Source organism: Streptomyces sp. 796.1 (assembly GCF_047525675.1).
Lineage (GTDB): Bacteria > Actinomycetota > Actinomycetes > Streptomycetales > Streptomycetaceae > Streptomyces.
In genome coordinates this window covers 143,761-197,314 of record NZ_JBLIWA010000015.1, presented here as the reverse complement: position 1 = coordinate 197,314, position 53,554 = coordinate 143,761, and the positions used below count along the sequence as shown (strand labels likewise).

Genomic DNA, 53,554 nt, shown 5'->3' with positions numbered 1-53,554 from the left:
GTCGCCGGCCGGTTGCTCGCGGGTGCGGCGGGCGCCGGCCGACTGGCAGTCGGGGCCACGACGGGGGCCGGCGCTGCGGCCGGGGCGGGCTGGACCGCCGGCTGGCTGGCCGGGGCCGGGGCTGCGGTCGGGGTGGCCGCCGCGGCGGCTGCCGCGAGCCGTTCCCGGTGTCCGCCGACCCACAGGTTGCGCACCGCGAACGGGTGGGTGGGCAGGCTGATGTGGGCGGGCCGCTGCTCGAAGAGGTCCTGGAGGCGCGGGTCGTAACCCTGGCAGTAGAAGTCGGCCAGTGCCAGCAGGAGTTCCTGGTAACGGGCGTGGTCCTGCGGGTTGCCCGCGGCCTCGTCGGTCATCTCCTGGACGACCGTGTGCACGGCGGCGTTGGGTGAGAACTCGCGCGGTACGGCACCGAGGTAGACCTTGCGGGGCTTCTCGCCGGCCGCGGCCTGGCGCAGCAGTCGTACCGCGTCCTCCCGGTCGTGCACCACCAGCGCGCACCGGTGAGCGAAGTGGTGCCGGCCCGCCATCAGGGTGTGACTGACCGACGACAGGTAACCCGCACCCGCATCGCTCTGCGCCGCCAGGTGATCGGCGAGCGCGGTCAGGTTCTGGGCCAGCGCCTCGGCGGTCTTGGCGGAGAGCGGCAACAGGTAGGCGGGGGCGACCGGCTGGGCCGCCAGCCGCTCCTGCTCGGCCCGCTCGGTGCCGTGGGCTTCGAGGACGACGTGGGCGTTGGTACCACTGAACCCGAAGGCACTCACCCCACCACGCCGCGGCGCCCCATCAGCACGCTCGGGCCACGCCCGCACCTCACGGTTGACGAAGAACGGACTGTCCTCCCACCGAATGTAGTCACTCAACTCTTCACAGTTGATGCTCGGCGGAATCACCTCCCGCCGCATCGCCTGCGCCAACGCCATCACACTCACCAGACCCGAAGCAGCCTGCGTATGACCGATGTTCGGCTTCGTCGACGTCAACGCACAGAACCCGGTCCGATCGGTGGATTCCTTGAACGCCTCCGCGAGCGCATTGATCTCGATCGGGTCACCGAGCCGCGTACCGGTACCGTGCGTCACCAGGTACTCCAGCGACTCCGGCGCAATCGCCGTACGCTCGTACGTCTCCCGCAACAGACGAGCCTGGGCCGCACCACTGGGCGCCGTGATCCCATTCGTCTTGCCGTCGTAGTTGACGCCACTGCCCAACACCGTCGCGTAAATCCGCTGACCATCAGCCTCGGCAGCCTGCTGACGCTTGAGCACCAGCACCGCCACCGCCTCACCCGGCACCATCCCATCCGCACGCCGGTCAAACGCCCGGCACAAACCCTCCTCCGACAGCATCCCGGCGCGGGCCATCGCGTCGTAGGTGCCGGGGAAGGAGAGGATGTTGGCGCCGGCGACGATCGCGGTGTCACAGTCGCCGTACCGCAGGCTCAGGCACGCCTCGTGCAACGCCACCAGACCCGAGGAGCACGAGGTGTTGATCGCCATGCTCGGACCCGACAGGTTCAGGAAGTACGCCAGGCGCGAGGCGAGGATGGAGGTGGCGTTGGAGGTGACGCTGCCTTCTTCGCCGGTGAGGAAGACGTAGTCGGCCTCCTCGACGCCGACGAACACGCCGACCTTCTCGCGGCCCAGGTGCTCGGCGCCGTAACCGGCGTCCTCCAGGGCCTTCCACATCTCCTGGAGCATCAGGCGCTGGCGCGGGTCCATGTTCTCCGCCTCGCGCGGCGAGATCTCGAAGAACAGCGGATCGAACTCCGCCACCCCCTCGATCGCGCCCATGCGGCGCTCGGTGCCCCAGTCGGGGCGCCGGTCGGCCGGCACCTGGCCGACCACGGAGCGGCCGTCGGCCAGCACCTGCCACAACTCGTCCACCGAGCGGGCGCCCGGGAACCGGCCACTCATGCCGACGATCGCCACCGGCTCGGGACCGGCGTCCGCACCGCCGCTGCGCACCACCCGGCCGGAGACCGGGCGCCGCCGCTTGACGGCCCGCTTCACGCGCCGCGTGGTCGGGGTCGCACCGCTGTGTCCCGGGTGGTAGAAGGCTTCGATGGTGTCGCCGTGCGCGGCGAGCAGGTGGCCGCCGAGGCCCTCCAGGGTGGGGTAGCTGAAGAAGACGTCGGGGGTGAGCTCGATGGCCAGGCGCTCGGCGAGCACGCCGGCGAACTCCACCAGGCTGATCGAGTCGAAGCCGTAGTCCTGGAGGTTGGCCGACTCGTCCAGCTTGTCGATGGGCAGCTTGAGCAGTTGCGACACCGCGTCCTTCAGTTCCCACTCCAGGCACTGCGCGATGGACCAGCCGGCCATCTCGGCACGCCGCCCGGGGCCGGGGGCCACCGCGGCGCCGTCGCCACCCTCGGTCACCGTCTCCTCGACCTCTTCGTAGGCGGTGTACTCCTCGAAGGCGTCCGCGTCGTCCGCGTGGCCGCGGCGGCCGAGCTCCTTGGCGAGGTCCTCATCGGACGGCCAGTACAGCTCGCGGGCGAAGGGGTGGGTGGGCAGGCTGATGCGGGTGGGCTGCCGGTCGAAGAGGCCGTCGAAGCGGAGCTCGTAACCCTGGCAGTAGAAGTCGGCCATGGCCAGCAGGAGTTCCTGGTAGCGACCGGAGTCCTGGCGGCTGCGCGGGGCCTCCGCCACCAGGTCCTCGACCAGGCTGTTGGGGGTGAAGTCGCGGGTGACGGTGCCGAGGTAGACCTTGCGGGGCTTCTCGCCGGCCGCGGCCTGGCGGAGCAGTCGTACCGCGTCCTCCCGGTCGTGCACCACCAGCGCGCACCGGTGAGCGAAGTGGTGTCGGCCCGCCATCAGGGTGTGACTGACCGACGACAGGTAACCCGCACCCGCATCGCTCTGCGCCGCCAGGTGATCGGCGAGCGCGGTCAGCAACTGTTCCAGGGCCTCGGGGGTCTTGGCGGAGACCGGCAGCAGGTACGAGGCGACCGCGGGCTGTTCCTCCAACTGGGCCCGGTGCGTACGGGCCGAGCCGTGGGCTTCGAGGACGACATGGGCGTTGGTACCACTGAACCCGAAGGCACTCACCCCACCACGCCTCGGCACCCCATCAGCACGCTCGGGCCACGCCCGCACCTCACGGTTGACGAAGAACGGACTGTCCTCCCACCGAATGTAGTCACTCAACTCTTCACAGTTGATGCTCGGCGGAATCACCTCCCGCCGCATCGCCTGCGCCAACGCCATCACACTCACCAGACCCGAAGCAGCCTGCGTATGACCGATGTTCGGCTTCGTCGACGTCAACGCACAGAACCCGGTCCGATCGGTGGATTCCTTGAACGCCTCCGCGAGCGCGTTGATCTCGATCGGGTCACCGAGCCGCGTACCGGTACCGTGCGTCACCAGGTACTCCAGCGACTCCGGCGCAATCGCCGTACGCTCGTACGTCTCCCGCAACAGACGGGCCTGGGCCGCACCACTGGGCGCCGTGATCCCATTCGTCTTACCGTCGTAGTTGACGCCACTGCCCAACACCGTCGCGTAAATCCGCTGACCATCAGCCTCGGCAGCCTGCTGACGCTTGAGCACCAGCACCGCCACCGCCTCACCCGGCACCATCCCATCCGCACGCCGGTCAAACGCCCGGCACAGGCCCTCTTCGGAGAGCATCCCGGCGCGCGCGAGGGCGTCGTAACTGCCCGGGTAGGAAAGGATGTTGGCGCCGGCGACGATCGCAGTGTCACAGTCGCCGTACCGCAGGCTCAGGCACGCCTCGTGCAACGCCACCAGACCCGAGGAGCACGAGGTGTTGATCGCCATGCTCGGACCCGACAGGTTCAGGAAGTAGGCGAGCCTGGCGGCCAGGATGGAGGTGGCGTGCGCGGTGACGCTGCCCTCCTCGCCGGTGAGGAAGATGTAGTCACCCTCCTCGACGCCGACGAAGACACCCACCTTCTCCTCGTTGAGCTGCCGCGGGCCGTAGCCGGCGTCCTCCAGGGCGCCCCACATCTCCTGGAGCAGCAGCCGCTGGCGCGGGTCCATGTTCTCCGCCTCGCGCGGCGAGATCTCGAAGAACAGCGGGTCGAACTCGGCGACGCCGGGGATGGCCGCGATGCGGCGTTCGGTGCCCCAGGCGGGGCGCCGGTCAGCCGGGGCCTCGCCGACCACGGAGCGGCCGTCGGCCAGCACCTGCCACAACTCGTCCACCGTGCGCGCGCCCGGGAACCGGCCGCTCATGCCGACGATCGCCACCGGCTCGGGACCGGCGTCCGCGGTGCCGCGCCGCACCAGGCGGCCAGCGGCGGCCCGGCGCCGCTTGGCGGCCTTGCCCGAGGCGGCTGCCTTGCCGCCCTTGGCGGGCCGCGCGGCCTTCGCGGCCGGTCGCTCGGCTACCGCGGCGCCGCCGGTTGCGGTACCGCCCTCGCGGTAGAAGGGCTCCAGGGTTGCGGCGTGCGTCTCCAGGAGGTGGCCGCCGAGCGCCTCCAGCGTCGAGTAGCTGAAGAAGACGTCGGGGGTCAGGTCGATGCCGAGGCGCTCGCCGAGCACGCCGGCGAACTCCACCAGGCTGATCGAGTCGAAGCCGAAGTCCTGGAGGTTGACGCCGTCTTCCATGCGGTCGACGGGCAGCTTGAGCACGCCGGCGATGACGTCCTTGAGCTCCCAGTCCAGGCACTGCGCAAGCGACCAGCCGGCCATCTCGGCCCGCCGGCCGGGGCCGGCGGCGACCTCGGCCGCTGCCGAGGCGACCGCGTCGGCCGCCGGGGCTGCCACCTCGTCCTCGGCGTCCGTGCCGGCCGCGCCGCCGTGCGTCAGGCCGCGCACCTGGAGCAGTACGGTGCCGTCCGCCGCGCACACGGTCAGGTCCAGGTCGTCCGGACGCCGGTCGAGCAGCGCCCAGGCCGGCCGTTCGGCGGCCGGCGTGAAAACGACCTCGCGCGCGGTGTGCACCTCGTCAACGGTGGCCAGGCAGGCTTCGACGGCGTGCAGCAGGGCCAGCGCCGGGTGGCCCGTCTCGGGCACGGACACCTCGATGAGCTGTCCCTCGGCACCGTCCTTGGCGAGGCGCGGGGCGGGCTGCGCGGCGGCCGGGGCCAGCGTCGCGGCACCCTCGGCGGCCACCAACTCCTCGTCTTCCGCACCTACTTGGTCGGCGTAGACCGCCCACTCCACGGAGTTCGCGCTGGTCGGCAGGAGGGAGACGTGGACGGCCTGGCCGTCGGTGGCCAGCTCCGGGGCGCCGTGCCAGGTGACGTCCGTCAGCCGCACCGTGTGCGTGTCGGCAGCGGCACCGGGGCTGGCCAGCAGCAGTGCGGCGCGCGCCATCTCCAGCCCGGCAGCCGGCGTCGGGGCGGTCGTGAGCCGGGAGGTGAAGCGCTGGCGGGTCAGGTCGGAGGTGTTCTCGTGCACCAGCGGGTGCAGTGCGGCGACGCCGCCGGCGCGTACCGGCAGCCGGTCGCCGCCGGGCAGCCAGTACGTCTCCTCGGCGAACGGGTAGCCGGGCAGGCTGATGCGGCCCGGGGTGTCGTTCGGCCCGTACAGCTCGCGCCAGTCGACGGCCAGGCCCTGCGTCCACGCCTCGACCAGCGGCTGCGGCCGGCCGTCGGCGCCGACGGGCTGGTCCGTGTCGGTGGCGCCGGCCCTGGCCTGTCCGGTGGCGACCTCGCCCGCGGGGGCCGAGCCGGCCAGGTAGCCGGCGAGCTTGCGGTCCGCTTCGGCCAGGTTCTGGGCGACCAGGCCCAGGCGGTGGGTCAGCGCCTCCCGGCCGAGTTGCAGGGTGTGTCCGATGGCGGGCAGGTCGGCGTCGGTGTAGCGGCCGGTGCGCAGCGCGGCGAGCAGCCGCTCGGCGCTCACCCGCAGCCGTTCCTCGGTCTTGGCGGACAGCACGAGGGCGACCGGGCCGGCCGGGGTCGCGGCCGGGCGGCGGGTGGTGCCGGCGGTCGGCGCGTACTCCTCGATGACCAGGTGGGCGTTGGAGCCGCCGGCGCCGAAGGAGGAGAGGCCGGCGACGCGCGGGTGGGTCAGCGGCCGGCCGTCGACGTCGATGACCGGCCGCCGCCACTCGGCGACGTCCTGCTGCACCGCGAAGGGTGTGTCGTCGAAGTCGATGAACGGGTTGAGCACGTCCGAGTGGAGCGAGGGCACCAGCGTGCCGTGCCGCATCTGGAGCAGCACCTTGGTGAGCCCGGCGATGCCGGCGGCGGCCTCGGCGTGGCCGATGTTGGACTTGACCGAGCCGATGGCGATCTGGCCGGCCTGGCCGGCGTCGGCCAGTGCCTGGCTCAGGCCGCGGATCTCGATCGGGTCGCCCAGCTTGGTGCCGGTGCCGTGCGCCTCCACGTAGCTGACGGCCCGCGGGTCGATCCCGGACTGCCGCAGGGCCGCGCCGATGACGTTGCCCTGGGCGTTGGGGCTGGGGACGGTGTAGCCGTTGGTCCGGCCGCCGTGGTTGAGGGCGGTGCCCTTGATGACGCCGTAGACGTGGTCGCCGTCGGCCTCCGCGAGCGCCAGCGGCTTGAGCAGCACCGCGCCCACGCCCTCGGCCGGCACGTAGCCGTCGCCCTCGTCGCCGAAGGACTCGCAGCGGCCGTTGGTCGAGGCGAACTTGCCCTGCGAGAGGAGGAGGAACTTGTTGGGGTGCAGCGACAGGTTGACGCCACCGGCGATCGCCACGTCGCTCTCGCCGCGGCGGATGCTCTCGCAGGCCAGGCTGATGGCGGTGAGCGAGGAGGAGCACATGGTGTCCACGGCGAGCGAGGGGCCGTGGAAGTCCAGGTGGTAGGAGACCCGGTTGGCCATGGACGAGAAGTTGCCGCCGGTGGCGATCGGCGCGCCGGCAAGTTGCCGCTCCAGGCCGAAGAACTGGTAGTCGGAGGTCATCACGCCGACGAATACGCCGGCCCGGCGCGCCGTGCCGTCCGCGCTCTGGCCGTCGAGGTCCTGCGGGGTGTAGCCGGCGTCCTGGAGCGCGGCGTACGAGCACTGGAGGAACAGCCGCTCCTGCGGGTCCATCAACTCGGCCTCGCGGGGCGCGATGTTGAAGAACAGCGGGTCGAACTGGTCGGCGCCTTCGATGAAGCCGCCCCAGCGGCAGTAGATGCCGTCCTGCTGGTAGCTCTGGTGGTCCCAGCGGTCGGCCGGCACCTCGGTGACGCTGTTCCGGCCGGCCAGCAGGTTGGCCCAGAAGGCGTCCAGGTCGGGGGCCTGCGGGTAGCGGCCGGCCAGGCCGATGATGGCGATGTCGGGCGAGCCGGTGGGCGCGGTGGCGGCCTGTCCGGCGGCCGGCAGGAAGCGGGAGCGTCCCCTGCGGCGCGCGACGGTGGTGGTCGGGCGCTCGCCGGCGGTGGGCTGCGGCGCCGCTGCCGTACGCACCGCCGGCTTGGCGCCGGCGCCGACCACCCGGGCGGCCTGCGCCGGGTGCGCCGCGAGCAGGTAGCCGCCGAGTTCGGCCAGCGTCTGGTACTCGAAGAACAGCGTCTTGGGCAGCTTGCCGAAGTCGCGCTCCAGCGCGTCGGTGAGCGTCATGACGCTGATGGAGTCGATGCCGTACTCGCTGAGCGGGGCGTCGGCCTCCAGGCTCGGCGTGTCGAGCTTGAGCTCGCGGCCGACGACCTCGCGCAGGTAGTTCACGACGCGACCGCCCGCGACACCCGTGTCCGGCTCGCCCGCCGCGGCCACCTGCTGCTGGCGGGCCGGCCGCTCGGTGAGCCGGTCGGTGGCCGCTGCCAGCCGCCGGGCGTCCCTGGCCGACAGGCACAGCGTCTGGGTGGCGTCGCTGGCCAGCGCCCGGTAGAAGGCGGCGATGCCGTCCTCACGGGGAATGGGCACCAGGCCGCTGCGGGCCTCCATCTGGGCCAGCACCTGGTCATCGACGCCCATGCCGCCGTCGCGCCACAGCGCCCAGTCGACGGCGAGGGTACGGCCGCTGCGCTTCCCGGCCCGCACCAGTTCGGCGCGGTGTGCGGCGAAGCGGTCCATGAACGCGTTGCCGAGCGCGTAGTCCGCCTGGCCGGCGTTGCCGACCGCGCCCGACGTGGAGCCGAAGCAGACCAGGAGGTCCAGGTCCAGGTGGGCGGTGGCGGCGTCCAGCGCCACCAGGCCGGTGACCTTGGGGGCCAGCACCTGGCGGAGCTCGTCCAGTTCCTTGCGGATGAGGTAGTTGTCGCGCAGTACGCCGGCGCAGTGCAGCACACCGTGCAGCCCGCCGCTGGCGGCGAGGTCGGCGACGGCAGCGGCGACGGCGGCCCGGTCGGTGACGTCCAGGCTGCGGTAGGAGGCGCGGGCGCCGGCCCCGGTCAGCCGGGCGAGGGCCGCGTCGATGCGGTCGGTGCGCGGCGAGCGGCCGGTGAGCACGATGCGCGCGCCGGGCGCCTGCCGGGCGATCTCCTCGGCGAACAGCAGCCCGAGGCCGCCGGCACCGCCGGTGATCAGGTACGTGCCGTCGGCGCGCCAGGGCAGCGCCGGGCCGGCGGTGTCGGTCGGCTGCGGCAGCATCGTCCACCCGGGCACCAGACGGGCGTCGCCCGTGTGGCGGACCTCGGGGTCGAGCTGGTCGCCGGCGGCCTCGGCCGCGAGCTGGGCCGGCAGCGTCTGGATGTCGAAGGAGGGCTGGAGAGCGACGAGTTGGGTGACCAGGCGCGGGTTTTCCAACTGGGCGGTGCGCAGCAGCCCGGAGAGCCCGCCGTGCACCTGGGCCGCCCCGCCGCCGGGGACGACGACCTGGAGCAGTACGTCGTGCGCGGGGCGGGTGGCGAGGATCTCCCGTACGTGGTGGAAGAGTTGCTCGGCGAGGCTGGTGAAGCGCTCGGCGGTGTCCTCGCCGGTGCTGGTCAGCGCCCGGACGCTGGCTCCGGTGCCGAACTGGTCCGCGGTGGGGGCCGCGGGCAGGTCGCAGAGCAGGACGTGGTGTGCGGCCCAGCCGGTGGGCTCGCCGGTCGCGGTCAGCGAGGACGCGGCCAGCTCGATCGCGGTCCAGTCGGCCTGCCACAGGCCGGTCGCCGGGGTGGCGCCGGCGTCCTGGGCCGCCATGTCGCTGCTGCTGAGGCTGGTGGTGAAGCCGCGCAGTCGGGCGCTGACCCGGCCGGCGTCGTCGCACAGGTCGATGTCGAAGCGGTTCACCCAGGCGCCGGCCGATGGCAGCCGGCGGATGACGGCCCAGGCGGGGGTGGCGGCCGGGGCGTAGATCTCCGCCTCGTCCAGGGCGACCGGCAGATGGCCGGTGACGCCCTCCGCGGCCATGAAGCCCGCGGTGGCCTGGAAGGCGCCGTCGAGCAGGCCGGGGTGCAGCACGTAGGAGTCGTCGGCCGCGGGCAGCGCGAGGCGGGCGACGACCAGGTCGGTGCCGAGGCCGAGTTCGGTGATGGTGCGGTGGGTGGGCCCGTACTGGAGGCCCGCGGCGGCGAACAGCTCGTAGCACTCGGTGGCGCCCAGCGTGCGGGTGCAGTCGGCGCGGACCGCGGGCACGTCGATGACGGGCGCCTCGTCGGCCTGCGCCGGGGGCACCAGGACGGCGTCGCCCTGGCAGTGGATGTCCGTGTCGGCCTCGCCGGAGAACACCTCGAAGCCGATGTCACCGCCCGGCTCGGGGATGAGGGCGAGCTGCCCCTGGACGGGGCCGTCGACGGCCAGCGGGCGCAGCCAGCGCAGGTTGACCAGTCGCATCCGGACGGCGTCGGCGCCGGGGCCGCGGGTGGCCTGCTGGACCGCCTCGCGCACCATCTCCAGGTAGGCGGCGGCGGGCAGGATCTTGCGGTCGTGGACGACGTGGTCGGTGAGGAACGGCTCGGCGCCGGTGAACAGCGAGCCGTAGCGCTGCTCGGTCAGGCTTGAGGTGTTCTCGTGGACCAGCGGGTGCAGTTGCCGGCCGGTGGTGGCTGCGGTGTGGCTCTCCGGCAGCCAGCAGGTGCGCCGGGCGAAGGGGTAGCTGGGCAGGCCGACGCGCAGCACCTGCCCGTCGAACAGGTCGGGCAGCCGCGGGTCGTAGCCCTGGCAGTACAGGTCGGCCATGGCCACCAGGAGTTCCTGGTAGCGGGCGGGGTCCTGGCGGCGCCGCGGGGCCTCCGCGACCAGGTCGCCGACGAGGCTGTTGGGCGTGAAGTCGCGGGTGACGGTGGCGCGGAAGACCTTGCGGGGCTTCTCGCCCTGCGCGGCCTGGCGCAGCAGCCGTACGGCGTCCTCGCGGTCGACGGCGACGACGGCGCAGCGGTGTGCGAAGTGGTGCCGGCCGACGGTCAGGGTGTGGCTGACCGAGGCCAGGTAGCCGGGTCCGGCGTCGGTGCGGGCGGCCAGGTGGTCGGCGAGTTCGGTGAGCGCCCGGTCCAGGGCGTCGGGGGTCTTGGCGGAGAGCGGCAGCAGGTAGGCGGGGGCTGCGGGCTGCTCGTCGATGGTCGCGCGGTCGCTGCGGGCGCTGCCGGGCGCCTCCAGGATGACGTGCGCGTTGGTGCCGCTCATGCCGAAGGCGCTGACGCCGCCGCGCCGCGGCCGGTCGGCCTCCTGCGGCCAGGGCCGGGACTCGCGGTTGATGAAGAAGGGGCTGTCCTCCCAGCGGATGTAGTCGCTGGGCTGCTCGCAGTGGATGCTGGGCGGGATCACCTCCTGCCGCATGGCGAGCGCCAGCGCCACCACGCTGACCAGGCCGGACGCGGCCTGGGTGTGCCCGATGTTGGGCTTGGTCGAGGTGAGCGCGCAGAAGCCGGTCTGGTCGGTGGAGTCGCGGAACGCCTCGGCGAGCGCGTTGATCTCGATCGGGTCGCCGAGCCGGGTGCCGGTGCCGTGGGTGACGAGGTAGCCCACCGATTCGGCGGGCACGCCGGCGCGCCCGTACACGTCCTTCAGCAGGCGGGCCTGTGCGGCGCCGCTGGGGGCGGTGATGCCGTTGGTCTTGCCGTCGTAGTTGACGCCGCTGCCCAGGACGGTGGCGTAGATGCGCTGGCCGTCAGCCTCGGCGGCCTGCTGCCGCTTGAGCACCAGGACGGCGACGGCCTCGCCTGGCACCATGCCGTCGGCGCGCCGGTCGAAGGCGCGGCAGGTGCCTTCCGGCGAGAGCATTCCGGCCTGGGCCATCGTGTCGTAGCTGGCCGGGTCGGCGAGGACGTTGACGCCGGCGACGATGGCGGTGTCGCAGTCGCCGTAGCGCAGGCTCAGCCACGCCTCGTGCAGGGCGACCAGGCCGGAGGAGCAGGCCGTGTTGATGGCCATGCTCGGCCCGGACAGGTTGAGGAAGTAGGCCAACCGGGAGGCGAGGATGGCGTTGCTGTTGGAGGTGACGCCGGTGTCGCCGGCGATGAGGTTGCGGTAGTCGCCCTCTTCGACGCCGACGAAGACGCCGACCTTCTCCTGGCCCAACTGTTCGGGCCCGTAGCCGGCGTCCTCAAGGGCGGCCCACATCTCCTGGAGCAGCAGCCGCTGGCGCGGGTCCATGAGCTCGGCCTCGCGGGGCGAGATCTCGAAGAACAGCGGGTCGAACTCGGCCACGCCCTCGATCGCGCCCATCCGGCGCTCGGTGCCCCAGGCGGGGCGCCGCTCCGCCGGCACCTGGCCGACCACGGAGCGGCCGTCGGCCAGGATCTGCCACAGCTCGTCGACGGTCCGCGCGCCGGGGAACCGGCCGCTCATGCCGACGATCGCCACCGGTTCGGTGCCGACGGCGCCCGCGTCCACGGCGGCGGCCGGGGCGCTCATGCGCAGCCGGCGCTGGCGGGCCTCGGGGCGGCGCTGGGCGCGCGGCGTGGCGCCGGTGGCCTGCGGGGCGGCCGGCGTGGTGGTGCCGGTGGGCGCGCCGGCGGCGGGGTTGCCGGCACGGCCGGCGCTACCGGTGTTGCTGGGGTTCGTGATGGTACGGGTGATGGTGCGGCCCTCGCGGTAGTGCGCTTCGAGGGTGTCCGCGGCCGTCTCCAGGAGGTGGCCGGCGAGGCCGGCCAGGGTGGGGTAGCTGAAGAAGACGTCGGGTGTGAGTTCCACGCCGAGCCGTTCGCCGAGCACGCCGGCGAACTCCACCAGGCTGATCGAGTCGAAGCCGTAGTCCTGGAGGTTGGCCGACTCGTCCAACTTGTCCACCGGCAGCTTCAGCAGGTGGAAGACGACGTCCTTGAGCTCCCAATCCAGGCACTCGGCGACCGTCCAGCCGGCCATCTCGGTCCGGCGCCCGGGGCCGGGCGGCACGGTCTCCACGGTCTGCGAGGTGGCGGCGGGGGCGGGGGCATCCGCCGGGCCGGTGTGACCGGTCGCAGCCGTCGCAGCGGCCGGGCCGCCCTGCTCGGTCGCGGCCTCGGCCGGCTGGCGCTCCTCGGCCGAGACGCGCAGGGCCCGGAAGCTGACCAGGCTCTTGCCGCGCCGGTCCACCAGGTCGACGGAGAGCGTCGCGGTCCGCCCGGAGGGATCGGCGGCGATCTCCACCGCGCCCTTGACGGCCTGCCGGGAGGAGTCGGCGTACGTCACCTCGTCGGCGCCGAGCAGCCACACGTCGGCCGCGTCCCAGCCTGCGTCGCGGGCCACCGCGGCCAGGCAGGCGGCGAGTTGGCCGGGCACCACCACGGCGTTGGTGCGCCCGCCGGACCCGCCGGTGGCGAGGTCCACCAGGAGGGTGCCGGGCCGCTGGCCCGTCCCGTACGCGGCTAGGTCGACCCGCTCGGCGCCCGCGTCGTGCAACACGGACACGGTGCCGCTGCTGCCGGTGCCGGCGCCCGCGTCCGCGAACACCGCCCAGGTGTCGGCGGCGCCGTGCGCGCCGGGGTGCAGGTCGACGTGGACCTGCTGCTCCGGGCCGACGACGACCGGCTCGTGCCAGACCACGTCGGTCAGGCGCACCACGGACCCGGCGTCGCCGCGGTCCTCGGCCGCCAGGGTCGCGGCGGCGCGCACCATCTCCAGTTGAGCGGCTTCCGGCAGCACCTTGACACGCGAGGCGTCCATACCGTCGTACATGTGGATCGATTCCTCCTGCTAAAAGTGCCGCTGCTCAGCGAGTGGTGTTCTCGATGGGAATCAGCAGGTCGTTCAGAAAGGCTTCTCGGCCGGAGAACTGCGAGCTGAATCGGTGGATGACCTTGCCGTCCTGGGTGTGTTCCTGTACGGCGGGCTGGAGGCCGGCGTCGGGCGTGCCGACCGCCAGGGCGCTGCCGGGCGCAGCCGAGGCCCAGTAGTGCTCGGTGGCGAAGGGGTAGCCGGGCAGGGAGACCAGGCGGGGTCGGGTCCCCCACAGGTCGTCGAAGTGGGGCGGGTAGCCCTGCGAGTAGAACTCGGCGAGCGCGGTGAGGTGGTCCGAGTAGCGGACGCCGTCCTCCCACACCGTGCGGCTGGTCCGCACCAGGCCGTCGATCAGCTTGCCGATGGTGGCGTTGGGCGTGAAGTCCCGGCTGACTGTGCCGCGCACCAGGTTGGGGATCTTGACGCCGGCCGCGGCCTCCCGCAGCAGCCGTACCGCGTCCTCCCGGTCCTGCGCGACCACGGCGCAGCGCAGCGCGAAGTGGTGCCGGCCGGTCATCAGGGTGCGGCTGACCGAGGCCAGGTACGCGGCGTCGTCGGGTCCCTTGGCGAGGTGGTCGGCGAGGGCTTCGAGCCGCTCGGTCAGCGCCTCTTCGGTCTTGCCCGAGACCAGCAGCAGGTGGTGCTGCGGAACCTGGTGCCCGGCCGGCGGCACCGCCGCCGCGGGTGCCTGGAGTACGACGTGGGCGTTGGTGCCGCTCATGCCGAAGGAGCTGACCGCCCCGCGGCGGGGCCGGCCGGGCGTGGCGGGCCAGGCGCGGGGCTCGCGGTTGACGTAGAAGGGGCTCTGCTGCCAGTCGATGTAGTCGCTCGGCTGGTCGCTGTTGATGCTCGGCGGGATGGTCTCCTCGCGCATGGCGGTGGCCAGGCAGATGAGGTTGACCAGCCCCGATGCGGCCATGCTGTGCCCGATGTTGGGCTTGACCGAGGTCAGGGCGCAGTAGCCGGTGCGGTCGGTGCGCGAGCGGAACGCCTCGGCCAGTGCGTTGGTCTCGATCGGGTCGCCGAGTCGGGTGCCGGTGCCGTGGCTGACGATGTAGTCCAGCGAGTCCGGGGCGATGCCGTACCGGTCGTAGACCGAGGTGAGCAGGCGGGACTGGGCCTCGCCGCTGGGGGCGGTGATGCCGTTGGTCCTGCCGTCGTAGTTGATGCCGCTGCCGAGGATGGTGGCGTGGACGGGGTTGCCGTCCCGCTCGGCCGCCTGCTGCTTCTTCAGCACCAGGACGGCCACCGCCTCGCCGGGCACCATGCCGTTGGCCCGCTCGTCGAAGGCGTAGCACGTCCGGTCGGGCGAGAGCATGTTGGCCTTCTCCATGGCCACGTAGTCGTGGTCGGAGGTCATCAGGGCGGCGCCGGCGACGATGGCGGTGTCGCAGTCGCCGTGGGCCAGGCTCAGACAGGCTTCGCGCAGCGCCACCAGGCCGGAGGAGCAGGCGGTGTTGATGGCCATGGCGGGTCCTGACAGGTTCAGGAAGTAGGCGAGGCGTGCGGCGAGGATGGCGTTGCTGTTGGAGGTGACGGTGGCCCGCTCGTCGACCAGGTAGCGGTAGTCGCCCTCTTCGACGCCGACGAAGACGCCCACATTGCCTTCGGCGACCGCCTGGTCGCCGTAGCCGGCGTCCTCCAGGGCGCGCCACATCTCCTGGAGCAGCAGCCGTTGGCGCGGGTCCATGAGTTCGGCCTCGCGCGGCGAGATCTCGAAGAACAGCGGGTCGAACTCGGCGATGCCGGGCACGGAGCCGAACCGCGCCGGCTGCTGTCCTTCGGCCGGTTCCTCGTCGGCCGGCCAGCCCTGGCGGTCGGCGGGCACGTCGGCGATGACGCTGCGGCCCTCGGCGACGATCTGCCACAGCTCCTCGACGGTGCGGGCGCCGGGGAACCGGCCGCTCATGCCGACGATGGCGATCGGCTCGTCGACGGCCGCGGCGGCGCTGCCGGTCACGGTCGAGCCGGTGCCCGTCGCCGTGGCCCCCGCGAAGCGGTCGGAGCGGCGCTTGCGCTCGCCGCTACCGGCCGCGGTGGCCGCGCCGCCCGCACTGCCCTCGCGGTAGAGGGTGTCCATCCGCTCGGTGTGCGAGGTGAGCAGGAAGGTCTCAAGGCGCTTGAGCGTGGGGTGGCTGAAGAACAGGTCGGGGGTGAGGGTGAGGCCGAGGCGGCCGGTGAGCTTGGTGGCGAACGCGGCGATGTTGAGGGAGTCGATGCCGTAGTTGGCCAGGTTCTCGTCCGGGTCGAGCTCTTCGGCCGGGATGCCGATGACCTGCCCGGCGGCGTCGGCCAACTCCCAGGCCAGGCACTGCGCGACGGTCCAGCCGCGCATCCGGGACCGCCGGCCCTCGCCCGGCGCCTGGGCGGCGCCCGCCGGCCGCTGCTGCGCGCGGCTCAGGGTGAGGCCGTCGAGGTGGGCGACGACGGTGCCATCGGCCGCGGCGAGTTCGGCGGTGAGGGTCAGCCGGTCGGTGCCCGCTTCGACCCGCGGGGTGAGCAGCGCCCACCGCGCGGGGCTTATGGCCTGCGGGAAGCGGGCCCCGGTCAGCGCGGTGACGGCGCCCTCGCCGCTCCAGCCGGCGTGTTGCCGTGCGGCGGCCAGGCAGGCGTCCAGGTGCGCGGCGGCCGGCAGCGGCGCTGTGTCGGCTGCCGCGTCCGGCGCGAGTTCCAGGAGTACGCGGTCCCGGCCGGCGTCGGCGCGCAGCAGGGCCAGGTCGAGCCGGGCCGCGGGCTGCGACGCGTCGTCGGGGGCTGCGGCGCCGTCGCACACCAGGTACGCGTCCTCGCCCTCGCCCGCGTACAGGGCCCAGTCGAGCCGGCCGGCGCCGGCGTCCCGCAGGTCGATGCGGAGCGCGAGTTCGGCCGTGCCGTCCGCGTCGGGAGCGGGGATCGGCGCGTGCCAGGCCACCTCGTGCAGGGCGACCGGCTTCGGCTCTCCGCCGAGGCCCAACTCGACGGCGGTACGGGCCAGTTCGAGTAGGGCCCCATGCGTCGGGGCGCCTTCCGCGAACCAGTCGGTCGCGGCGTCGCGGGCGGTGAAGGTGGAGGCGTACCGCAGCCCGCTCACGTCCGAGACGTTGCGGTGCACCAGCGGGTGCAGCCGGGCGGCGCCGCCGGCGACCGCGGCGGGCGTGTGCGTCACCCAGTACTCGGCGTGGTCGAAGGCGTAGGAGGGCAGCCCGGTACGGGCCGGCGGGTTGCCACCCCACAAGCCGGTGAACGCGGTCGGCTCGTGGCCCTGGCAGTAGGCGCGGGCCAGTTCGGCGAGCAGGTCGGGGCCGCGGTCGGCGGCGGCTTCGGCCACCAGCTCGTCCAGCGCGCGCCGCTGGGCGGCGGTCACGGTGAACTCGCGCGGCGCCACGCCCCAGGTGCCCTCGGGACCGCCGGGCTGGTCGGCCGCGCGGCGCAGGGCGGCGATCGCGTCGGCCCGGTCGCGTACGACCAGCGCGCAGCGGCGGGCGAGGTGGTGCCGGCCGGCGATCAGGGTGTGGCTGACCGAGGCCAGCAGCCCGGGCCCGACGTCGTCCGGCAGGGCCGCCAAGTGGTCGGCCAGGTCGCGCAGTTGCCGGGTGAGCGCGGTCTCGGTACGGGCCGAGCAGAGCAGCAGGTGCCAGGGCGCGGCGGGCTGTTCGCCGAGGCGGGCCAGGTCGCCCCGGTCGGTGCCGTGGCTCTCGACCACCACGTGGGCGTTGGTGCCGCTGAAGCCGAAGGAGCTGACGGCGGCGCGGCGCGGCCGGCCGGCCTCCTCGGGCCAGGCGTGTGCCGTGCGGCTGATGTAGAAGGGGCTTTCGGACCAGCGGACGAAGTCGCTGGTCTGCTCGCAGTTGATGCTCGGCGGGATGATCTCCTTGCGCAGGCCGAGCGCCAGCCCGATGAGGCTGACCAGGCCCGATGCGGCCAGCGCGTGGCCGACGTTGGGCTTGGTCGAGGTCAGTGCGCAGAACCCGGTGCGGTCGGTGTGCGGGCGGAACGCCTCGGCCAGCGCGTTGATCTCGATCGGGTCGCCGAGCCGGGTGCCGGTGCCGTGGGTGACCAGGTGGCTGAGCGTGTCGGGGGTGACGCCGGCGCGCTCGTACACCTCCTGCAACAGCCGCGTCTGGGCGTTGCCGCTGGGGGCGGTGATGCCGTTGGTCTTGCCGTCGTTGTTGACGCCGCTGGCCAGGACGTTGAGGTAGATGCGGTGGCCGTCGCGCTCGGCGGCGTCGCGCCGCTTGAGGACGACCACGGCGACGGCCTCGGCGGGCACCATGCCGTCGGCGCGCTTGTCGAAGGCGCGGCAGACGCCCTGCGCGGAGAGCATTCCGGCGCCGGCCATCGCGTCGTACTCGCGGGGGGTGGTCAGCAGGTTGGCGCTGGCGACGACGGCGGTGTCGCAGTCGCCGTGGCGCAGGCTCAGGCACGCCTCGTGCAGCGCCACCAGGCTGGAGGAGCAGGCGGTGTTGATGGCGATGCCGGGGCCGGTCAGGTTGAGGAAGTAGGAGAGCCGGGCGGCGAGCACCGCGTTGTGGTTGGAGGTGATGCGCTCTTCCTCGGCGGCGATGCTGCGGTAGTCGCCCTCCTCGGCGCCGACGAAGACGCCCACCCGCTCGGTGGCGAGTTGCTCGCGCCCGCAGCCGGCGTCCTCCAGGGCCTTCCACATCTCTTCGAGCAGCAGCCGCTGGCGCGGGTCCATGGCGGCGGCCTCGTTGGGCGCGATCTCGAAGAACAGCGGGTCGAACTCGGCGATGCCGGGCACCGCGCCGACCGGCCGCACCGTCTCGTCCAGCCACCACTCGCGCCGCTCGCGCGGCATCGGGCCGATCACGCTGCGGCCCTCGGCCAGCAGCGTCCACAGCTCTTCGACGGTACGGGCGCCGGGGAAACGCCCGCTCATCCCGATGAGCGCGTACTGCTCGGCGATCGGCACGGAGGACGGGGCGACGCTCGGCACGGCGGGGGCGACGGGCCGCTGCGCCGGGGTGGTCTGCACCGGGGCGGGCTGCTGCGGCTCGGCCTGCGGTGAGGCCGGGGTCGGCGCTGCCGCGGGGCCGGCCGGTTGGTCGGCGGGCTGCTGCGGGGCTGCGGGGGCCGCGCCGGCCGGCTGGGCCTGGGCCGGCGCCGGGGTCGCGGCGAAGCGGCTGCCGGCGCCGCGGCGGGTACGGAGCCTGGCGGCGGGCCGGGCGGGGGCCGCCGGGTCGGCGGCCGGGGGCTGCTGGGTCGGCCGGGCGGAATCGGACTGCTGGGCCGGTTGGGCTGGTTGGGCCGGCTGGGCCTGGGTGGGGGTCGGCCGGGGGGCCGGGGCCGCGGGCGCGGGCCGCGCGGGAGCCGGGGCTGGGGCCGCGGCCTGGGCGATCCCGAAGTGGTCGGCCAGCCGGTCCGCGTGCCGGGTCAGCAGGAACTCGTGCAGCGTGTTCAGGGTGGGGTAGCTGAAGAAGACGTCCGGGGTGAGTTCGAGGCCGAACCGCTCGGAGAGCACGCCCGCGAACTCCACCAGCGTGATGGAGTCGAAGCCGAACTCCCGGAAGTTCTCGTCGCCGACCAGCTTGGCCACCGGCAGCATCATGATCTGGCTGACCACCTCCTTCAGCTCCCGCCGCAGCTCGTCGCCGAGGTCGGGGCCGTCGACGGGGGCGGCAGGCGCAGCAGGCACGGCCGGGGCGGTCGCCGGAGCCGGGTCCGTGGCGCCGATCCGCAGCGCGGTCCTGATGCGCTCGCCCTGCCCGACCATCGCCAGGTAGGTCACCCCGTCCTGGCCGAGCAGGTGCCGCAGCAGCGCGGTGCCCTCGGCCGGTTCCAGGTAGCGCTGCCCGCTGGAGCGCAGATAGAAGTCGCCGGCGTCGGCGTCGGGCAGGTTCATCCCGTCGCTGCGCCACAGCGGCCACGAGACGGCCAGCCGGCGCGGCCCGGCCGGCTGCTGCCGGGCCAGGTGCCGGGCGTGGGCGAGTTGGAAGCGGTTGCCCACCGCGTAGTCGCAACTGCCGAAGTCGCCGAGTACGGCGGCGCTCGACGAGAAGTAACACACGAAGTCGGGGCCCTGGTCGCCGGGCAGCGCCGCGGTCAGCGCGCGCTCAAGGGCCAGCGTGCCGGTCACCTTGGGCTCGATGACCCGGGCGAAGGTGGCCGCGTCCCGGTCGGCGATGCTGCCGTGCTGCTCGACGCCGGCGGCGTGCAACACGCCGTCGATCCGCCCGAAGTGGCCGGCCGCGGCCCGCACGGCAGCGGTCAGCGCGGCCTCGTCGGCCACGTCGGCCTGGAAGTAGCGCACGCCCGCCGCGCCGTCGGCGGTGAGCGCGGCCAGCTTCTCCTGCACCGCGGGGGTCTGTTCGGGGCGGCGCCCGAGCAGCACCAGGTTGGCCCGGTAGGTGCGGGCGAGCCAGCCGGCGAAGATCGTGCCGAGGCCGCCGGCGCCGCCGGTGATCAGGTACGTGCCGCCGGCGCGCAGCACCTCGCGGTCGGCCGCCGGCCGGGCCGCGACCGGCGTGATCCGCTGGACGTACCGGGCGCCCGCGGTGTGCAGCGCGCCGGTGGGCTCGGCCGCGGCGAGTTCGGTGGCGAGCAGGTCCGGCAGCCCGGTGCTGGCGACGGTGGCGCCGTCCAGGGCGAGCACGGTGACCTTGGCGCCGGGAATGACAAGGCCGGTCGACCGCTCGAAGCCGAGCCAGGATTCGAGCGCGCAGCGCTGCGCGCCGTCCGCGTAGCTGCCGCCGAGCACGATCCGGGCGGGTGCGTGCCCGTCGCGGGCCGTCTCCTGGGCGACGGCCCGCAGCAGGGCGCGCAGCGGGTCCGGGTCGTGCAGCAGGTCGGGGCCCGCGTCGGGTTCGGTGGCCCACAGGTGGGCGATCACCTCCAGCGGCCCGTGTTCGTCGGCGACGGCCCGCAGCAGGGTGCGGTGGGCGTCGTCGAGGTCGCCGCCGACCTCGTACCAGTCGGCGGCCAGCTTGCGGTAGCCGCTGCCGCGACCGGCGAAGACCACGGTCAGACCGGGCTGGTCGGCCCGTAGCCGCTCGCGGACCGCCTGGCGCGCCCGCTCGTCGGTCAGGAAGACCAGGGCGGTGCGGTACCGGGGGGCCGGGGTCGCCGCGGTGGCGGGCGCCTCCTGCCAGTCCTCGGTGAACAGGTGCAGGTCCTCCGGCATGGTCACGTCCGGGGTGGTCAGCATGGCCCCTCATCTCTGTGGGCGAAACGGATACCGGACAGGCGGACCAGCAGACGGCCGTTCCTGTCGCGCAGGTCGAGGTCAAGGGCCTGGGGGGCGGCGCCGGCGGTGACGATCGCGTGGGCGTCCTCCAGGCACGGGGCGTGGAAGGTCACCTCGTCGATCGCGGCCAGCGCCACCGGTGTGTGCTGCCCGGTCGCGGGCCAGCCGGCGGCCACCTGGAGGGCCGCGGCCAGCAGCACGGGGTGGGCGCCGTAGCCGGCGGCGGTGGGCGCCGGGTCGGCAGCCGCGGGCAGGTGCAGCGCGGCCACCAGGTGCCGCTCGCCGCGGTGGATCGCGGTCACCGCCCGGTAGCCGGCGCCGAGTTCGACCCCGGCCCGGCCGAGGGTGGCCAGCAGTTCGGCGGTGGCCTCGGGCGTGGGGCGGGTCTGGGCGTCGGGCAGCGGGGCGCTGGTCGCGCTCTCGGCCGGGGCGGCGATGGCGGCCCGGCCCTGGCAGAAGACGCGCACGTCGTCGGTCTGGGCGCGGTCCGCGGGGCGCTGGTAGCAGTCGAAGTCGACGAGCCCGTCGGGGCCCTGCACCAGGGCGATGTCGACCGCCTGGCCCGCGCCCGGCCCGTGCCGGTAGCTCTCGTGCCAGGTCAGGTCGGTCAGCCGGACGCCGAGGTGGCCGGTGTCGTGGCCGTGGGCGAGGGCGACGGCCGCTCGGGCCGCCTCGATCCACGCCGCGTCGGGCAGGGTGGCGGCGCCGTGCACCAGGTGGTCGCCGAGGAAGGGCTCGCGCCCCGTCCAGCGGGTGGTGAAGCGCTCCTCGTGGAAGTCGGAGACGTTCTCCTGGACCAGCGGGTGCAGGGCGCGGATGCTGCCCGCCGCGCCTGATACAGCCAGGTCGGCGCCGTGGCCGGACTCTCCCGCCGTACGGGCGGCGGCGCGTACGCCACCGTCCGGCAGCCGCTCGGCCCACAGGTCGAGCAACGCCTTGGCGTGCTCACCGGCGGTCAACAGGCTGGCCACGAAGGCCCGTACGTCGTCCTCGTCCGCCGGCGCTGCCACGGCGCCCGCGGTGGTCGTGGCGGCGGTGCTGTCGGCGGGGCCGGTCGCACCGGCCGGGGCAGCCGAAGCACCTGAACCACCAGCGCCAGCCGGGCCCTGGGCGCTCGCGCCGGTCAGGGTGGCGGCGAGGGCCGGGAGGACGGTGGCAGGGGCGGCGGCGCCAGGCGTCGCGGCGTCGCTGCCCGGCGCGGCGGCGGCGCTGCCGGTGCCGGGGGCGGCGGCCGTGTCCGGGGCGCCAGCCGGCTGCGGCGCGGCCCGTCCCACGTCCTGCCGCGCGGCGTCCTGGGCGGGCGCGGGCGGCGCCGGGCGGTGGGTGGTGCGCAGGAACTCGGTGGTGGGCAGCGACAGCGAGCGGCGCGGGGCGCCGGCGTAGAAGCGGGCCCAGTCCAGTTCCGCGCCGCCGAGCCACAGCTTCAGCAGCGGCTCGGCCAGCAGGTCGGCGAACGCCTGGTCGCCGGCGATCACCACGTCGTCGGGCCCGCTGTGCGCGGGCTCGCCGAGCCACACCGTGGCCGTGTGCGGCCCGGTCTCCGCCGCGGCGGCCGGCTCGCTGGTGGCGGCCCAGGCCCGCAGTTGCTCGGCGTCGGCGGCCAGCCCGGCACGGGACCGCAGCAGGGGGTAGTCACCCTCGTCGGTCAACTTGCCGGTGCGCGCGGCGAGTTCGGCCGCAACCGCGGTCCTGCCCGCGGCGCCTTCGGCCAGCAGCACCGGCAGGTGCTCGCGGCTGAGCACGCCGTCGGCGAGCAGTTCCAGCACCTCGCGGGCGCGCGGCTCGCGCACCATCAGGTCGCGCGGCAGGCTCCACTTGCGGTCCACCAGGTCGAACGCGTGCTGGGTGGCGAGCACCCGGAACACCTGTGCCGGCTGGTCGGCGACGGCCGGCGGCCCGCTCCAGTCGGCGCTGTCCAGCGGCAGCAGCCACTCGGTGCGCCCGCGCCACTGCAACTCCTGGTTCCAGGCGCGCAGATGGCCGCGGAAGGTGTGCTGCCCGTCGACCAGCAGGCGGGCCTTGGCCCACACCGCCGCGGTCTCCTCGCCGCTGAGCACGAGGCCGTCCAGGAGTTCGGCGAGGTACGTGGCGTCCAGCGGGTGGGTGGGGTGGAGGTGCCCGGTCAGCGGCTCGACGAAGGGCAGCCGCGGGGCGCGCGGCGCAGCGGCTGCACCCTGGCTCTGGGCCAGTTCCGCCACGGCCGACCAGTCGAGTGCGCCGATGGCCACCAGCGCCGGCCACACGCCCGGCCCGTACGCCGTCACCTGCCCGGGGGCGAGCCCGATGCGCAGCAGGGCGCGTGCCGTGAGCAGCCCGAAGACGGCCGTGGACTGCGGGCCGCGATCGCCCTGGCGCAGGGCGCGCAGGGCGCTGGCCGCCGCCTCGGACTCGGCGCCGAACTCCTCCGCCAGGTCGGCGTAGAGCGGTGCGGCCAGCAGGTCGCGCAGCCGCTGGCGGGCCGGCGGGCGCAGTTCGCCCACGGCCAGTCGCCACCTGCGCTCGGTGGGGACCTGCACGGCCGGGCCGGGCGCGGCGAGCAGTGCCGCGATCTCATCGGCCCCGCTGACCAGGCCGCCGATGCGGGTCGGCGCGTGCTGGCGGCCGACGGCCAGGGTGTGGCAGACGTCGGCGGTGTGCCCGGCCGGTGCGTCCGCGGTCGGTGCGAGCCCGCGCCAGCGGTCGAGCAGCAGGTCGAGCGAGTCCTGGGAGCGGGCGGAGAGCAGGAACGGGTAGCGGGCGGCGGCTGGTTCGCGGCGCTTGCCCGCCCGCTTGTCCGGCGCCGGGGCGCCGGCCGCGGGGCGCGGCTCCCGGTACTCCTCCACGATCAGGTGGGAGTTCACGCCGCCCATGCCGAACGAACTGACGCCGGCCCGCAGCGCGGTGCCCGGCTCGTGCGGCTGCCAGTCGGCCGGTTCCTGGGTGATCTCGAAGGGGCTGTCGGCCAGCTTGATCAGCGGGTTGAGCGCGTCGATGTGGATGCTGGGCGGCACCCGGCGCTCGGCCATCATCATGAGCACCTTGATGAGCCCGGCGACGCCGGCCGCGGCCTCCAGGTGGCCGATGTTGGGCTTGACCGAGCCGAGGTGGCACCAGCCCCGGTCGGCGGATGCGGCCCCGTACACCTGGCGCAGCGCCTCCACCTCGATGGGGTCCCCGAGCGAGGTGCCGGTGCCGTGCGCCTCGACGTAGGTGATGGTGCGCGGGTCGACGCCGGCGCGGTCCAGGGCGGTGGCGATGACCTCGCGCTGGGACTCGACGGTGGGCGCGGTGATGGTGGCCCGACTGCCGCCGTGGTTGACGGCGGAGCCGGTCAGTACGCCGTAGACGTGGTCGCCGTCGCGCACCGCGTCCTCCAGGCGGCGCAGCAGCACCATCCCCACGCCGTCGCCCGGCACGTAGCCGTCGGCGTCCTGCGCGAAGGTGCGGCACAGGCCGCGCGGGCTGAGCATCCGGGCCTTGGAGAAGGAGATGTACTTCCACGGGTGAAGGTTCAGGCTCACGCCGCCGGCCAGTGCGAAGTCGACCTCGCCGCCCTGGAGGGCGTTGATCGCCAGGTGCACGGTGACCAGTGAGGCGGCGCAGGCCGCGTCCACCGAGACGCTGGGCCCGCGCAGCCCGAGGGTGTGCGAGAGCCGGTTGGCCATCAGCCCGTCGTAGCCGCCGAGCGCGGAGTGGCTCTGGACGGAGCCGCTGTCCTTGGCCGCTTCCTGGAGGTGGTCGCGGGCCATGGCGCCGACGTAGACGGCGGTGCGTGCGGCGCGCAGCGCGTCCAGCGAGGTGCCCGCGTCCTCCACGCAGTGCCAGGTCTCTTCGAGGAGCAGCCGCTGCTGCGGGTCCATCACCGCGGCCTCGCGCGGGGAGACCTTGAAGAAGTCGTGGTCGAAGTCGTACGGGTGGGCCACCTGGGCGCACCACTTGCTGGCGGTCTTGCCCGGCTTGGTGACGTCGGGCGAGTAGTACTGCTCGGGGTCCCAGCGCTCGGGCGAGATCTCGCTGGGCGAGCTGTGCCCTGCGAGCAGGTTGGCGATGTACTCGCGGTGGTCGCGGGCGTCGGGTAGCCGGCAGCCGATGCCGGTGACGGCGATGGCCACGGCGGGGCCGCCGGACGCCGGTCCGGACCCGTCGGCGCTGTCGCCGGCGACAGCGATGTCCGTGGCGCTCGCGGTGTCCGTGCTGCCCGCGGTGCCGGTCGTCTTGGTACGGGAGGGGCTCATGGTCAGGCCGCCGCCTCTCTGGCCGGTGCCCACCGGGCCGCGAGCCGACCGGCGACGGGCCGACCGGCCGCCGACGGCCCTGACGTGGCACCGGTGGCCGCGCCCCGGCCGGGGCCGGTGGCCCGCGGTGGTCGCGGTGCGCGGGGCCGGTGGGGGTGCGCCGGCGAACCGGCCGCGGGGCCGGACTTGGCGGAGGTGATCCTCATGCTGCTCCCTCATCCGCACGCGCGGTGCCGTGCGGGCCGCGCTGTTCCCAGGGGTAGACGCCGTCTTCGACGAAGCGAGTGATGCGCTGGAGGTTCTGCGGGTCGGAGAAGATCTCCAGGTTCGCGGCGATCGCCGCCTCCCGGTGCCGTCCGACCGGGGCGATCTCGGCGCTCATGAACCGCTTGTAGCGGGCGATCCCGTCGCCGGCGAGCTTGCTCATCCGCCCGAGGTGCTGGGCGAGCAGCGGGCCGCTGCGCTCGGCGCAGCAGTCGACGAGCCCCCAGTCGGCGGCCTGCTCGGCGCCGATCGGACGGGTCGTCAGCGTCAGGTAGTTGGCCCGCTGGAAGCCGATGCGCCGGGTCAGGAACGGCATGACCATCGCCGGGTAGAGCCCGAACAGCAGCTCGGACAGGCCGAAGGTGGCGCTGGTGTCGGCGATCACGACGTCGCTGGCGGCCACGAAGCCGACCCCGCCGGCGTTCGCCTTCCCCCGTACGTGGGAGAGGGTGATGTACGGGCCCGTCGCCATCCGCAGCCACAGGTCGAACAGGGGCGCCGGGTCGTACTCACCGGTGCCCGCGGCGGGCTCCCGCCCCGCCTCGGGCGCGAAGTCGCCGAAGTCGGCCCCGACGCAGAACGCCTCGGGCGAGCCCTCGAAGACGACGAGGGTGACGCCGTCCCGCTCGCAGGAGTCGAGGAGTTCGTGGAGCTCGCGGACCATCGCGTCGGTGATGGCGTTCTCGCGCTCGGGCCGGTCGAACTGCACCCGGCACACCTGGCCCTGGCGCCGTACCCGGATCGTGTCGTGGTTCATTCAGGCCGTTCCCACCGCGGACAGTCTTCGCTCCATCAGGGCGGCGGCCTCGTCGAGCACCCGGAGGTTGATGTCGGCGACGTGCCGGCGGCGCCAGTCCTCCCAGTCGGTGCCCTTGACCCACTGGTTGAACGCGCCGAGCGCGGGCCCGCACTGCACCTGGAAGTCCACCCGGCCCTCGTCGGCGCCGCTGAGCGCCTGGCGGGTGGCGTGCGCGAAGTACCACTTGAAGACCAGGGCCATCTTGTGCTTCGGGTCCTGCTCGGCCTTGTCGATCTCGCGCTGCGGGTGGTGCGCGCGGACCTCGGCGTACACGGCGTCGAAGCTGCGCTTGAAGTACCGGGTCTGGAGCTGTTCGGCGGTGCCGGGGTCGATCTGGTCGAGCGAGTCGTACCGCTTGTACAGCTCGTAGAGCTTGTTGGCGCGGGCCGGGAAGAGCACGCCGCGCTTGAGGACCTGGATGCGGGCGCCGTACTCGAACATGTCGCCGGCGGGGGCGTATCCGGTGTCCTGGATGTTGATGTCCTGGAGGAGGTCCTTGACCTGCTCGCTGGTGCCCGCCTCCACCGTGCACTGGTTGATGGAGCCGGTGGTGAGGAAGTCGGCGCCCATCAGGAAGCAGGCAGCCGCGGCGTCCGGGGTACCGATGCCGCCGGCGGCGCCGAGCCGTACCCGCTGCCGGTAGCCGTGTTGGGCGGTGACGTCGTCGCGCAGCCGGCGCATGGCGGGCATCAGCGCGAGCGCCACGCCCTGGTCGGTGTGGCCGCCGGAGTCGGCCTCCAGGCAGAGGTCGTCGGCGACGGGCAGCTCCCGGGCGAGCGCCGCCTCTTCCGCCGTGATGCGTCCCTGGGCGAGGAGTTGCTCGACGATACGGGCCGGCGCCGGGCTCAGGAACGCCTTGGCGACCTCGGGGCGGGAGACCTTCGCGATGATGCGACCGCGCGGTACGACGTGGCCTGCCGGGTCACGGCGGAGCCCGGTGAGCCGGTACCTGACCAGCGCCGGGGTCATGGTGATGAAGGCGGAAGCCTCCAGGGTGCGGATGTCGTGGCGCAGGTAGAGGTCGACGAGGGCGTCCTCGCGCTCCGGGTGCCCGGGGTCGTGGACGATGTTGAGGCCGTACGCCTCGCCGCCGGTCAAGTGCTGCTTGAGGTAGCGGATGTCGGCCTCGACCTGGTCGGGGCGCTGGCCCGCGGTGCCGAGGAAGCCGAGCATGCCGGCGCGGCCGACGGCGACGACGAGTTGCGGCGAGGCGATGCCGCGGTACATGCCGCCGGTCAGGCAGGCGTAGCGCAGCCCGTAGTCACGCTTGAAGCTCACGCTGCCGAGGTCGGTGGCGAGGATCGCGGCCCGCCCGGCGGCGGCCGGCTGCGCCGTCGGCGCGGGGGCCCGGGTGGCGGCGGGCGCCGGGACCTGGCTGGCGGGCGGGGCGGGGCGCGCGGCGGGGGCCTGCGCCGAGGCGGCGGGGGCCGGGGGCGTGGCGTGGGCCGGAGCTGCGGGGGCCTGCGCGGTCACCCGCGGCGGCAGCGGCTCTTCCTCGTTGTCGGCGACGATCAGCGGTTCGGCGTTGCGCCGGATGTTCCGTACCAGGCTGGTGAGTACGTGGCCCGGGCCGAGCTGGAGGAACTCCTCTTCCTGACGTCCCATCAGGTAGCGGATGCTCTCGCTCCAGCGCACGGTGGAGGAGATCTGCGAGACCAGGGTGTCGATCACCAGGTCGCTGCGGTACGGGCGGGCAGTGACGTTGGCGATGACGGGCGTCCTGGGGGCGCGCACCGCGAAGCCGCCGACGTAGGCGGCGAACTCCTGCTGGGCGGCGGCCATGTACGGGGAGTGGAAGGCGCCGCTGACCTGGAGGACGGTGTACATCCTGGCCTTGGCCTCGTCGAAGACGGGCTTGGCCCGCTCCACGTCCTCACGCAGGCCGGATATGACTATCTGTGACGGTGAGTTGAGGTTCGCCACCGCGATCGACTCGAAGCCGTTGACCGTCAGGAGGTCGCGCACCTCCTTCTCCTCAAGCCCGCCGACGGCGGCCATGCCGCCACCGCGTGCCTGTCCCATCAACTCGCCCCGCTTCTTCACCAACTGCAAGCCGGTGGCAAAGTCGAAGGCTTCGGCGGCCAGGAGTGCGTTGTACTCGCCCAGGCTGTGTCCGGCCATGTAGTCGGGCCGCGGCTTACCCTCGGCCAACAACCGGTAGTAGCTCAGTGCATTGACGACGTAGAGGGCGGGCTGCGTGAACTGGGTGAGGTTCAAACGCTCATCCGGGTCTTCCAGGCACAGCGTGCGGATGGAATAGCCAAGGATCTCGTCGGCGATACCGGTCAGCTCTTTGAAATCGTCAAAGAGTTCGGCGCCCATGCCGATTTTCTGGGACCCCTGCCCCGGGAAGAGATAAGCCACCATGATGGGTTCTCCGTCCTTTCACACGCCCATGGGAAGCCGAATTGCCCGCCCTGCTCGGGCGATGTTCAAATACCGCCCGTCAGCAGCGCATAACTCATTGCCAATCACCGCAAGGCAGCGTTGCTCACAAGCCACTGCCATTCGCCGCTAAGGAAGCTGCGGACACCAATGCCAGCCCGTGGTGGGGCCGTTCAGAGCGCGTGAGTGAGCATCCGGTCGCCGACCGCGACGGCGCGGTGGCCGGACAGCAGATGTCCCTGGTGACCGAGGTATGGACGGGCGCAGCGGAGGTCGGCGCGCGGCGCGCGGGCACTCCCCACTCGACGGGGCACAACTGTCCGCCCCTTGAGACGCAACGGAACGGCGCCACGCCGGCGCATACCGGTCAGACCCATGATCGCTTCCCCCGATGAACTTCCAGAATTTCGCACACGGGCGCCACGGAAGTGGTAGTCAGCAAGTACGAGCGAGGCGGGCGACCGCGTCACCTTGTGGGCGAACCAGCCCACTTGATGCACGCAGCAGCAGCCATCATCCCCAACACGCCGACACGCCCCCGAAACAGCCGCGCGTCATTTCACCCCACCAAACCCACCCAACGCAACTCGATGACGGCCGGTTACTGGATTGACATCGAGCTGTCACGCTTTCAGGTTCGATGAGAACGCCTTGACCTTACATCCAGCCAGGCGCCGCCAAAAAGGGGGGAATCGCAGGTTCCACTTCAGCGGCGGCATGAGTCACCGATCCAACCACCGCCGTAAATGTCCAGAATAGTCGAGAAATGACCAGGAGCGTTGACCCGTAAACTCGCCCTCATATAGTGTCCGTTCGGCCATTCGCGCGGGAACTGAACCCACCTGTTCACCCGCACGACATATTGTGAAATGAAAAAGAAAAGTAATCGGGGGATAATACGTGGGCAACACGGTCTACCTGCTCGGCGGTCAGGGTTCGCAGTACTTCGGTATGGCATCCACCCTCTATCAGGAGAGTGCCGAGTTCCGACGCAGCATGGACGAGTTGGATGCGGTGTGCTCCAGTCGATTCGGACACTCCGTCACCGGCTATCTCTACGACCCGGCCCGCACCCTCTCGGACCCGTGCGACGACCTGGCCAGGTCCAACGCGGCGATCTTCATGATCGAATATTCACTGAGTGAGCTGCTCCGCTCGGAGGGCATCACTCCGGATGTTCTGGTGGGCTCCAGCCTCGGCGAGTTCAGTGCCATGGCCATCGCCGGATACGTACCGGCGGAGGCCGCGCTCGGCTTCGTGGTCGAGATGGCGCACCTGCTGAAGGGGTCCATGAGGCCGGGCGGCATGGTGGCCGTGCTCGGTGACCCGCGGCTGTACGAGGAGCTGCCCGCGCTGCACCAGCACACCGAGATGGCGTCGATCAACCACGCCAACCACTTCGTGCTGAGCGGCGAGGCGCACGGCCTGCGCATCGCCACCGACCTCCTCAAGGACCGCGGCCTGATCACCGTGACGCTGCCGGTGCGGTACGCCTTCCACTCCTCCGCCCTGGACGGGCTGCGCGAGCGCATCACCGAGGCGGCGGCCTCCCTGGTCTTCGACGCGACCCCCACCGTCGACGCCGCCCGCCCGCTGCTGATCTCCTCCACCACGGCCGACGCGGTCAAGGGGTGGCAGGCGGAGGACTGCTGGCACACGCTGCGCAAGCCGATCGCCTTCACCGAGGCGCTGTCCGCCGTGCCCGGGGCGGCCGAGGCCGACTTCATCGACCTGACGCCGTCCTCCACGCTGGCGGCCATCATGAAGAACAGCCACCCGGCACTGCGCACCTACCCGGTCATCACCCCCTTCGGCACCGAGCCGGCCCGGCTCGCCACCGTCCGGGCGGACCTGCTGTCATGAGCGCGGGCAGCGGCGTCGTCATCACCGGGCTCGGGGTGCAGTGCGCGCTCGGTGGCGACCTCGACGAGTTCACCGCCGCCCTGCGTACGGGCGAGAGTCGGGTCACCTTCGAGCCGCCGGCGGACGGGCTGCCGGCCACCCTGGGCGTCGCGGGCCGCCCACGGCGCTCCCCCGCCGACGTGTTCGAAGCCCAACTGACCGCGGCCGTACCGGAGTTGCGTGATCGGCTGCGCCCGCTGCTGCGGCGCGCCACCCGCACCAAGCAGTACGCGCTCCTCGCCGCCGTCCAGGCGTGGTCGCAGGCAGGGCTGCCGGCCCACGGCAGCGGCTTCGACGGCACCCGCACCGGGCTGGTGATCGCCGGCGGCAACCAGGCGCACGAGCTGTACCAGGAGATGGGCCGCAAGTTCGAGCGCGCCCCCTCGTTCGTACGGCCGAGCTACGCCGTGGACCTGTGGGACACTGATCTGCTCGGCACCGCGAGCGAACTGTTCGGCGTGCTGGGCGAGGGGGTGGCCACCGGCGGCGCATCGGCCGCCGGCAACGTCGGGCTGGTCACGGCCCTGCGCATGGTCCGGGCCGGATACGCGGACGCGTGCCTGGTCATCGCCCCGATGACGGAGCTGTCCGCGGTCGAGCGGATGGCGTTCTTCAACCTCGGCGCGCTCGGGGCCAAGGAGCAGCAGGACCCGGCGTCCGAACGCAGCCGCCCCTTCGACACCGGGCACGACGGCTTCATCTACGGCGAGGGCGCGGCGGCCCTGCTCCTTGAGTCAACCGCGCACGCAGCCGCCCGCGGCGCGCAGCCGCTGGCCCAACTCCTGGGCGGCGCCGTGCTGTTGCACGGCAGCCGTACCTCGGCGCCGTCCCTCGCGGGGGAGGTGCGGGTGATGCGCGCCGCGCTCGCCGACGCCGGCCTGGCCCCCGCCGACGTGGAGTACGTGAACGCGCACGCCACCTCGACCCCGCAGGGTGACGTGGCCGAGGCCGAGGCGCTCGGCGAGGTGTTCGGCGACCGGGTGGGCGAACCCTGGGTCAACGCCACCAAGTCGCTCACCGGCCACTGCCTGGGCGCCGCAGCGGCGATCGAGGCGGTGGCCTGCGTACAGCAGTTGCGGCTCGGCTTCATCCACCCGAACGCCAACCTCAAGGCCCCCATCCCCGCCGCGGCGCCACTGCGACTGGCTCCGGGCCACGAGGTGGCGGCCGAGCCGCGGTACGCGCTCAGCAATGCGTTCGGCTTCGGCGGCATCAACACCTCGGTGGTCTTCGGCCGGGTCTGAGCCTGCGACACGCAGCGGGCGGGCGGGCGGCGCGATGACCGTCTCGCCCGCCTGGTGAATGCCCTCGCACCTTGTCTCGCACGGTGACGCCGTGCCAGCCGAGCAGAACAATGGCGGACCAGGCCGCGCACGGGCCCTGACAGTGCGGTGACGTGGCGGTGCGGCGGTGCGGCGGTGCGTTGAAAGCGTGACCGGCGAGCTACGCGACGGCGCCCGCCGAACCGCTGCCCCCGCGGCGGCGCTTGTGGTACGCAACGGTCAAGACCGCCAACAGCGGCCCCCACAGAATCAGCGGCGTGTAGCAGGCGTAGAACCAGGCGGATTCCAGGCCACCGGCCTGCGTGGGGAAGTCGTCGGGCAGGTCGTCGCCGCGGATCGTGGTGCCCTGGACCTCGACGACGACGGCCAGAACCGTGAACACCGCCGTGAGGACCGTGGCGCCGATGGCGGCCGGGATGACCGCGGCCATCCTCGGGACGCGGCGCCCGCGCAGACCGGGGAGCCAGTGCGGGAACACCTCACCCCAGCGTGCGACGAGGCCGATCGCGGTGAAGGCGAGGAGTTCGGAGGCTGCCGACAGGAAGAGGATGTACGGGTTGATCCCCCCGTCGAACGCCGATGGGAGCCGCCACAGACTTGAGGGCAGGACGACGAGCGGCACCGCGTAGGCCGTGCGCCGGAGCCAGCGGGGCACTCCGCTGACGGGTTCGTGGGCGGCCCGCCACACCGAGCGAAGCCGCCCCGGCCGGGCAGCAAGGGGGGTTACGACGTCCTGGATGGGTGGCATGTCAGTCCTCGGCTTCGACGGGCTGGCGCTCGTTGCGCTCACGCTTGACGATCGCAGCCGTGCCGATGCGAAGGATCGCTCCGCAGAGTGAACTCGCGTCCGCCGCCGGGCGTACGGCCGACGCGACTTCGGGATGACACCAGGGCGCCCGGGCCGCGCTCGCCCAGGCCGCAACCTCGCTCTCGTTCACAAGCGCGCGGCCCACGAAGCCCGACCGGCGCGCCCTGGCCCGAGTCCCGGACGCGCCCGGGAGCAGCAGGCCACCTCACCCACCGCGGCCGGCCGCCCCGACCACGATCCGCGGCAACAGCAACAGCAACAGCAACAGCAAGCGGACCTACCGCACACCGCAGCCGGGCCGGCCGCCACCCGTCAGGCGCTCTGTGCCTGCTCCTCGCGCTGGTCGTACGCGGCGCGCGCGGCGGCGATCTCGTCCTGGTGCCCCTCGGTCCAGGTCACCAGCGCCTGGATGGTGTCGTGCAGGGTGGCGCCCATCGGGGTGAGTTGGTAGTCCACGCGCGGCGGAACGACCGGGTGGACCGTACGGCGCACCAGGCCGTCACGCTCCAACTGCCGCAGGGTCACCGTCAACATGCGCTGACTGATGCCGTCGACCTCGCGCCGCAGTTCGGTGAAGCGCAGGGTGCGTCGGTCGAGCAGGGCGATGACGAGCAGCGACCACTTGTCGCCCACCCGGTCCAGGATCTGTCGGACTTCACACCCTTCGCGGGCGTCCCACTGGCGGGCCTGGTCGTCCCCGGTTCCCGTGCAGTGACTCGGTGACTTCAAAGTGCCTTCTTCCATGGTCGTTCAGAGTGCATCAGGATCGAGGCAGTAACAAGAGGGAACCGACCACTGAATCGGTAACCGTACTGCGCAGTGCGTGTTCCGACCCGTCGCCCCGTTGCCCTCTCCCCCCCTTTTCCATCCTCGCTGTTCCTCATCATCGAAGGAGTCTGACGTGTCCACGTCGTCTGCATCCCCACCGTCGGAACCCGGCGTCGCCCGCCTGGACGGGCGTGCCTGGGCGGTGCTGTTCGTCCTGTGCGGAGCGATCTTCCTAGAGGGCATCGACGTGGCCATGCTCAATGTGGCCCTGCCGTCGATCCGCGCCGACCTCGACATGTCCACCGGCGAGTTGCAGTGGGTGATGAGCGCCTACGTGGTGGGTTACGGCGGGTTCATGCTGCTGGGCGGCCGGGCGGCGGACCTCTTCGGCCGCCGGCAGATGTTCCTGTTCTGGCTCACCGTGTTCCTGCTCTTCTCCGGGTTGGGTGGCTTCGCCGACAACGGTCCCACCCTGATCGCCGCCCGCTTCGTGACCGGAGTGGCCGCCGCGTTCATGACTCCGGCCGGACTGTCCATCATCACGACCGGCTTCTCCGAGGGACCGCAGCGCGACAAGGCCCTCCTGGTCTACTCGGGCACCGCGGCCGGCGGCTTCTCGGTCGGCCTGGTCGTCGGCGGGCTGCTGTCCTCGGCCGACTGGCGCTGGGTGTTCTTCGCCCCCGTCGCCCTCTCGGCCGTCCTCCTGGTCGCCGCGTTCGTCCTGATCCCCAGGTCAGAGCAGCCGGCCAGGACCGGGCAGCGCGTGGACGTGCTCGGGGCGCTCACCGTGACCGGTGCGTTCGTGCTGCTCGTCCTCGGCGTCGAGCGCGCCGCCCACGCCAGCGGGGGGCAGACGGTGGGCACCCTCGCCGCCGGCTTCGCGCTCCTCGGCGTCTTCGTCCTGGCCGAACGCCGGGCGGCCGACCCCCTGGTGCGGCTGGGCATCCTGCGCAGCGGCTCGCTGGTACGCGCCAACCTTGCCGCACTGCTCCTCGCGGCCAGCTTCTTCGGCTTCCAGTTCATCGCCGTGTTCTACCTCCAGGAGTTGCGCGGCTGGTCCACGATCCAGACCAGCTTCGCCCTGCTGGTGATCGGCGTCGACGCGGCCATCTCCCCCACCCTCACCCCCAGGCTCGTCAACCGCTTCGGCAATGCCCGGGTCACCTTCGTCGGCCTGCTCCTTGCCGTGCTCTCGTACGCACTGTTCCTGCCGGTCGGCGACGACTGGACGTACGCGGCGATGTTCCCCAGCTTCATCACCCTTGGCCTGGCGTTCTCGCTGGCCTACGGTCCGCTGACGATCGTCGCCACCGAGGGCATAGCCGAGGAGGAGCAGGGCCTGGCCGGGGCGCTCCTCTACACCGCCTTCCAGTTCGGCGCCGCCCTCGGCCTGTCCACGGTCACCGCCGTGAGCGTCGTGGCCACCGGCGACGACGAAACCCCCGGTGCACTGTTGGACGGCTACCACGCCGCCCTGCTCGTCCCGCTCGGCGCGGCCCTCCTCGCCGTACTCATCAGCGCCTTTGGCCTGCGCGGCCGGCACCGCACGACGGAAGATGCCGCAGCCCAGGGCGAGACCACGGCGCAGGCCGACACCGCGCCCGTGCAGACGGCGGGGGCCGCGCGATGATCACCGCGACGACGGAGGTGGCGCCGTGGCGCTGAACGTGTCCTCCTTCTCCGCCCTGGAGAGCGAGTTCCTCCAGTACGTGAGCGACATCCGCTACGCGACCATGACCACCGTCGACAAGCAGGGCCGCCCCCGGGCGCGCGTGCTGCTGCCCGTCTGGGAGGTCGTGGACGGACAACCTGTCGGCTGGCTCGCCACCTACAAGACACCGGTGAAGTCGGCCCACCTGGCGAACAACCCGCACACCACCTACTCCTACTGGAGCCCCCGGCAGAACGCGGTGTTCATCGACTCCGTCTCCACCTGGGTCGACGACCCGGCCACCAAGCTCCGCGGCTGGGAGCTCTACCGCAAGGGCAGCCCGGCCGGGGTGGGTTACGACCCCCGCGGCTACTGGTCCGGCGGCCCGACGGACCCGCAGTACCACCTGCTGCGCATCGAGCCCTGGCGCGTACAGGTGCTCCGCGGCCGGGACCTGAGCAGCCGCATCTGGACCGCCGGGCGCGAGACCTAGAAGCAGCCGCCCGGATCACGGGCCGGGCCGCGCCCACCGGGCGGCGCCCACGTACCCCGCGGGGTACGTGGGCGCCGGTGCGTTCGCCCCCGGGCCGGCCGGCTCAGCGCCGACCGCTCGCCGGACGGGCCGGCCCCGCGGGCATCCGGCGGTCGCCCGGGCGCGGCGCGCGGGCTTCCTGCCCTGCCGGCCCCGACTCCTCCCCCGTACCGGAGGCCGGCCCGTCGCCCGTAGCGGGCCGCGAGCCGCCGCGGGACTGCAACTCCACCGCGAGCGGGGCCGCGGTGAACATCGAGGAGTACGTGCCGACCAGCACGCCGATCAACAGCGCGAGGGCGAAGTCCGTCAGCGAGTCACCACCCACCACGGTCAGGGTCGCCAGGATGAAGACGGCCCCCATGCCGGTGTTGATGGTGCGCGGCACCGTTTGCAGCACGGCGGTGTTGGTGAGGCGCGCGTACGAGGCCCCGGGCCCGTCCTGCTGCAACTGTCTGACCCGGTCGAAGATGACGACGGAGTCGTTGACCGAGTAGCCGATGACGGTGAGCAGGGCGGCCAGGAAGATCCCGTCGATGGGTTTGCCGAGCCAGGCGAACGTCCCCACCAGGATCACCACGTCGTGCACCATGGCCACCACCGTGGCCAGGCCGAGGGCGAAGCGGAACCGGACGGCGAGGTAGAGGAGTTGCGCCCCGACCGCGACGGCCAGCGCGATCAGCGCCCCGCGCCGTAGCTCCTCACCCATGCTGGGGCCGATCGACTCGTCCCGGACCTTCTCCACCGGTTTCCCCGACAGGTCGCCGATGGCCCGACCGATCTGGGCCTCCTCCTCGTTGGTCATCTCGCCGGTCCGTACGGTCAGTTCGCGCTCGCCCGATGACTGCACGACGGCGCGCGGGAAGCCGACGTCGGCCACCGCCTCCCGGGCCCGGTCGACGTCGACCGGGGCCGCGGTCGAGTACTCCACCAGCCGGCCGCCGGTGAACTCCACCCCGAAGTCCAGCCCCCGCACCCCGATGCCCGCAGTGGCCAGGACCAGGGCGACGGCGGAGCCGGCGAGCCAGCGCCGGGGGCGGCGCAGCAGGTACGGGTTGCGGCGCAGCAGCCAGGTGCGGACCGCCCCGCTGTCGGCGATCCCGGTGACGCCTGGCCGCTTGCGCACCGCGCGCCGGGCCACCGCGAAGTCGGCGAGCGCCCGGGTGATCACCAGGGCACTGATCATGGAGGCCAGCACGCCGATGCCCAGCGTGACGCCGAAGCCGCGGACCGGCCCGGAGGCGAGCAGGAACAGTAGTCCGGCCGCGATCAGCGTGGTGATGTTGGAATCGGCAATCGCGCTGAACGCCTGCCGGAATCCGGCGGCCAACGCCGAGCGCGGCGTTTTCCTTTCCCGTACCGCGTATTCCTCGCGCGCCCGCTCGAAGACGAGGACATTCGCATCGACCGCCATTCCGATGGCCAATACGAATCCCGCGAGGCCCGGCAGGGTCAGGGTGGCTCCCAGGCCGACCAGGGCGGCGTAGGAGAGCAGCCCGTAACAGGCGAGTGCGAGGACGGCGAGGCCGCCGAGGAGACGGTAGACGGCGATGATGAACAGACCGGTCAGCGCGGTGCCGATGATGGCCGCCTGGGCGCTGGCCCGGATGGCCTCGGCGCCCAGCGTGGGGCCGACGGTCCGCTGTTCCACGGTCTCCACCGGCACCGGCAGCGCGCCGCCGTTGATCAACAGCGCGAGTTCGCGGGCCTCGTCGCGGTCGAAGTTCCCGGTGATCTGGGTGGAGCCGCCGGTGATGCCCCGTTCGCACTGCACGCCGGGGTCGACCTGCGGGGACGAGATGATCTCGTCGTCGAGGACGATGGCCACCCGGCGAGCCGGGTCACCGGGGGCGGCGCACGCGGCCTGGCCGGTCAACGCGGCCCACCCCTTGCCGCCCTTGCGGAAGTCGATGCTGACGAACCAGCCGAGTCCGGCCTGGGGGTCCAGGCGCGCCTCGGCCTCACCGACGTCGCCACCGCCGAGCGTGGCCGGCCCGAGCCGCAGCACATTGCCGTCCTCGTCGGACAGCACCCGCCCCTTCCCGTCCGCACCGGCTTCGCTGCTCCCCTTGCCTTCCTTTCCTTCCTTGGTGTCTTGGGTGTCTTGGGTGTCTTTGGTCTTCTGGGCGTTCTGGGTGTTCTGGGATTTCTGAGTGTTCTGGGTGTTCTTGGTGTCCTCGCCGTCGGTGGTGGTGCCCGGTGGGGCCTGGGCGAGAACGGGGTGGAAGGCGAGTTGTGCGGTGCGGCCGAGTACGTCGGCGGCCTCGCGCGGGTCCTGTACGCCGGGTAGTTCGACGATGATCCGGTTCTCGCCGGAACGGGTGAGGGTGGGTTCGGTGACGCCGAGCGCGTCGACCCGGCGGCGGAGCACCTCCAGGGTGCGGTCGGCGGCCTTGGAGTCGGCCGTCGCGGTGGCCGAGTCCCGGGTTTCGAGCACGATCTGGGTGCCGCCCCGCAGGTCGAGGCCGAGGCGGGCGGGCACGGTCACGGCGATGTAGAGCGATAGGGCGACGAGGACGAGCGCGAACAGGGCTCGCACCCGCATGGAGCGCGTCACAGCATGCCTCCGGCAGGCGTGCCGCAGCCGCACACGGCGGCGCGGGAAAGGAAGTGGTGCGGGGGTGAGGGATCAGATACCGGAGGAATGCGGGGGCGCCCGGCCGGCGTACGGCGTGGCGTGCACGGCGCGGGCCAGGTCGACACGCCCGGCAGGCGGCGCGCGCCAGCCGACCGACGGCGTGAACACCGTCGGCGGGGGCACGGCTGCGGCCCCCGGTGGCGGAGCGGCGTGCCCGCTCGCGGAGCGGTCCGCCGTCAGCCGCGGCAGCGCGCCGTACGGCTGGAGGTGCGGCCCGTCGGCCGCCTCGGGCCCGGCGGCCTCGTCCGCGAGCAGCCGCAGCGCCTGGTGCGCGGCCTGCTGGCCGGCGGCGAGCTGCGGTCCTGTGGCTTGCCGGACATCCGGGACGGCTGTGGGGTGGGTGGCGTACGACGGGGCTGTGGGGCTACTCGCGTACGGCGAGGTCGCGAGGCTGTTCGGGTACGGCGCGGCGGTGGGGTTGATCGCGTACGGCGCTGCGGCCGGAGTGTGCGCCCCGGTGCGCAGCGGCGTGGGGTGGCCGGCCGGGGACAGCAGGCCCACGAGGGCGACGAGTACGGCGACGACGGTCGCGGCCAGCGGGCGCAGCCCCCCGGGTCGCGCGTCCGACGCCGCGACGCGGCGGCCTGGGACCGCCGTACGCCGTGCCATGCCGCCTCCCCACTGCGCTGGTGCGGCGCCGCGTGCGTGCGGCGCCGTCGTGCTGTCGTCCGCCGCGTCGCTACGTCGGCTGGACCGTTCGTACCGTACGGGTGGACAGCCCGGCCGGGCGCCGGGACGCTCCGACCCTAGCCGGCGACCGACCCACGGCGGACCGGGCTTGGTCACCACCCGTACGCGGCCCCGCCCGCTCCCCCACCCGGCGGGCCCGAAGGCCGGGGGGGGAGCGGAGACCGAACGGGTAGGTTAACCCGCCGCCCCGGCCCGCACGAGATGTGCGGCCGAATGCGCTCCGCGCGACGGTGCGAGCCGGATCGTCGTGCGGGACGGTACGAATGCACGGCGGCACAAATGCACGGCGGTACGAAGGTGCAGCAGCGCAGAAAGCACGGGGCGGCGCAGGGAGCACGACGGCTCGAAATGGGGGACACCATGGGGAACGCGACGGCGCGGAATGCGGGGCGACACGGAATGGGGGCCAGCACGGAAGCGCGCAAGACACAGCGCTTTCGCAGCGGCCCCTTCCGCGTGTCGGCGCATTCTGGAATGCATGCCGTTTCTCTGGAGCTGGTGCCGCGCCCAGGGCTGAGACCGGGGCCGGGGCTGGCACTGGGGTCGGGACTGGTGCTGGGACTGCGACTGAGGCCAGGGCCGGGACTGGGCCGGCCCGATCACGCTCCGGCGCCGGCCCCAGCCCCAGTGCCGCGCCCCCGCACCCTGTTCCGTGCGAACGGCTCCGTACCGGGGCGATCAGCCGCAGTGGCCCGTCGGCCGGGAGCGGGTGACCAGGCTGCTGATGCCGGTCGTGGCGTCGAGCCAGACCACCTGGCTGCCCGTCAGCGCGGTGGCCGGGCCCTGCTCGCCGCGGTTGCAGGAGACCCGGCCCCGCCGGGTGCCCGGGTCGTCCGGTGAACCGCCGGCCGCGAACTGGTAGAGCTTGGGGATCGACTCGTTGCGGATCTCGGGGTCGGGCAGGTAGCTGCCGACCGTCACGCTGTCGTCGGAGACCGTCAGGGTGTACGCGTTGAGCGCGTCCGGACCGGTCTGCGGGCTGAGGTCGACGATGCCCGAGCCGTCGAGCGCGGCGCGCCGTACCGTCGTCCGGTCCTGCTGGGTCTGCTCGTCCAGGAGCCAGAAGACGTGGCTGCCGTTGATGTCCGTCGGGCCGATGCGCGCCCCGGGCGTCGCCCGCTGGATGACGGTGTCCTGTCCGGTGGCCACGTCCACCACGTGCGTGGTCCACTCGTACTCGGCGGCCCGCACCCGCCGTTTGTCCTGGTAGGCCACCTTCCCTCGGCTGACCGACGGGGTGTACGACTGGTGGTAGGTGCCGCCGCCGATGCGGACGATGTTCGCGGGGTCCCGCAGGCTCAGATAGGTCACACCCTGGCGTCCTCCGTGGTTGGCGTGGCCGAAGGTGACGACGTCGCCGTCGACGTCCATCGCGGTGCTAGCGCCGCGGCCCCGCCACAGCTTCTTGACCGGCCCGCCGGCCAGCGGCCTGGCCAAGATCTCCACGCCACCACCGGAGCCGAACGCCTGCCACACCACGGTCTTGCCGTCGGTGGCCGGGTTGACGTGGTAGCGGCCGTCGTTAGGGCTGATCAGCTTGGGCTCACCGGCTCCGTCGCCGCGCCCGGCCCACACCGAGTACGGTTCCGAGCCGTCCTCGTTGGACTTGGAAGCCACCCACCAGCCGCCGCCCCCACCCGGGTTGGAGTCGGTGGTGTTGACCCGGTCCAGGATGACGTCGGAGTCCACGCCGAGAGCGAGTTCCCAGCCCGGCACGATGCCGTGGCCGGTGAACGCGCGCTCCACCGCCCGCTGTTCGGCCGCCGTCGCACCGAGTTCCTTCGCCGCGGCCAGCACCGCGGCCCGCCCCTCGGTGAAGCCGTCCAACGGGGTGAGGTACTGGGTCAGCGCCCGGTAAACGATGCGGTCAGTGCGCTCGGCGCCCAGTTCCTGGCGTACGTCCCACAGCGCGCCGCCGAAGATGGTGGAGTTGAGGTGGACGCCGCCGTTGTCGGTGCCGAAGCCGACACCGAGGAAGGACTTGCTGGTGGTCCGCCCGTCGTTGAGGTCACGCAGCGCGCACGCGCGGGGCTCCTTGGTCCGACACAGCCGCTCGCCGAGCAGCCCCGAATCGGGGTCGGAGACCGGGATGTCGTACGCGTCCGCCTCGATGGCGTTGCCGAAGTAGTCGGCGATGGCCTCGTTCATGGCCCCTGACTGGCCGGCGTACACCAGGTTGGCCGAGTGTTCGATGACGCCGTGCGTCATCTCGTGACCGACGACGTCGAGACCGGCCGAGAGCGGCCGGAACTCGGCGTCGCCGATGCCGTAGACCATCTTCTGGCCGTCCCAGAAGGCGTTGACGTAACTACCGTCGTAGCTGGCGACGCCCACCAGCGAGTCGATCGTCATGCCGTGGCCGTCGAGGCTGTTGCGGCCGTGCTTGTCGCGGAGGTAGTCGTAGACCTTCGCGGCGGCCCAATGCGCGTCCACCGCACCGGCGTTGGTGGCTTCGAAGGGGAACGCGGGGGTCGGCGCGCCGACCACCTCAAGCTCCGGCGGCCACTGGCCCGACACCTCACTCGGGGTCTTGCCGCGGGCGTCCCAGGTGGCCAGGGAGCCGTAGTCATCGGGAATGCGGGTGCGGTCACGGAGCGCGTACACCTTGCGGTACGCGTCGTACTCCACCTCCAGGGCGACGCCCTGACCGTCCAGCTTGACGCCGAAGCCGCGTTCGGCGGCGCGGGGCCCGCGGGCCCGAGCGTCCGTTCGGGCCTGCGCCTTCGGTCGGGCGTGGGCCTCCGCTGGAGCCTGGACGTTCGGTGCCGGCCGCCGGTCGGTGGCCCGGGGGGCGTCGAGCGTCTTGATGCCGCTGTACTGGAGGACGGGGTAGCCGGCGCGGGCGTCCACGTACACCTCGCGCAGGACCGGCAGCCCGGTGGCCGGGTCGCTGCCGCGTACGGTGACGTGCCGGGTGAGCACGCCGGCGCCGGACGGCAGCACCACCAGGCCGCGGGCGGTGCCGGTGAGCGGCGCCGGTTCCGGGGCGCCCGCGGGCGGCTCCTGCCCGGCGAACTTTCGTTCACTGAGTTCGGTGGTGACGGCGTCGATCGCGCGCTCGACCGCGATCGCCTCGCTGACCTCGGGTGTCGTGGTGGTACGCAGTTCGGTGAAGTACTTGCCCGAGGTGCCGGTGACGGTGCGCTCGCCGTCCTTCTGCTGCATCCGGACGACGTACTGACCGCCCAGGACGGGCACGCCCCGGTACCGCTGCTGGAGGCGTACCGCCTCCTGGCCGCCCGAGGTCGTGGTGGACACCGGCACCAGATCGCGCCGGGCCGCGGCGATCCGGTACCTGCCCCGCTGTTCGTCGAGATAGCTGCGGGCCGCGTCGGCCGCGCTGCCACCGGCCGGGGCCGCGTCGCGCAGCCCCTGCACCAGGGCGGGCGTCTGCGTCCGCTGGCCCGGGACCACGTCCACCGGGCTGGCCGCCGGCGGGTCCGCCGCCGCTGCGTCGTGCGCGGGAAGCACCGATACGACGAGTGCGGCGACGCCCACTAGCGCCGCCGCACCCGGTATGCCACTCGGTCGTGCTCTTCGGCCGCCGCGGCGGCCGACTCTTCTGGGGTGACGCACGGTCTTCCGACCCCCTTCCCTCGCGGTCGCCGACAACGGGACCGCCGTCGGCAGGGGGCCATCGAAGCGGCGATGGCCCGCCCCAGCAACGAGGGGAAGTCAGCCACGGACGACTTCCGGCCGGACGCGGGGCCGGGCGAGCTCGGCGCGGTGCAGGCGGGCGGCCCGTGACGGCCGCGCCCGGTTCCGTACCGCCGTGTCGAAGTCGTGAGCTCAGTCCGCCGCCGTCTGCACCCCGGCCGCCCGGCAGGCGGGGTGGCCCCAGCGCGTACCGAGCTTGGTGATCGACTCGCCCACGTCGTACGAGGCGCCGCACGGGCAGGTGCCGCGGAACTTCGCCTTGATCGTGGGCGCGCTGCCGCCCGAGCCGGAGCGGGCCGGCCGCTTCCCCGCGCCGGAGCCCGAGCGCGCCCGGGTCGGGGTGCTGCGGCCCGGCTCGGGAACCGGCAGCTCCGTCGCGCCGAGCGCGGTGCCGGCGGCCTGCTGGCTGACGGCCGCGTCGCTCGCAGCCTGGTCGGCGATGGCGTTCAGCGGGTCGCCGCCCACCTGGTGCGCCGGCACGTACCGGAACTCGACGTCCCGGCCGGTGAGCAGCGCGTCGATCTGCTGGACAAGCTCCTGATTGGCGACCGGCTTGCCCGACGCCGTCTTCCAACCCTTGCGCTTCCAGCCCGGCAGCCACTCGGTCACGGCCTTCATCGCGTACTGCGAGTCCATGCGCACCTCCAGGGCGGTCCCGGGGTCCACCGCCTCCAACAACCGCTGTAGGGCGGTGAGTTCGCCCACGTTGTTGGTGGCGCGTCCCAGCGGGCCGGCCTCCCAGCGCTCCGGCCGACCGGCCGCGTCCGCGATGACCCACGCCCATCCGGCCAGGCCCGGGTTCCCCTTGGCCGCCCCGTCGCAGGCGGCGATGATGCGATCAGACATCCCTCGATCATGCCTTACCCGCCACCCTCCCCCGAACCAGCGCAGCCCGGGCAGCAGGGCCCGGCCCCGCACGCCCCTCTCCTCGGCCCTCGCCCCGCGCCGGCACCGGACCGAGCCCCGCCCTGGCTCGCGACGCGGGCGGCGGTCGCGCTCCGGGCGGCACACCCGTCACGGCGGGGCCCGGACACACCGACCGCCTTCACTCTCCGTAACGGCAGCCCTCCTGTACGCAAGGCCGACCTGCCGGGGCCCAGCACCCTCCGCGTTCGCCTGGCGAATTCCGCCCCACTTCGCGCCCTCGCTCGGCGTTCGCCTGACGAACACTGCCGCATTTCCGTGCCCGCCCCCGCCCCACCACTCGCCTCCGCCAAGTCCGCTCCGTCCAGGCATAGTTGGCGAGAACTAACCCCAGCCCCTCTCCCCACACACAATGCGCCGTTTCGGACCGGGCCCGGTCCCTACCGGGCGCCACCAGGTCCGCGAGGCCCCGGGCCCCGGCTCGGCAACGCAGCAGGGGTTGGACGGTTTGCCCGTCCAACCCCTGCTGTTCAGCGGTCTTCCTCGTCGTCGGTCAGCCGACGGTCACCGCACCCTGTACCGCTTGGCGGACCAGGGCGATGACCTCGGCCGCGCGCGGGCTGAGGTAGAAGTGGCCGCCGCCGAACACCTCGGTGGCGAACTCGGCGGTGGTGTGGGCGCCCCACGCCTCCGCTTCGGGGATGGTCGTCTTCGGGTCCGCGTCGCCGACCAGGGCGGTGATCGGGCAGTCGACGGTCGTCTCCACCGGGGCGTACGTCTCGATGGCCCGGTAGTCACTGCGGATCGCCGGCAGCACCATGCGCAGCAGTTCCTCGTCACCCAGCACCTGGGCGTCGGTGCCGCTCATGGCCTTCATCTCGGCGACGATCCCGTCGTCGTCCCGCTGGTGGACGTTCTCCGCACGGCGGGTGGAGGGGGCGCGCCGGCCAGAGGCGAACAGCTTCGCGGGAACGTGCCCGTCGGCCTGGAGCCGGCGGGCCACCTCGAAGGCGAGGACGGCGCCCATGCTGTGTCCGAAGAACACCACGGGCCGGTCGAAGAGCGGTGCCACCACGGGGGCGATGCGGTCGGCCAGGGTGTGCAGGTCCTCCACGTTCGGCTCGTGGCGCCGGTCCTGGCGGCCGGGGTACTGGATGGCCACGACGTCGGCGTCACTGGCCAGCGCGGCCGACACGGGGAAGTAGAAGCTGGCCGATCCGCCTGCGTGCGGGAAGCACACCAGCCGGGCCGAGGCGGCCGGCGCGGGGTGGAACCGGCGGAGCCAGAGGTCGCTGCCGTCGGTAGCTGTCATGGTCGTCGTCCGTTCTGTTGCGTGGTCGTGCTTGGTCGGATACGCGTGTGGGTGCCCGCCGTCAGCGGGTCCGGTCGTGGCGGGCCGCAAGCCGTGCCGTACGGCGCGTGCGGTGGTCCCGGAGTGGTCCGCCATGACCGTGAAGTGGTTGCCGGGTACGTCGGCGTCCTCGGCCGGGAAGGGCCACCGGGGTCACCAGGCGTCTTCGGCCTCCATCGCGGTGCTCCCGTCGGGCGGGAAGGCGGCAGGCAGGCACAGCGCGGGGGTGGCGACCGCGACCGGCGCCCAGCCGTCGAAGACCCGCAGGTAGTCGCCCTGGCCGGGGAGGCGGGCGCCGGTCATGAGCTCGAACACCCTGCTGGTGCACCAGCGCGGCAGCGTTCGCCATGCGCTCACCCCCTCGTACAACCCGAGCTCACACGCCTGTTGGTACAGCCCGGTGAGCGTATCCTTCACCGCCAACGTGACGGTTGAGGCAGCGGGCTCTCCGTGACTTGCGGCCAGTTCGCGGCGCGGGTGAGCGGCGGGCGCAACCGGTCCGGTCGACTGGTCGAGACGATGGTGGTGGGCAGGGGGGAGGCCGGTGGCTCCGGCGAGGCGATTGCGCAATTGCAGGGCGGTCAGCCGGTGTCCACTCGCCTGCCCCCTCAGTACGTGCCGTGGCCCAGGCGCCCGGGACCGATAAGAAGGCCCAAGGAATGACGTTCCAAGATGCCCCATATGGGTACGCAGATGGATTCACGCGAGGTCAGCGCGTGCCAGGTCCGTTCCCGCCCCATACCGGACTCGACGATACAGCCATGATCACTGCCCGAACCAGCCCCTCTTCTTGCGGCCATGAGGCACAGGAAATTGCTTTTCTACCCACATGCAGATCTCGCTGCGGGTGTGCACAACAGACCCAAGCATTTACTCGAAAGGAATCCCAAGACAGCCCTGACCTGCAATGATTGCAATTTATTAGCTTGAGCAAATACGAAGCCGGCACGGCAGGCCACCGACGGCAGCCCGCGACGAGCGGGCCCCGATACGGCCACCACTGCCCGACTATCGGGTTCCGCATTCCGTTTCATGACTGCTTCTGCTTGCCACCCTTGCGGCAAATTCGTCCCAGAGGTCCCGCGCCCCGCACCTCACGCATCACAGCCGGCGGCGGGCACGCGGCGAAACTTCCAGATGGTCGCGTACCGCCGCCCGCTTCACTACCCAGTCGCCGAGCACGATCGTCGTGACCCCGCTGACCGCGATCAAGGCATGGTCCCCAACCGGTCCCCAAAACGACCGAAGGCCGGCTTCGGATTTCTCCAAAACCGGCCCTGACCTGCGACTCTCACGAGTCGGGACGACAGGATTTGAACCTGCGACCCCTTGACCCCCAGTCAAGTGCGCTACCAAGCTGCGCCACGTCCCGATGCCCTGCGGCCCTTGGGGTTCCCCCCGGCCGAGCGCGTACGAGAACGATACCGCACTTCATCGGGTGGTCGCGCACGCCTTCCCGGCCGTTGATCTCCGCGCCAGGCAGGGGATCGGCGGCCCTGCGGTGACACTCAGGCCGAGTTGAGTAACCGTACTCATGTGCGCCCGTCACGACCCGGCGACGCTACGTGCATGACGACACCTTCCATTCAGCGCCCGACGACCACCGCGTTCTTCATCCAGGCCGCGCTCTCGTTCGTGCTCTCCCTGGGCGCCGTCGCCTACGGGATCTCCAAGCTGTCGGTCGGCGCCTGGGAGCGTGGCTTCCTCGGGCTCGGCCTGGTCTTCGTGGTCACCTCCGCCTTCACCCTGGCCAAGTGCGTACGCGACCGGCAGGAGGTCGAGGAGGTGACCAACCGGGTGGACAAGGCCCGGATCGACAAGCTGCTGATGGAACAGGACGTGTTCAAGCCCGGCAGCGTATGAGGAGGCATCCCGTACGGGAGGGTGTGCCCCGGCTCACTCCGCGCGGGGCGCGGAGTGAGCCGGGAGCCGTCTCCGGCGCAGCGGCACCGTGACGGCGGACGGGGCGCCGTTCCCCAGCTCGGGGAGCGGCGCCCCGTCGCGTCGGGCGACGGGTCAGCCGCGCGTGGCGCGCGGCAGGGGTATGCGTGGCGACGGGGCCGACCGCGCGGCGCCCGGTGCGGGTGCTTCGTCGGCCCGACGGTTCGGCTCGGCAGCGCCGCCCGCCGGTGCGGCGGCGGTCCGGCGGGTGGGTCCTAGCGGGCCCTGGGGCAGGTCGCCTTCGGTCGCCGGGTCGTCGCCGAGGAGGTAGCGCGCCCCGGTGCCGCGCTCGGCCGCGGCGTCCTGCGGGTTGTAGAGACTGCACTTGCGCAGCGAGAGGCAGCCACAGCCGATGCAGCCGGCGAGGCGGCGCTTGAGCCGTTCCAGGTCGGCGATCTGCGCGTCGATGCGGTGGCTCCAGACGCGGGCCACCGAGTTCCACTGGGCGGCGTTGGGGGCCCGTTCCTCGGGCAGCCGCCGGAGCGCGGCGCCGGCCTCCTCAAGCGAGAGGCCGACCTGCTGGGCGGCGCGGATGAAGGCGACCCGGCGGAGCGTGGCGCGGGGGAAGCGACGCTGGCCGCCGACGGTGCGTTCGGCGTGGATGAGGCCGAGTTCCTCGTAGTAGCGCAGGGCGGAGGTCGCCAGTCCGCTGCGGGCCGCGAGTTCGCCGATCGTCAGGCGGTCATGCTTCGACGTCATGGCCTGCGAGCGTAGTCGGCGCGGGGCGCGGGGACGGGGCCGTCCACCGCGCCGGCCGACGGTCGGCACGGACCTGCCATCGGGGCGGGCGGCATCGACCGCGGTCATGCTGTACGCTCTTGACCTGCAACGACGGCGGCGGCGCGAGCGCGGAGCCGGCGTCCGATGCATCGGGACGTGGCGCAGCTTGGTAGCGCACTTGACTGGGGGTCAAGGGGTCGCAGGTTCAAATCCTGTCGTCCCGACTCGTGAGAGTCGCAGGTCAGGGCCGGTTTTGGAGAAATCCGAAACCGGCCTTCGGTCGTTTTGGGGACCATTTGGGGACCAGGGGGCGTACGGCCGTCGCACCGGTCGGCGGTATCGGGTCACTCGCCGACCGGACGTGCCGAATGGACGTGCCGAATGGACAGGCCGGGTGTGCCGGCCGCGGACCGCGTCAGGCCCGGCCGCTTCCGGCTGTGCCGGCCGCCACGGATCGGGGCGGATTCCGGGTTCACCGGCTCCGCTGACATGGCGTCACGTCGAGGCGTACGACATCCAGCCCCGGCCACCTTACGGTCAATGGCAGCCGGAGCCGGGCGAGTTGGGTCGTGAGCAGGGTCGGGCAGCGTCCCGTACGGCGGGCGTGATGCCTGACGCCACCTGGCGCCCCCCAACTCGGCGGACGGTCCAGGTGTCGCCGTGGTACGGCCGGCCGGGCCCCGTCCTCAGCCCCGGGCCGGCTCCTCGTCCGGGGTCGGCGTGGGCGCTGGCGTGCGGCCCACCATGATCGTGCGGGAGACCACGAAGGTGATCGGAACGGCTGCCGCCGCGGCGATGAGTGGTGCGGCCTTGTCGTTCGTTCCGGCGAGGTCGACGAGGACGTAGACGCCGCCGGTGGTGATGGTGAAGTTGGCGACCGTGGTCAGCGGGAAGAGCAGGAACGTGCGCCAGGCCGGACGCGTCCGGTAGGTGATGTACACATTCAGGAAGTACGAGCCGATGGTGCTCAGGGCGAAGGCCGCGATGTGCGCCACCAGATAGGGCAGCCACCACAGCAGGATGAGGTAGCTAAGGTAGTACGTTCCGGTGTTGATGACCCCCACCAGGCCGAACCGTACGAATTGCCCAGTGATCAACGGACCAGGTCCTTCAGGTCGGCCGCCTGCGGGGCATTCGTGGTCTGTACCAGATAGTGCGGGCGGCGCTTGACCTCGTAGTAGATGCGGCCGATGTATTCGCCGATCACCCCGATCATGACCATTTGGACACCGGCGAGTGCGGTGATGACCACGAGGAGCGTAGCGTAGCCGGGCGTGTCCACGCCGTCGACCAATACGGTGCCGACGATCCAGGTGGCGTAGAGGATGGCGACGGAAAGCAGCGTGAGGCCCAGATACACGGCGGCACGCAGTGGCTTGTTGTTGAAGGAGATGACGCCGTCGGCACCGTAGTTGAGCAATTGGCTGAAGGTCCACTTGCTGCGGCCCTCTTCGCGTACTGCATTGCGGTATTCGAAGGTGACGCTCGGGAATCCGACCCAGGCGAAAAGGCCCTTCGAGAACCGGTTGTACTCGGTGAGCTGGAGAATGGCGTTCACGGCCCGGCGGGAGAGGAGCCGGAAATCGCCCACGCCGTCGACGAGTTCCACGTCGACCAGCTTGTTGACCAGCTTGTAGTAGCCGCGCGCGGTCCAGGTGCGGGTGACCCGGTCGCCGTCCCTGGTGCGCTTGGCGATCACCTGGTCGTGGCCCTGTTCCCGCAGCTCGACCATGCGTCCCACCAGCTCGGGCGGGTGCTGGAGGTCGGCGTCCATGATGACGACGGCGTCGCCCGTGGCGTAGCGCAGGCCGGCGAACATCGCCGCCTCCTTGCCGAAGTTCCGGCTGAAGGAGACGTACCGTACGCGGGCGTCCGAGCCTGCGAGCCGCTTGAGGAGGGGCAGCGTGCGGTCCTTGCTGCCGTCGTCCACGTAGACGAATTCGAATTCGTGCTCAATGGCGAGGAGTTCCAGGGCCAGGTGCTCGTGGAAGCGGTCGATGACGGCTTCTTCGTTGTAGCACGGCACGACAATCGAGATCAGCATGGTTCTCCCCGTACGGAATCACGGACGACGGGCCTGCTCGGCAGGTGAGCGGGCCGAAGGACAGAGGGGGCGGGCGGGCTAGTCATGGCTCGCCTGCGCGGCCTGCGGGTGGCCTGGGGCCGGTCCGGCCGCGCGCCGGGTCCGCCAGCCGCGCCAGGCGCCGAGCGAGACGAGGGCGAGCAGCGAACCGGCTCCGACGGCCAGCCCGCGGTTGAGGCCGGGTGGTGTGAAGGAGCAGCTCACGGAGGTCGCGTCGGCGCTCAGCTGCACGGCGACGAGACCGAGGTAGGAGTCGGCGGGGCGGCGCGGGCCGTTGCCGGCCGAGCACTGCCAGCCCTCGATGCGGGGCATGGCGAAGACCGCGGTGCCGCGGTTGCCGCGGTCCACGGTGGCGCGGATGCTGTCGCCGTCGACGCGGATCTCAGTGCCGCCGGTGCTGGTCAGCCGTTCGGCGGCGGTCCTGAGCTTGACCCGGTCCAGGCAGCCGACCGCGCCGAGCGGCACCGAGCCGCCGCGGGCCGCTGCCAGTTCGATCTGCACCTTGCCGTCCGCCGGGACGCGGCCGAGTGACTGGATGGCCGCGGTCCGGTTGACGGGGTAGTCGCCCCGGAAGTCGGCCGGTTCGAGATTGCCGCCGCGCAGCGTCGCGGTGCCCCAGTAGCGGGGCGCCCACAGGTAGACGGAGCTGCCGGCGGGGCAGGTGGTGGTCAGTTCGCCGGTCGGGTCGGCGGCGCGGTGCCTGGCGGGCAGCCGGTAGCTGCCGTCGCGGGTGCGGGAGAGGTCGGTGTTGCCCCCGATGCTCAGCGTGAAGCGGCTGGGGACGGTGTAGACGCGGGCGCCGAGCAGCAGTTCCTGGTTGCGGAACGCGGACTTCCCGTACCGCGGAGTGGCGCCGGGCGGGCGCACGGTGACCAACGGCGGCACGGGCTGGCGGACGGTGCGCACCGGGCCCGGGTGGCGCGGGTTCCAGCGCTGGTGCGGGTCGAGCGGGGAGCGCAGCCGGGCGCCGACGGAGAAGATGACGTCGGTGACCGGGTTGTCCAGGCTCTGTACGGAGCGGCCCCGTGAGGTCGAGCCGCCGCCGAGCGCGGTCATGGTGCGGCTGAGCACGTCGGCGGTGAGGCTGCTGTAGTACGCGACGCCCTGCCCACCGAGCAGCATCGGGTCGTTCCCCGTGGTCTGGTTGCGGCCCGGTTCGGTGCGGTAGGCGGGCCAGCCGTCGGCTGCTTCGATGGCCGCGCGCTGCTCGCGTTGGCGGTCGCCCCAGGGCGCGTAGTCGTCCATGTGGGCGAGGCGTTTGCGGTCGCTGACGGCCATGGTCGCGGTGGACTGTCCGACCTGCATGCCGATCAGCACGAGGGCGGCGAGCACGCCCAGTAGCGGGCGCCGGTACGTTTCGGCGGCGCTGAACAACAGATACGCGGCGGCCACGGCGACGACCCCGGCCAGCGTGATGGGCAGCGACCAGTGCAGGAGCGCACTGTTGCGGGCGGTGCAGCAGAGGGCGGCCAGGACGGCGCCGCCGCCCGCGAGCGCCCGCCAGGACGGCCGGCCGCGGCTGACCGAGAGCCAGGCCGAGACGACGAGCAGGGCGCACAGCACGAAGGTCTGCCGGAACTGGCTGCCGTTGGGCGTGGTGAAGGCGTGCCAGGCCAGGTGGGTCGGCTTCCACTGGAAGGAGAGCAGCACCGCGACGGTGAGCCCGCTCCAGCCCAGGCGCACCCGTCGCGGCACCGCGGTGTTGAACGGCAGCGACAGTGCGAGCAGCAGGGCCACGGTGTCCACGTACAGGGCGGGCGAGTTGAAGCCGTACGAGCCGGGCAGCAGCCGGGCGAAGACGTCCATCCACCGTTCGGGCTCGAACTCCGTGTCGCTGCCCGGGTACGCCTCGCCCGTGCCCGCGTAGACGACGCTGACCAGCGGCGCTGCCAGGCCCACGCCGATCAGCAGGGCCACCAGGGGGCGCCAGAGTTGCAGCAGCAGCTTCGGCACCGTCGGTTGGGGGGCGGAGGTGGCCGCGGGCTCGGTGCGGGGGGTGGTGGGGCCCTCGGTCGGGGACGGCGCCGGGGTGGCGGGCGGGTCGTCGGCCGCGCCCCCTTCCGTCGCGGCCTCCCCATCGGCCGTGGCGCGCGCCGGGTGCGGGCCGTCGGTCGGGGCGGGGCCGGGGTGCGCGGGCGGCTGTGGCCGGGCGCCTGCGGCCAGCGGGGGCCGGTCGAAGAGCAGCCGGGCGATGAGGATGAGGGCGGCCCCGATGGTGGCCATGTAGGCGGTGTAGAAGTTCGCCACCCACACGAGGGCGACCAGCAGCGGACCCGCCACCATCCGTCGGCCGGCCAGCGTCCACTCGCCGACCAGGCACAGCAGCGGCAGGGCGATCAGCCCGTCGAGCCACATCGGGTTGTAGACGGCTCCGGCGAGCGTCCAGCCGCACAGTGCGTACGAGGCGCCCAGCGCGCCCGCCATCCACCAGGGGCCGGTGCGTACGGTGCGCAGCAGCCAGGCCATCGCGGCGCCGGCCGTGGCGATCTTCAGCACGCTGATGACGTAGACGGCGAGGTCGATCTGATCGCGCGGGAAGACGCCGACGAGGAGGGCGAAGGGGCTGGTCAGATACGTGCCGTAATCGGGCAGAAAGCTGGAGCCGTAGCCGGACTGCCAGTTGACGAAGAGATTGCCATCGGCCTTGCCGTGCAGCACGTCCCAGAGGTGGGCGTGATAGGGGATGAACTGGTTTCCCAGGTCGTTGACGCTACGGGTGCGCCAGCCGAAAGGGAAACTCCGTGCGATCACATCACCGAGGCACAACGAAATCGCGGAGAGTAGTGCGGCCAGGCCGGCGGCCCGTGCCCGAATGGCTCGGAAAGGCTCAGGTTTCTTCCCGAGTTGCCGCGGAATGGCATCCGCTCGGGGCATGGTGAGAGAAGGCATGGTTGCTTTCGAGACGTAAAGGGGCGTGGCTCAGCGAAGGAATTGCACGCTGCTACTCAATATCTGTCCGGCCGAGCAGGCGCGTTTCCGTGACGCCGGTCACAGATCATCCCGGACGGCGATGTGCGCGCACACCGAAGCGCTGGCCCACACAATTTCGTCCACCTCCCGGGCAGCATGGTCGAGTTCGTCAGCCGGTTTGACGAGCGAAATACGGGAAGGGTTGCCCGCTCACCGAGAGAAAAAGCCTCCCTTGAATAAAGGCGCCCGCAGTTCACCTTCAGTCAATGTGCGGTTCAGAAAAGAGCGTCCTGGGCGGCCCTGTGCTCGGGGCGCCTTGGGGGCCGGACTGCGCTCTCGCCGCGCCGGGCTCGGTGGTGGTGGCTGCCGCCGGGGGGGTGGAGCGCGAACTTCGGCCGACGCAGGGGCCGGTGCGGTACGCCTTCGCGGCGGCGCGCGACGCGGGGTGGCGGGTCGCCCTGCCCGGCGTGCTGCCCTGGGGCGCGCGACACTGGGTGGCTGCCGCCCGGAGGGGTACGGAGCGGGCCGTACGGTTCGGTGGGCGCGGTCGCGGCGACGGTCATCCCGCCCCGCCGGTGGGCCGGCCACCGAGGTACGACCAACCCCAGGACGTGGTCGACTCTCAGGGTGTGGCCGGCCCCGGGGCGCTCCCAACCATCAGGCGCGACCAACCCCGGCGCGTGCTCGACTCCCAGGGCGCGGCCAACCCTGGGCCACACCCACCCCCAACACGGGCCCAACCCCCGAGCCCAGCCAAGCCCCGGGGTTGGTCAACCCTCGTGGTCGAGGAGGCCGAGTCGGGCCGCACGTACGCCCGCCTCGAAGCGGCTGCCCGCGCCGAGCTTGTGCAGGAGTTGGGTGATCAGGCGGCGCAACGTACGGTCCGAGCAACCCAACCGGCGGGCGATGCGCTCGTCCTTGGCGCCGAGGGCCATCAGGTGCAGGATCTCCCGCTCCCGGGCGGTGTACGGCTGTTCGTCATCGGCCGCCACGTCCCCGGGGAAGGGCCGGCCCGCGGTCCAGCCGTACTCGAAGACCTGCTGGAAGCAGCGTGCGAGCAGCGGGCTGTGCACGATCGCGTCGCCGTCGTCGAAGCGGGGTGCCGCGCCGAGCGAGACCACGGTGACCAGGCCGTCGAAGGAGGCGAAGTGCGCGGGCACGACGGTGCCCACCTTGATGCGGGCGCCCCGCTCGGCGAGGGTGGCCAGGTAGCGGCGCGCGACCGGGGCCCGGACGACCGCCGGCGCGACCACCATCCGCCACCGCACGCCCTGCTCCAACATGTGCAGGTCATTGACGAGGCTGGCGTCCAGCACCTTGGCGTCGGGCAGCGACTTGCGCATGACGACCACCTCCTCCCGCCCCAACGCGTCGAATTCGCGCAGCCGTTTGCGGAACAGGTCGCGGTCCTGGAAGAACTCCACCTCGGCCGTGTGTGCGCCCTCGACGCGGGTCGACGGCAGCAGCGCCGCCACGTCGTCGATGGCGCGCAACCCGGCGTCCAGCGAGGCGGCAGCCGAGCGCAGGCGTCGCCTTTGCAGCGCGATGAGTTCGTCGAGCGCCCGCTCGACGGAGCGGACCGCGTGCCCGTCGTCGCTGAGCAGCCGGCGTTCGATCAACCAGCGCGCCACGCCGTCCGCCAGCGGGCCGCAGCCCTCGTCGCCCTGTGGTGGCGCGCCCATGGTCTGCCGTACGAGCGTCCCGTACACGCCCTTGGCCTCGGCCGCGTCAGCGAAGGGACGACCGGCCCCGAACGGTCGGAGGCATGTGCAGGCCGGGTGACCCTCGGCGCCGCGTGACGTACGAGAATCAATGGACATGCGCCTGACAATATGACGTGTCCGGCCGCTGGACCAGGTCGCGTGCGTGCGGCCGGTGGGGCCCGTGGGGCGTTGGCCGCGAGCGGCCACGCCGGTTGCGGCCAGTCCGGGCCATGGTCGTCAGGTTGCCTGCGCATTAACGTCGTGGCTGTATCAACCAGCCGGTACGTGGAC

Annotated in this window: 23 protein-coding genes and 2 tRNA genes; 6 read left to right on the top strand and 19 right to left on the bottom strand. The window is 72.6% G+C overall.

Features of this window, described 5'->3' with window-relative positions; genetic code table 11:
• From ACMA1D_RS12885 to fabD, 5 genes are all read right to left on the bottom strand, one after another.
• The coding region (locus ACMA1D_RS12885; RefSeq protein WP_414724049.1) for an SDR family NAD(P)-dependent oxidoreductase at positions 1–12,881 on the bottom strand (12,881 nt) is incomplete at its 3' end.
• Between the two features lie 34 nt (positions 12,882–12,915).
• Entirely contained in the window at positions 12,916–20,064 is a 7,149-nt protein-coding gene (locus ACMA1D_RS12880) for an SDR family NAD(P)-dependent oxidoreductase (protein ID WP_414724048.1), read from the bottom strand.
• Positions 20,058–24,317, bottom strand: a complete 4,260-nt coding sequence (locus tag ACMA1D_RS12875) for a beta-ketoacyl synthase N-terminal-like domain-containing protein (RefSeq protein WP_414724047.1) — start codon at positions 24,315–24,317, stop codon at positions 20,058–20,060. The genes ACMA1D_RS12880 and ACMA1D_RS12875 overlap by 7 nt, the downstream gene beginning before the upstream one ends.
• A 202-nt stretch (positions 24,318–24,519) precedes the next feature.
• Positions 24,520–25,338, bottom strand: coding sequence for an enoyl-CoA hydratase/isomerase (locus tag ACMA1D_RS12870; RefSeq protein ID WP_414724046.1), 819 nt, complete (start codon positions 25,336–25,338; stop codon positions 24,520–24,522).
• Positions 25,339–27,747 (bottom strand): ACP S-malonyltransferase, encoded by a 2,409-nt coding sequence (gene fabD, locus ACMA1D_RS12865; protein ID WP_414724045.1) that lies wholly within the window; start codon positions 27,745–27,747, stop codon positions 25,339–25,341.
• 918 nt (positions 27,748–28,665) lie between these two features.
• On the opposite strand from fabD, the gene ACMA1D_RS12860 reads away from it, so the two are divergent.
• Positions 28,666–29,628, top strand: coding sequence for an acyltransferase domain-containing protein (locus tag ACMA1D_RS12860; protein ID WP_414724044.1), 963 nt, complete (start codon positions 28,666–28,668; stop codon positions 29,626–29,628).
• A complete protein-coding gene (locus ACMA1D_RS12855) occupies positions 29,625–30,911 on the top strand; it encodes a beta-ketoacyl synthase N-terminal-like domain-containing protein (RefSeq protein ID WP_414724043.1) in 1,287 nt (428 codons plus the stop codon). The genes ACMA1D_RS12860 and ACMA1D_RS12855 overlap by 4 nt, the downstream gene beginning before the upstream one ends.
• 199 nt (positions 30,912–31,110) lie before the next feature.
• Here ACMA1D_RS12855 and ACMA1D_RS12850 read toward each other — a convergent pair whose 3' ends face one another.
• Together ACMA1D_RS12850 and ACMA1D_RS12845 are read right to left on the bottom strand one after the other, a co-directional pair.
• Positions 31,111–31,605 (bottom strand): hypothetical protein, encoded by a 495-nt coding sequence (locus tag ACMA1D_RS12850; RefSeq protein WP_414724042.1) that lies wholly within the window; start codon positions 31,603–31,605, stop codon positions 31,111–31,113.
• A 465-nt stretch (positions 31,606–32,070) separates the two neighbouring features.
• Positions 32,071–32,502, bottom strand: a complete 432-nt coding sequence (locus ACMA1D_RS12845) for a winged helix-turn-helix transcriptional regulator (protein ID WP_414724041.1) — start codon at positions 32,500–32,502, stop codon at positions 32,071–32,073.
• Between the two features lie 205 nt (positions 32,503–32,707).
• On the opposite strand from ACMA1D_RS12845, the gene ACMA1D_RS12840 reads away from it, so the two are divergent.
• Together ACMA1D_RS12840 and ACMA1D_RS12835 are read left to right on the top strand one after the other, a co-directional pair.
• Entirely contained in the window at positions 32,708–34,156 is a 1,449-nt protein-coding gene (locus ACMA1D_RS12840) for an MFS transporter (protein ID WP_414724061.1), read from the top strand.
• Positions 34,157–34,181: 25 nt separating this feature from the next.
• A complete protein-coding gene (locus tag ACMA1D_RS12835; protein ID WP_414724040.1) occupies positions 34,182–34,670 on the top strand; it encodes a pyridoxamine 5'-phosphate oxidase family protein in 489 nt (162 codons plus the stop codon).
• Between the two features lie 103 nt (positions 34,671–34,773).
• Here the strand turns inward: ACMA1D_RS12835 and secD are convergent, their stop codons facing one another.
• From secD to ACMA1D_RS12800, 7 genes are all read right to left on the bottom strand, one after another.
• Entirely contained in the window at positions 34,774–37,251 is a 2,478-nt protein-coding gene (secD, locus tag ACMA1D_RS12830) for a protein translocase subunit SecD (RefSeq protein WP_414724060.1), read from the bottom strand.
• Positions 37,252–37,335: 84 nt separating this feature from the next.
• Positions 37,336–37,953 (bottom strand): hypothetical protein, encoded by a 618-nt coding sequence (locus ACMA1D_RS12825; RefSeq protein WP_414724039.1) that lies wholly within the window; start codon positions 37,951–37,953, stop codon positions 37,336–37,338.
• Between the two features lie 759 nt (positions 37,954–38,712).
• Entirely contained in the window at positions 38,713–41,532 is a 2,820-nt protein-coding gene (locus ACMA1D_RS12820) for a M4 family metallopeptidase (protein WP_414724038.1), read from the bottom strand.
• A gap of 291 nt (positions 41,533–41,823) precedes the next feature.
• A complete protein-coding gene (locus tag ACMA1D_RS12815; protein ID WP_414724037.1) occupies positions 41,824–42,537 on the bottom strand; it encodes a ribonuclease H family protein in 714 nt (237 codons plus the stop codon).
• Between the two features lie 571 nt (positions 42,538–43,108).
• Positions 43,109–43,867, bottom strand: coding sequence for a thioesterase II family protein (locus ACMA1D_RS12810; protein ID WP_414724036.1), 759 nt, complete (start codon positions 43,865–43,867; stop codon positions 43,109–43,111).
• A gap of 192 nt (positions 43,868–44,059) precedes the next feature.
• The gene (locus ACMA1D_RS12805) at positions 44,060–44,323 is read right to left on the bottom strand and encodes a hypothetical protein (protein ID WP_414724035.1); all 264 of its coding nucleotides are present in this window, start codon (positions 44,321–44,323) and stop codon (positions 44,060–44,062) included.
• 881 nt (positions 44,324–45,204) lie between these two features.
• Positions 45,205–45,278 (bottom strand) — tRNA-Pro (locus tag ACMA1D_RS12800).
• Between the two features lie 197 nt (positions 45,279–45,475).
• Here ACMA1D_RS12800 and ACMA1D_RS12795 point away from each other — a divergent pair.
• Complete coding sequence (locus ACMA1D_RS12795) at positions 45,476–45,769, top strand: YiaA/YiaB family inner membrane protein (RefSeq protein ID WP_349993011.1); 294 nt, start codon at positions 45,476–45,478, stop codon at positions 45,767–45,769.
• A 153-nt stretch (positions 45,770–45,922) separates the two neighbouring features.
• Here the strand turns inward: ACMA1D_RS12795 and soxR are convergent, their stop codons facing one another.
• Positions 45,923–46,546: a redox-sensitive transcriptional activator SoxR gene (gene soxR, locus ACMA1D_RS12790; RefSeq protein ID WP_414724034.1), complete on the bottom strand. Its 624-nt coding sequence runs from the start codon at positions 46,544–46,546 to the stop codon at positions 45,923–45,925.
• A gap of 171 nt (positions 46,547–46,717) precedes the next feature.
• Here soxR and ACMA1D_RS12785 point away from each other — a divergent pair.
• Positions 46,718–46,791: transfer RNA gene (locus ACMA1D_RS12785), tRNA-Pro, on the top strand.
• Between the two features lie 462 nt (positions 46,792–47,253).
• Here ACMA1D_RS12785 and ACMA1D_RS12780 read toward each other — a convergent pair.
• From ACMA1D_RS12780 to ACMA1D_RS12765, 4 genes are all read right to left on the bottom strand, one after another.
• Positions 47,254–47,661 (bottom strand): GtrA family protein, encoded by a 408-nt coding sequence (locus ACMA1D_RS12780; RefSeq protein ID WP_414724059.1) that lies wholly within the window; start codon positions 47,659–47,661, stop codon positions 47,254–47,256.
• Positions 47,661–48,611 (bottom strand): glycosyltransferase family 2 protein, encoded by a 951-nt coding sequence (locus ACMA1D_RS12775; RefSeq protein WP_414724033.1) that lies wholly within the window; start codon positions 48,609–48,611, stop codon positions 47,661–47,663. Before ACMA1D_RS12775 ends, ACMA1D_RS12780 begins: the two co-directional genes overlap by 1 nt.
• Before the next feature lie 78 nt (positions 48,612–48,689).
• Positions 48,690–51,524 (bottom strand): YfhO family protein, encoded by a 2,835-nt coding sequence (locus ACMA1D_RS12770; protein ID WP_414724058.1) that lies wholly within the window; start codon positions 51,522–51,524, stop codon positions 48,690–48,692.
• 806 nt (positions 51,525–52,330) lie between these two features.
• Positions 52,331–53,380, bottom strand: a complete 1,050-nt coding sequence (locus ACMA1D_RS12765) for a LuxR C-terminal-related transcriptional regulator (RefSeq protein ID WP_414724032.1) — start codon at positions 53,378–53,380, stop codon at positions 52,331–52,333.
• Positions 53,381–53,554 lie beyond the last annotated feature (174 nt).

Bases quoted from the DNA above. Each gene is read 5' to 3' on its own strand.
- ACMA1D_RS12880 (WP_414724048.1), bottom strand. From the start codon at position 20,064: ATGCTGACCACCCCGGACGTGACCATGCCGGAGGACCTGCACCTGTTC.
- ACMA1D_RS12875 (WP_414724047.1), bottom strand. From the start codon at position 24,317: ATGAGCCCCTCCCGTACCAAGACGACCGGCACCGCGGGCAGCACGGAC.
- ACMA1D_RS12870 (WP_414724046.1), bottom strand. From the start codon at position 25,338: ATGAACCACGACACGATCCGGGTACGGCGCCAGGGCCAGGTGTGCCGG.
- fabD (WP_414724045.1), bottom strand. From the start codon at position 27,747: ATGGTGGCTTATCTCTTCCCGGGGCAGGGGTCCCAGAAAATCGGCATG.
- ACMA1D_RS12855 (WP_414724043.1), top strand. From the start codon at position 29,625: ATGAGCGCGGGCAGCGGCGTCGTCATCACCGGGCTCGGGGTGCAGTGC.
- ACMA1D_RS12845 (WP_414724041.1), bottom strand. From the start codon at position 32,502: ATGGAAGAAGGCACTTTGAAGTCACCGAGTCACTGCACGGGAACCGGG.
- secD (WP_414724060.1), bottom strand. From the start codon at position 37,251: ATGCGGGTGCGAGCCCTGTTCGCGCTCGTCCTCGTCGCCCTATCGCTC.
- ACMA1D_RS12825 (WP_414724039.1), bottom strand. From the start codon at position 37,953: ATGGCACGGCGTACGGCGGTCCCAGGCCGCCGCGTCGCGGCGTCGGAC.
- ACMA1D_RS12815 (WP_414724037.1), bottom strand. From the start codon at position 42,537: ATGTCTGATCGCATCATCGCCGCCTGCGACGGGGCGGCCAAGGGGAAC.
- ACMA1D_RS12810 (WP_414724036.1), bottom strand. From the start codon at position 43,867: ATGACAGCTACCGACGGCAGCGACCTCTGGCTCCGCCGGTTCCACCCC.
- ACMA1D_RS12795 (WP_349993011.1), top strand. From the start codon at position 45,476: ATGACGACACCTTCCATTCAGCGCCCGACGACCACCGCGTTCTTCATC.
- soxR (WP_414724034.1), bottom strand. From the start codon at position 46,546: ATGACGTCGAAGCATGACCGCCTGACGATCGGCGAACTCGCGGCCCGC.
- ACMA1D_RS12775 (WP_414724033.1), bottom strand. From the start codon at position 48,611: ATGCTGATCTCGATTGTCGTGCCGTGCTACAACGAAGAAGCCGTCATC.
- ACMA1D_RS12770 (WP_414724058.1), bottom strand. From the start codon at position 51,524: ATGCCCCGAGCGGATGCCATTCCGCGGCAACTCGGGAAGAAACCTGAG.
- ACMA1D_RS12765 (WP_414724032.1), bottom strand. From the start codon at position 53,380: ATGTCCATTGATTCTCGTACGTCACGCGGCGCCGAGGGTCACCCGGCC.